Source organism: Nonomuraea ceibae, from assembly GCF_019396325.1.
Classification (GTDB): Bacteria; Actinomycetota; Actinomycetes; order Streptosporangiales; family Streptosporangiaceae; genus Nonomuraea; species Nonomuraea ceibae.
On sequence record NZ_JAHKRO010000005.1, the window covers coordinates 111,467 to 169,137 of the forward strand.

The following is a 57,671-nucleotide window of genomic DNA, read 5'->3' on the forward strand; positions in this document are numbered from 1 at the left end:
GTGCCGATGCGCAGGCCGGTGGTCTGGAGCCGTTGCAGCGCCTGGGCGGCGGTCAGGTTCGGGTACGCCTGCTTCAGCAGCGCGAAGCTGCCGGCGACGTGGGGTGCGGCCATGGACGTGCCGCTCATCAGCCCGTACGCGTCGTCGGGCACGGAGGCGGTGACGTCGGCGCCGGGGGCGAGCAGGTCGAGCAGCACGCCCCGGTTGGAGAAGGGCGCCATGCGGTCGGCGTCGTCGGTGGCGCCGACGGTGACGGCGGTGGAGACGCAGGCGGGGGAGGCGACGGCGTCGGTCCAGCCGTCGTTGCCGGCGGCGACCACGGGGGCCGCGCCGAGGGTGATGAGCTGGTCGAACTGCGGTTTGAGCGCGCCCGCGCCGGGGTCGGCGTCGCAGTGCCGCCGGTGCGGCCCGCCGCCGCCGAGGCTCATGTTGACGGCGGCCACGTTGCGTTCCTTGGCGACCCTGGCGACGTATTCGAGGGCGAGTTTCTGGTCGGAGGTGTAGCTCAGGAAGCACGGCACCCGGGTGGTGCCGCAGGCGACGGCGCTGTTGATGCGGGAGAAGACCTGGATGGGCAGGATGCCCGCTTCGGGGGCGACGCCGTTGGCGGGGGCGCCGGTCACGAGCTTGCCCGCGGCGATGCCGGCGACGTGGGTGCCGTGGTCGCACCGGTTGGCGCCGCCGTTCAGGCACTGGCGGGTCTCGGCGTCGGCGGCGCCGGGCCCGGTCTGGTTGGCCTGGCCGTTGGGGCAGAGGGAGACGGCCTGGCTCGCCGCGTCGGAGGTGGAGAAGCACGCCTCGTCCACGATCCGGCCGGCCAGGAACGGGTGGTCGCGGTCGATCCCGGTGTCGAGGACGGCGACGGTGGCGCCCTTGCCGGTCCAGCCGGCGGCGTGGGCCCTGTCGGCGCCGATCACCTTGGTGGTCTCGGCCAGCAACGGCTTGCTGAGCGCGTCCTCGTACACGGCCTTGACCCGGGCGTCCTTCCTGAGGAGGGCGAGCGCGTCGGCGTCGAGTTCGGCGACGAAGAACGTGGGCGACTCGGTGGACTCCAGCACCCGGGCGGAGGAGGAGCCCTTCTCGACGTCGCCGGCGACGGCGGTGACGCTCTGCCCGGGTTTGACCTCGACGATCGAGCGCACCTTCTGGTGCGTGTCGAGCTGGGCGATCAGCGCCGGGCTGATCACCGGGTCACCGGTGTCGGCCTGCCCGGCGGCCGTCGCGGCGAGCAAGGCCGAGGTCGTGGCCGCAGCCACCAGGAGCATTCGTCTCACGGCGGGACAGATGCCCGCACCTGGGGCGGGTGATGTCGGGGTTTCCCGAGTGATTAACGAGTCTTGAGGACGTTCGCGGCCGCCTTCTTGAGCGCGGTGCTCGTGGACTTCGCGGAGAGCCGCACCTTCTCGGAGGAGTTGAGGACCTTGGTGTTGTTCATCCCGTGCGCCCAGTTGAGCCAGCCGGTGAGCAGGGCGCTGTCGAGCCGCTGCTTGGCCGTCCTGTTCGCCTTGAGCACCCGGTACGCCTTGCCCAGCGACGAGGCCTTGGTCAGCTCGGGGAAGACCTTGCTGGCCTTGTGCGCGAGCTTGAGGTAGCAGGTCAGGGTGGCGTCGTCGATCGAGCCGGTGCCCCGGTAGACCTCCACGGCCCACTGCTTGGCGGTCATCGGCTTGGCCGAGGTGCCGCGCGTGCAGACGGTCGCGGGCGCCTTCGGGGTGGCGGTGATCGTCACCGTGACCGTGACGGTCGGCAGCGGGACCGGCGTCGGGTCCGGGTCCACCGGGTCGGGCTGGGGCGTCGGGCCGCTGCCGGTCGGCTCCGGCTCGGGATCGGCGCCGGGGTCGGGGCCGGGGTCCGGCGAGTCGGGGTCGCCCGGGCTGCCGGGGAGCGTCGGCGGGTTCTGGCTGATCTCCGGCTGCGGGGCCGCCCCGGCGAGCGCCGCCGCCAGGTCCAGGCGCGGCGTGCGCACCTGGACGCCGTTGGCCTGGTAGACGTACGGCCTGCCGGTCGTCTTGAGCTTGTCGATCAGCTCCGGCATGGGCGTCTGCGGCGAGGCGGCCTTCATCAGGGCCAGCGCCCCGGCGACGTGCGGGGTGGCCATCGAGGTGCCGCTGTAGACGGTCGTCTGGTTGCCCGGCACCGCCGACTCGATGTCCACGCCGGGCGCGAACAGGTCGAGCAGCGCGCCCCGGTTGGAGAAGTCGGCGATGGCGTCGCCGTCGTCGTTGGCGCCCACGGCCACGGCGGAGGTGATGCAGGCCGGGTAGGAGGCGCCCTCGAAGTACTCGTTGCCGGCGGCGACCACGGTCGCGATGCCCTTGGCCAGCAGCGCGTCGATCTTCGGCTTGAGGACCTGGCCTTCCTCGCTGGTGTCGCAGGAGGTCTCGGACGGCATGCCGCCCAGGCTGAGGTTGACGGCGGCGATCGGGGCGGTCAGCGACGCCACGTGGTCCATGGCCAGCCGCAGCGACGACTCGAAGGCCAGCAGGCAGACGGGCTCGCCGCACACGTCCATGTCCTCGACGCGGCTGAAGACCTGGACGGCGATGATCCCGGCCTGGGGCGCGACGCCGCCGGTGCCGGCGGCGATGCCGGCCACGTGGGTGCCGTGGTCGCACAGGTTCACGCCGCCCGCCAGGCAGTTGGCGGTCGTGGCGTCGGCGGCGCCGGGGCCGGTCTGGCTGGTCTGGCCGTTCGGGCAGAGCGACTTGACGCCCTGGTCGACGGCGGAGAAGCAGGCCTCGGCGGTGATGCGGCCGGCGAAGGCCTGGTGGCCGGGGTCGATGCCGGTGTCCAGGACGACGACGTTCTGCCCGCTGCCGGTGAAGCCGGCGGCGTGCGCCTTGTCGGCGCCGATCTGGGGGAGGCTGGAGACGAGCGACGGCGGGTAGGCGCGGTCGCGGCGGATCGAGGTGACCTTGGGGTCCTCGGCGAGCGCGGCCAGCTCCTCGGCGGTGCCCTCGACCACGACGAACGGCTGGCGTTCGGGCTGCAGCAGCACCTCGGCGTTGCCGATCTCGGAGATCGGGGCGGGGATCGGCTGGGTGAGCTCGACGATGGCCCGCACGGTGCCGCCGTCGACGCCTAACCCTTCCTCGACCTTCTCCTCAGGGGTGCTCGGAGCGGGGCTCGGAGCAGTGCTGGGAGCAGTGCTGGGAGCAGTGCTCGGAGCGGGGCTGGGGGCGGCGGTCGGGACCGGTGCGGCCGTCGGATCGGCGGCGAGAGCGGGCGCCGCGGGCAGCAACGCGAGCACGAGCGAGCACACGATCAGGGGGCGAAATCGCACCGGCGTCCTCCGAGAAGGGGATGATCTCGGAGTTTAGGGCGATTTATCCCCCAGATATAGGGCCGGAGCCCCTTTCTCACCAGACTTTCAGGCGGGCTTCGTCAACCAGACAGCTCCCAGCGGCGGCACCCGCAACGTCGTCGAGTAGGGCAGCCCATGACAGGGATCCTCGACAGCCTCGATCGCGCCCATGTTGCCGACGCCGCTGCCCCAGTACTCGTAGGCGTCGGTGTTGACCGCCTCCGTCCACTCCCCGCCGTACGGCAGGCCCAGCCGGTAGCTCTCGTGCGGCCCGCCGCTGAAGTTGACCACGCACGCCACCGCGGACCCGTCGGCCGCGTAGCGCAGGAACGAGAACGTGTTGCCCGGGGCGTCGTCGGCGTCGATCCACCGGAACCCGTCGGGCGTCGAGTCCTGCTCCCACAGCGCGGGCGTGTCGCGGTAGAGCCGGTTGAGGTCGCGCACCAGCCGCTGCACGCCCTGGTGCCCGTCGAACTCCAGCACCCACCAGTCGAGCCCGCGCTCCTCCGACCACTCCGAGCCCTGGCCGAACTCCCCGCCCATGAACAGCAGCTGCTTGCCCGGATGCGCCCACATGAACGCCAGCAGCGCCCGCAACTGCGCGAACCGCTGCCACTCGTCGCCGGGCATCTTGCCCATGAGCGAGCCCTTGCCGTGCACCACCTCGTCGTGCGAGAGCGGCAGCACGTAGTTCTCCGAATAGGCGTAGATCAGGGAGAACGTCATCTGGTGGTGGTGATACTGCCGGAAGACCGGCTCGTGCCGGAGATACTCCAGCGTGTCGTGCATCCAGCCCATGTTCCACTTGAAGCCGAACCCGAGCCCGCCCAGGTGCGCCGGCCGTGACACGCCCGGCCACGCGGTCGACTCCTCGGCCACGGTCGTGATGCCGGGCGCCTCCCGGTAGCAGACCGCGTTCATCTCCTTGATGAACTCGACGGCGTCCAGGTTCTCGCGCCCGCCGTAGACGTTCGGCGTCCACTCGCCCTCGCGCCGCGAGTAGTCCAGGTAGAGCATCGAGGCCACGGCGTCCACCCGCAGCCCGTCGATGTGGAACTCCTTCAGCCAGTAGAGGGCGTTGGCCACGAGGAAGTTGCGCACCTCCCTGCGGCCGAAGTCGAACACGTACGTGCCCCAGTCGGGGTGCTCGCCCCTGGCCGGGTCGGCGTGCTCGTACAGCGGCGTGCCGTCGAAGCGGGCCAGCGCCCAGTCGTCCATCGGGAAGTGCGCGGGCACCCAGTCGAGCAGCACGCCGATGCCGCGCTGGTGCATCCGGTCGACGAACCTGCGGAACTCGTCGGGCGTGCCGAAGCGGGCCGTCGGCGCGTAGTAGGAGGTCACCTGGTAGCCCCAGGAGCCGCCGAACGGGTGCTCGGCCACCGGCAGCAGCTCCACGTGGGTGAAGCCCATGTCGGCCACGTACTCGGAGAGCTGGTCGGCCAGCTGCAGGTAGGACAGGCCGGGCCGCCACGAGCCCAGGTGGACCTCGTAGATGCTCATCGGGCCGCTGCGCGCCTGCTTGTCGCCGCGCGCGGCCATCCAGGCGACGTCCTCCCAGGTGTAGAGCGACTCCTCGACGACAGAGGCGGTCTGCGGCGGCACCTCGGTGCGGCGGGCCATCGGGTCGGCCTTGTCGCGCCACACGCCGTCGGCGCCCAGGATCTGGTACTTGTACCGTTCGCCCGCTTCCAGGCCGGGGATGAACAGCTCCCACACGCCCGAACGGCCCAGCGAGCGCATCGGGTAGGCGGTGCCGTCCCAGTGGTTGAAGTCGCCGACGACGCGGATACCGCGCGCGTTGGGGGCCCACACGGCGAACGCGGTGCCGCGTACGTCCTGGTGCTCCATCACGCGCGCGCCGAGCACCTCCCACAGCCGCTCGTGGCGTCCCTCGCCGATCAGGTGCAGGTCCACCTCGCCCAGCGTCGGCCAGTGGCGGTACGGGTCGCGCGTCTCGTGCGGGTCGTGACCCGGGTACTGGACGCTCAGCGTGTAGGCGGGCACCTTGTCCAGCCCCTGGACCGTGGTCTCGAACACGCCGTGGGCCTGGTGTTTCAGGTCGTGGGCCGTGCCGTCGTCCAGCACCACCCTGACCCGTTCGGCCAGCGGGCGCAGCGCCCGGAACGTGACCCCGCCCGGAACCGGGTGCGCGCCCAGCACCGAGTGCGGATCATGGTGCGCCCCGCCCGCGAGGCGGTCGAGCTCTGTCCTCATCGGCATGCTCCCAACCCTGCCCTACGACGACCGTCCAACCCAGCCACTGCCCGCTTTCACCGAGACAATCACCGAAAGTGCGGAATCTTGGGTTTATCCGGGAGAACTTGACCTCAAGCGCAATTGAGTTCTTAACGTTCCATGCATGAACATAGAACGTGCCGGCCGGCGGGAGTGGATCGGACTCGGCGTCCTCATCCTGCCGACCCTGTTGCTGTCCATTGACGTGAGCGTGCTCCACCTGGCCGCCCCGGCCCTGAGCGAGGACCTGCGCCCGACCGGCGCGCAACTGTTGTGGATCAATGACATCTACGGGTTCCTCATAGCCGGGTTCCTGATCACGATGGGCACGATCGGCGACCGCATCGGCCGCCGGAAGCTGCTGCTGATCGGCGCGGGCGCGTTCGCCGTGGCCTCCGCGCTGGCCGCCTACGCGCCGAGCGCCGAGGTGCTCATCGCCGCGCGGGCGCTGCTCGGCGTCGCCGGGGCCACGCTGATGCCGTCCACGCTGTCGCTGATCCGGAACATGTTCCACGACCCGGCCCAGCGGACCACCGCGATCAGCTTCTGGATGATCGGGTTCAGCGGCGGCATGGTGATCGGGCCGCTGGTCGGCGGCGCGCTGCTGGAGAACTTCTGGTGGGGGTCGGCGTTCCTGCTGGGCGTGCCGGTGATGGCCGTGCTGCTCGTGGCCGGGCCGCTGCTGCTGCCCGAGTACCGCGCCCCCGACCCGGGCCGGCTCGACCTGGTGAGCGTCGTGCTGTCGGTCGTGGCCGCCCTCGCCGCCACCTACGGCGTCAAGGAGCTGGCCGCCGGTGAGCCGGGCCCGCTCGCGATCCTCGCCCTCGCCGCCGGCCTGGCGCTGGCCGTGGTCTTCATCCGGCGGCAGCGCACGATCCCCGCGCCGCTGCTGGACCTCAAGCTGTTCGCCGACCGCCGCTTCAGCGGCTCGCTGGCCAGCCTCATGCTCGTCATCCTGGTCGGCCCCGGCCTGGGCCTGCTCGCCGGCCAGTACATGCAGCTCGTCCTCGGGCTCTCGCCGCTGGAGGCCGGGCTGTGGACGCTGCCGTCCACGCTGGCGGTCGTCGCGGGCTTCGTGGCCGCGCCGCCGCTGGCGCGCCGCATCAGGCCCGGGTACGTGGCCGCCGCCGGGCTCGTGCTGGGCGCGGGCGGCCTGCTCCTGCTCACCCAGCCGGGTCTCGCGCCGCTGGTGACCGGGCAGACGCTGTTCTTCCTCGGCGCGTCGCCGCTGCTCGTGCTCGGCACCGACATGGTCGTCGGCTCCGCCCCGCCGGAGCGGTCGGGCTCGGCGGCGGCCCTGTCGGAGACGGCCCAGGAGTTCGGCGGCGCGCTCGGCCTGGCGATCTTCGGCAGCATCGCGGCGGCCGTCTACACGGCGCGGCTCACCGTGCCGGACGGGGTGTCGCCGGAGGCGGCCGAGGCGGCCGGTGACACCCTCGGCGGCGCGATCGCCGTCGCGTCCGGCCAGCCCGGTCCCGTCGCCGCCGCCCTCGCCGACGCGGCCAGGGAGGCGTTCGGCTCGGGACTGGCGGTCGCGGCGGGCGCGGGAGCCGCCGTCGTCCTCGCGGCGGCGATCATGGCGGCCACCGCGCTCCGCCACGTGCCCGCCCTCAGCGCCGACACTCCCGCCCCGGCCCACGACTGACCGGCCGCGCGGCCCGGTCAGTGGCGGAAGGCCGCCAGCGGGATGGAGATCCAGGCGGGGCGGTTGCGGGCCTCGTAGACGACCTCGTAGACGGCCTTCGACAGCTCGAAGGCCCGCAGCAGGGCGGCGTCGCCGGGCGTGATGAGGCCGCCGCCCTGGAGGTAGCCGTCGAGGAACGCCGACCGGTTGCGGGCGGACCACTCCTCGGCCTTGGGCTCCAGCCTCTCGGCCTCGGAGTGCCCGGCGAGCAGGTGGCGGGCGGCGTAGTCGAAGGAGCGCAGCATCCCGGCCACGTCGCGCAGCGGCGAGGACAGGGCGCGGCGCTCGGCCAGCGGCTGGCCGGGCTCGCCCTCGAAGTCGAGCACCACCCAGTCGGTGGTGGTGCGCATCACCTGGCCGAGGTGGTAGTCGCCGTGCACCCGCTGCACGGGCACCTCGGTGGTCAGCTCCTCGACCTGGTGGTAGGCGGCCTCCAGCACGCCGACGTACGGGCGCAGCTCGGGCACCTCGGCGACCGCCCGGCCGAGCCTGCGCCTGAAGCCCTCGGCCATCCGCTTGACCTCGTGCATCTCGACCACGCCGGTGGGGAAGGCGGCGGCCAGCTCGCGGTGGACGGCGGCGGTGGCCGCGCCGAGCCTGGTCGCCTCGGCCGCGAAGTCGCCGCCCGCGTCGGCGGCCGACATCCCCGACAGCGAGTTGTACAGGTCGCGCACGCTGGTCAGCGCCAGGTCCCAGCCGTCGGTGGAGTTCGACAGGAACTCCTGCATGATGGCCAGCGTAGTGGGCGTGCCGTCCAGGTCGGTCTCGATCCACCCGTACGGCTGGGCGACGTGCGGCGCGCCGCGCTCGGCCAGCGCGGTGACGACCTCCAGCTCGGGGTTCACGCCGGGGATGAGCCGCCGGAACAGCTTGCAGATGTACGCGTCGCCGAAGACCAGCGAGGTGTTGGACTGCTCGGCCCCCAGCACGAGGCTGCGCGGCGAGGTGTCGATCTCGACGCCGGGCAGGTGGCGGAACCGCACGCCGTCCTGGCCCGTGCCGCCCGCCATCGACTCCAGCATCCAGTGGGTCAGCTCGTTGTCGTGGACCGCGTCGTAGGCCGACCATTCGGCGCCGCCCGTCGCGTACGGGCCGATGAGGGCGTGGTTGAGCGTGTCGGGCAGCTCGGTGCGCAGCCCGAGCAGGAGCTGGTAGCGCTCGCGGGAGCCGTCCTGCCACACGGAGACGATCAGGTGGCGCAGGCTGGGGTCGCCGGACTGGATGACGACGTCCGACTCGATCGACAGGGAGTCGATCGGGCGCCCCTTGCCACCGAACCAGCGCTGTCTGCTGATCCATGCGGCAAGGAGCTCATCCAGCACGTCTTACTCCTCCTGGGTGATGGCCGGCGGGAGGGTGAACCAGTAGAACCCATGCCCAGGAAGCGTCAAAAGATACGGAAGTTCGCCAATTGCCGGGAATGGCACCCCGCCCATCGTCTCCACCGGGGAGACGCCGACGAATCTGCGCAGGTCCAGCTCCACCGGCTGCGGGAAGCGGGACAGGTTGTTCACGCAGAGCATGCGGTCGTCGCCCAGCTCGCGGACGAACGCCAGCACGCTCGGGTTGGAGGAGTTGAGCTCGGCGAACTCGCCCAGGCCGAAGACCGGGTGGCGCTTGCGGATCTCGATCATGCGCCGGGTCCAGTGCAGCAGCGAGCCCGCGTTCTTCTGCTGCGCCTCGACGTTGAGCCCCTGGTAGCCGTAGATCGGGTCCATGATGACCGGCAGGTAGAGGCGGCCGGGGTCGCAGTCGGAGAAGCCCGCGTTGCGGTCGGGGTCCCACTGCATGGGCGTGCGGACGCCGTCGCGGTCGCCCAGCCAGATGTTGTCGCCCATGCCGATCTCGTCGCCGTAGTAGAGGACGGGTGAGCCGGGCAGCGACAGGAGCAGGGCGGTGAACAGCTCGATCTGGTTGCGGTCGTTCTCCAGCAGCGGCGCCAGGCGGCGGCGGATGCCGACGTTGGCGCGCATGCGCGGGTCCTTGGCGTACTCGGCGTACATGTAGTCGCGTTCCTCGTCGGTCACCATCTCGAGGGTCAGCTCGTCATGGTTCCGCAGGAAGATCCCCCACTGGCAGTTCTCCGGGATCTTCGGCGTCTGGGCCAGGATCTCGGAGATGGGATAGCGGGACTCGCGGCGCACGGCCATGAAGATGCGCGGCATCAGCGGGAAGTGGAAGGCCATGTGGCACTCGTCGCCGCCGCCGACCGGGTCGCCGAAGTACTCGACCACGTCCGACGGCCACTGGTTGGCCTCGGCCAGCAGCACCCGGTCCGGGTAGAGCCGGTCCACCTCGGCGCGCACCCGCTTGAGGTATTCGTGCGTGCGCGGCAGGTTCTCGCAGTTGGTGCCCTCCTCCTCGAACAGGTAGGGCACCGCGTCCAGGCGGAAGCCGTCGATGCCCAGGTCGAGCCAGAAGCGCAGCACCTCCAGCATCGCGTCCTGCACGTCCGGGTTCTCGTAGTTGAGGTCCGGCTGGTGGTGGAAGAAGCGGTGCCAGTAGTACTGGCCGCGCACCGGGTCGTAGGTCCAGTTGGAGGTCTCGGTGTCGATGAAGATGATGCGGGCGTCGGAGTAGGCGCTGTCGGAGTCCGACCAGACGTAGAAGTCGCCGAACGGGCCCTCCGGGTCGTGGCGGGAAGCCTGGAACCAGGGATGGGCGTCGCTGGTGTGGTTCATCACGAGGTCCGCGATGACCCGCATGCCGCGTTTGTGCGCCTCGTCGACCAGTTTCACGAAGTCTCCCAGATCCCCGAACTCGGGCAGGATCTTCATGAAGTCGGCGATGTCATAACCGCCGTCGCGCAGCGGCGACTCGTACAGCGGCAACAGCCACAGGCAGTCGACGCCGAGCCACTGGAGATAGTCGAGCTTGCCGATCAGGCCCTTGATGTCGCCGGTGCCGTCGCCGTTGGAATCGGCGAAACCCCTGATCAGCACCTCATAGAACACCGCGCGCTTGTACCATTGCGGATCGCGCGGCTTCTCCTCGTCGAAGGAGTTGGGAATGGGTGTGGAGCTCATGAGCGACCCCCAGGGTTGCTCATGAGGGAGGCGCTTTCACACACGTTGAAGACTCCCCGCTGAATTCAGTTCTACCGTGGCGAGGCCCGTACGGTCAGAATGTGGGCTGGCTGGATGTGAGGGTCGAGGCGCACGTAGTTGCGCTGCCGCCAGCGGTACGACTCGCCCGACAGGTCGTCGTCGACGACGAACTCGGCGTTCCAGTCGAGACCGATCGCGGGCAGGTCGAGTTCGACCGTGGCCTCATGGGTGTGGTGCGGATCCAGATTGATCACCGCCAGAACGACGTCGCCCAGCCCGTGCCTTCGTGTGGCCGTGTCATAGGCGCCCGGGAGTCGTTTGGAAAAGCAGATGATGTCCGGTTGGTCGACCATGTGGAACCGTAGATTACGCAATTCCTGGAGCGCCGGATGGGCTCTTCGGAACAAATTCAGCTGTGTGATAAAAGGCGCAAGACTGCGGCCCTCGCGTTCGGCCGTGGCCCAGTCGCGCGGCCTGTACTGATATTTCTCACTATCCAGGTATTCCTCGCTACCGGGGCGTACTGGGACATTTTCCGTGAGTTCGTACCCCGAATAGACGCCCCACGTCGGCGAGGCCAGCGCGGCGAGCACGGCCCGGATCTTGAACGCCGGCAGCCCGCCGTGCTGCAGGTACTCGTGCAGGATGTCCGGCGTGTTGACGAACAGGTTGGGCCGCAGGAAGCGCGAGGTCTGGTGGGCCAGCTCCGACAGGTAGGACTCGACGTCGGACTTGGAGTTCTTCCACGTGTAGTACGTGTAGGACTGGTGGAAGCCGACCTTGGCCAGCGTCTGCAGCATCGCCGGCCGGGTGAACGCCTCGGCCAGGAAGAGCACGTCGGGGTCCGTGGCGTGCACGTCGGCCATCAGCCGCTCCCAGAACGCCACCGGCTTGGTGTGCGGGTTGTCCACCCGGAAGATCCGCACGCCGTGGTCCATCCAGTGCCGCAGCACCCGCTTGACCTCGGCGTAGATGCCCTCGGGGTCCTTGTCGAAGTTCAGCGGGTAGATGTCCTGGTACTTCTTCGGCGGGTTCTCGGCGTAGGCGATCGTCCCGTCCGCCCGGATCGTGAACCACTCGGGGTGCTCCTTGACCCACGGGTGGTCCGGGGAGCACTGCAGGGCGAAGTCGAGCGCGATCTCCATGCCCAGCTCGCGGGCCTTGGCGACGAACGCGTCGAAATCGCCGATGGTGCCCAGATCAGGGTGGATCGCGTCGTGGCCGCCGTCCTCCGAGCCGATCGCCCACGGCGAGCCGGGCTCGTCGGGCTCCGGGCTGAGCGTGTTGTTGCGGCCCTTGCGGAACGTGTGGCCGATCGGGTGGATCGGCGGCAGGTAGACGACGTCGAAGCCCATCTTGGCGATGGCGGGCAGGCGCTTGGCGGCAGTCTGGAAATTTCCGGACTTGGTGATGCCGGAGTCGCTCACCACGGCGCCCTCGGAGCGCGGGAAGAACTCGTACCAGGACCCGTACAGCGCCCGGCGCCGGTCCACCCTGATCCGGTGCTGCTTCGCCCTGGTCACCAGGTCGCGCAGCGGGTGGGCGGCCAGCAGCGCGGCCGTCTCCGGCAACTGCGCGATCGACAGCCGGGCCCGCGGGTCCAGCTCCTCGTTGCGCAGCGTCGAGGCGATCGCGAGCAGCGCGGCCCGGTGCCCACAGGCCCCGTCGCCGTTGCCCCCGTTGCTCCCGTTGCCGCCGTTGGCCCCGTTGCGGCCGTTGGCGCCCCCGTTCCCGGCGGTGGCCCCCGCGGTGGTTCCTGCAATGGTCCCCGCAGTGGTTCCCGGGGCGGCCGTGCCGGTCGTGCGGGCCTGGACCGCCGGGTGGCCCGTCCCGTTCGGCCCCGGGCAGTCGGCCTGGCGCACCGCCCTGGCGGCGCGCTCGAAGAGCCGGGCGCCCTCCTCGCACATCAGGTCGGTGTCCATGCCACGCGGGATCTTGATCTCCGCGTCGTGCAGCCAGGTGGCGATGGGATCGCTCCACGCCTCCACGCGGAACAGCCACTCGCCCTCGGCGGGCAGGCAGACATCGGCCGCCCACCGGTCGGTGCCCGGGGCGAGCTCGCGCATCCGTCTCAGCCGCTCGCGGCGGCCGTCGGGCGAGGTGAGCACCACCCCGGCGGCCACGGCGTCATGGCCTTCCCTGAAGACGGTCGCCGAGACCTCGAAGGTCTCGCCGGCGACCGCCTTGGCGGGCCACTGCCCGCAGTCGACGACGGGGGAGATGTCCGTGATGGGAATTCGTCCGATCATCGCATTCAAAGGTTGCGACGGCACACTCGGTACCGCCGGAGGCTTTCCGTGGCAGGAACGATCCTTGCATGGGAATTGCGGGCAGCAGTGGATAGAACCCCCGAGTGTCCCCGGGAGAACTGACATTGGAAGAAGTTGCCCCAATAGTCCCTCTTCATGCTTCCTCCTGGAAGGGGTTTGAAGTTCCTCCCTCCCGGTGAAGGACTCAGAGGTCCCTCCTAGCCCATAGGGTTCGAAATTGTGAGAGCTATCCGCCGGTTCACCGTCCGGACCGTCCTGCCCGCGGAGCTGGCCGCACTCGGCGAGCTCGTCCACAACCTGCGCTGGTCGTGGCACCCGGAGACGATGGACCTCTTCGCCGAGGTCGACGCCGCACTCTGGGAGCAGGTCGGCCACGACCCCGTCGCGCTGCTGGGCGCCGTCGGCCACGAACGGCTGGCCGAGCTGGCCGCCGACCGCCGCTTCCAGCGCCGGCTCGCCGACGCCGCCGACGACCTGCGCGAATACATGACCGCGCCCCGCTGGTACCAGACCCTGCCCGACGCCGCCCGGGCCATCGCCTACTTCTCGCCTGAATACGGGATCGCCGCCGCCCTGCCGCAGTACTCCGGCGGCCTCGGCATCCTGGCCGGCGACCACCTGAAGGCGGCCAGCGACCTCGGCGTGCCGATCCTGGCCGTCGGGCTGCTCTACCGCCACGGCTACTTCACCCAGTCGCTCTCGCCCGAGGGCTGGCAGCTGGAGCACTACCCGTCGCTCGACGCGGGCGGGCTGCCGCTGAGCCAGCTCAAGGAGGCCGACGGCACGCCGGTCAAGGTCCGCGTCGGCCTGCCCGCCGGCCGGGTGCTGCACGCGCAGGTGTGGGTGGCGCAGGTCGGCCGGGTGCCGCTGCTGCTGCTCGACTCCGACGTGGCCGAGAACGACAGCGCCGCCCGCGACATCACCGACCGCCTCTACGGCGGCGGCACCGACCACCGCCTGATGCAGGAGCTGCTGCTGGGCGTGGGCGGCGTGCGGGCCATCCGCGCCTACTGCCGCATCACCGGGCACCCCGACCCCGAGGTCTTCCACACCAACGAGGGCCACGCCGGCTTCCTCGGCGTGGAGCGCATCCGCGAGCTGACCGAGGCGCGGCTCTCGTTCGACGAGGCGCTGGAGGCCGTACGGGCCGGCACGGTGTTCACCACGCACACGCCGGTCCCGGCGGGCATCGACCGGTTCCCCGTCGACATGATCGCCCGCCACTTCGGCGGCGACAACGCCTGGCCGACCGTGCCCGTCGAGCGCATCCTGGCGCTCGGCGCCGAGGCCGACCCGAGCCGGTTCAACATGGCCGTCATGGGCATGCGGCTGGCCCAGCGCGTCAACGGCGTCTCCGAGCTGCACGGCGAGGTCAGCCGGGAGATGTTCAAGAACCTGTGGCCCGGCTTCGACGTCGACGAGGTGCCGATCGGCTCGATCACCAACGGCGTGCACGCGCCGACCTGGGTGGGCCGCGAGTTCATGGAGCTGGCCGGGCGCGAGCTGCCGTCGCTGCTGGAGCGGGCGCGCGGCTGGGAGGGCGTGCAGAAGATCTCCGACGCGGAGATCTGGCACATCCGGGGCACGCTGCGCCGCCGCCTGGTCGAAGGGGCCAGGGAGCGGCTGCGCGCCTCGTGGCGCGACCGCGGCGCCTCGCCTGCCGAGCTCGGCTGGATCGACGACGTGCTCGACCCCGACGTGCTGACGATCGGGTTCGCCCGCCGGGTGCCGTCCTACAAGCGGCTCACGCTCATGCTGCGCGACGCCGAACGGCTCACCGAGCTGCTGCTCCACCCCGACAAGCCGGTGCAGATCGTGATCGCCGGCAAGGCGCACCCGGCCGACGAGGGCGGCAAGAAGCTGATCCAGCAGATCGTCAAGTTCGCCGACCGGCCCGAGGTGCGCCACCGCATCGTGTTCCTGCCGGACTACGACATGGCGCTGGGCCAGCTGCTGACCCAGGGCTGCGACGTGTGGCTCAACAACCCGCTGCGCCCGCTGGAGGCGTCCGGCACGTCCGGCATGAAGTCTGCGCTCAACGGCGGCCTCAACCTGTCCATCCGCGACGGCTGGTGGGACGAGTGGTACGACGGCACCAACGGCTGGGCGATCCCCACGGCCGACGGCGTCAGCGACCCCGATCGGCGCGACGAGCTGGAGGCGGCGGCCCTCTACGACCTGATCGAGCACGAGGTGTCCGACCGGTTCTACGACCGGGCGGGCGACGGGCTGCCACGCCGGTGGATGGAGATGGTCAAGCACACGCTGACCTCGCTCGGCCCCAAGGTGCTCGCCGGGCGGATGCTGCGCGACTACGTGGTCGACCTCTACACCCCGGCCGCGCGGGCCGCCCGCGAGCTGTCCGCCGATCACTACGCGCCGGCCAAGGCGTTCGCGGCCTGGCGGCTCAAGGTGACCAAGGGCTGGCCCGGCGTGCGGGTGGAGCACGTGGAGGCGTCCGGCGTGGGTGACACGCCGGAGGTCGGCGCGTCGCTGGAGCTGCGCGCCACGGTCGCGCTGGGCGACCTGGAGCCGGGCGACGTCCGCGTGGAGGCCGCCTACGGCCGGGTCGGCCCGCACGACGAGCTGCTGCACCCCGCCTACCTGGCGCTTTCCGCCGACGGCGTCGACGACGACGGCCGCGCCCACTACACCGGCGTGGTCCCGCTCGACCGCACCGGCGCGTTCGGCTACACGGTGCGCGTCGTGCCCCACCACCCGCTGGTGGCCGCCAGCGCGGAGCTGGGGCTGGTCGCCGTTCCGGAGGAGCCCGCCGGGATGACCAACGGGACGTTGCGGTAGGGCGGCTCCCGGTAGAAATGTGCTGAACCAGCGGCATAATCTGCACTGTGGACGACAGCGGGAACGGCCTGCGGGCAGACACACTGGTGGCGACGGTCCGCGGCGTGCTGCCGTCCCTGACCCCGGCCGCGCGCACCGTCGCCAGGCTGATCCTGGAGGATCCGGCGACGGTTGCGCGCAGCACGATCACCGAGCTGTCGGCCGCCTCCGGCACCAGCGAGGCGACGATCGTGCGCACCGCCCGGCTGCTCGGCTTCGCCGGCTACCCGCAGCTCCGCCTGGCCCTGGCGGCGGCCGCCGCCCAGCCCGACCGGCTCGTCCCCGGTGACCTCGCGCCCGACGACCCGCTGTCGGAGGTCATCCTGAAGGTCGCGCGGGCCGAGACCGAGGCGATCAACGACACTGTCGCCCAGCTCACCTCCGAGCGGCTCGGCCTGGTGGTCGACGCCATCGCCGGGGCCCGCCGGATCGACGCCTACGGGGTGAGCGCCTCCGGCCTGGTCGCCGAGGACATGGCGCAGAAGCTGATGCGGATCGGCCTGTCCAGCCACGCCTTCCAGGACGCCCACCTGGCGCTGACCAGCGCGGTGCTGCTCCGGGAAGGCGACGTGGCGATCGGCATCAGCACCTCGGGCGAGACGCCCGACGTGATCGAGCCGCTGACGAGGGCGGGGGAGGCGGGCGCGACCACGGTCGCGATCACCAACAACCCCCGCTCGTCCATCGCGGAGCTGGCCGAGCACGTGCTGATCTCGGCCGGGCGCGAGACCGAGTTCAGGCCCGGCGCGCTGGCCAGCCGCATCAGCCAGCTCCTCGTCGTCGACTGCGTCTTCGTCGGCGTCGCCCAGCGCACGTTCGACTCCTCACAGGAGGCTCTCGCGAGCACCAGGCGCGCCGTCGAGGAGTTCACTAAGCGAGCGTCACCCGCACGTCGTCAGCCTTGACGAACATCACCCGGTGCCCGAACTGGATCTGCAGATACTTCGTCTTGCCGCGGACCACGGTGTGGCCGGCCGGGTCGAAGGTGACGGCCCGGTAGTACTCGGCCGCCGCCGTGCCTGACAGCGTGTACTTCTCGCCCGCCGAGAACGTGTACTGCAGCGGCGTCACCGCCTGGTACGGGATGCCCTCGGGGTAGGCCTCTTTCTCCGGGTACGCCCTGCCGTACACCGGGACCGTGGCCAGGCCCGGCTTGGGCGTCACGACGAGGCCCATCGACGGGATGGCGGTCGGCGCGGCGGCCGGGTTGTGGAACCACGCCTTCTGGCCGAGATACCAGATGGCCGTCCAGTCGCCCTGCCGGTCGGCCACGGCGAAGCGCTGGCCGGTGCTGGCCCGCGCGCTGTGGTCGTACACGCTGTAGAGCGACTCGCCCGTGGGGTGCTTGCCGATGTCCTTGATCAGCGGCGCGTCGGCGCGCGGCTCGGTGCGCAGCCAGACGGTGCCGGCGGGCAGCGGCGGGCAGGCGGCCTCGGGGTTCTTGCGGTCGCAGCCGTAGAAGTACGGCTTGTTCGTGGCGAAGTCGGGCCTGATCATGACGCTGCCCGAGTTGGGGCCGCCGAACGGGTGCAGCGGCTTGCCGAGCAGCTTGAAGTAGTGCGCCCAGTCCCAGAACGGCCCCGGGTCCTCGTGCATGCCGCGGACGGTGGTCGGCAGCGTGCCGGGCACGTTGTCGTGGCCGATGATGTGCGCGCGGTCGAGCGGCACGCCGTGCTTGAACGCCAGGTAGCGGACGAGCTTGGCGGACGTGCGGTACATCGCCTCGGTGTACCAGGTGCTGCCCTCGGCGAGGAAGCCCTCGTGCTCCAGGCCGATCGACTTGGCGTTGATGTACCAGTTGCCCGCCTGCCAGCCGACGTCCTTGGTCTTGATGTGCTGGGCGATGTGGCCGTCGGAGGAGCGCAGCGAGTAGTGCCAGCTCGCGCCGTAGGTGGCCCGCTGGACCAGGCCGATCGACGGGCCGAAGTAGCCCTCCATGTCATGGATGACGATGTAGTCGACCTTCTGGTTGTGCGGCCGGTTCGACAGGTCGTGGTTGCCGTAGTCGTCGGGCGGCAGCTCGGCGTAGGCGGCCGGGATCCACTCGCACGAGATCGTCGGCGGGCACTCGACGCCGTCGCGGCGCGGCGGGCGCAGGCCGAGCTTCTCCAGCCACTTCTCGACCTTGTCCAGGCCGGGGACCGGGTCGAGCTTCACCCGGTGGCCGTCGTCGGTGACGCGCTGCTCGCCCTGCTCGATGGTGGCGAAGACCTCGTCGGCGAAGAACTTGGCGGCCTCGGCCTCCTCGGCCCCCGAGTACCGGGCGACCGCGCCGTACCATTCGCCGGGATTGTCGCTGAGCGGCGCGCCGAGCGCCTTCTGGTACTCGGCCAGCAGCGCCGCGCCGCCGCGGATGTTGGCCGCCGGGTCGGTGCGGAGCCGCTCGTGGCTCTCGCCGGTGAGCTCGGCGGCCTTCTCCATCGTGCGCAGCGACGCGGGGATCTCCACCGGCGCCGTCTGGTGCTCGGGGACGACCAGCGGCCTGCTCTCGTCGCCGCGCGCGTCCTCCGCGCCCTCCTCGTGGTGGTGGTTCGTCCCGGTGTACGCGGCCGCGTCGGTCAGGTGCATGGGCCCGAAGCCGGCGTCGTTGCTGGGCTGGCCGGCGTGGGCGTCCCAGCGTGACTCCAGATAGGAGACGCCCAGCAGCACGCTCTGCGGAACCTTGAACTCCTCGGCCGCGGCCGCGAAGGCGGCCTGCCGGTCGTCCGGTTCGGCGGCGGCGCGGGCGCCGGTGAGGTTGACTAAGGGCAGAATGGCGACCGCGGCGATCGCCAGCGCTCTGCGCATGTACCGCTCCTTGACTGGGGGGTGCTGTAACCCCGTCAGCGTCTCAACATTTTCCTTCTTCGGCGAGAGTTTTGCGAAGGAATTTTTCAGACGTTAACTAGTAGGGTCGGCTCATGGCTGATTTCGTGAGTGTCGAGGTGGCCGACCAGATCGCCACGATCACGCTTGACCGTCCCAAGATGAACGCGCTCAACGGCCAGGTCCAGCGCGAGATCGCCGAGGCCGCGCGCATCGCCGACGCCGACCCCGACGCGCACGCCGTCATCCTCTACGGAGGCGAGCGCGTCTTCGCCGCCGGGGCCGACATCAAGGAGATGGCCGGCATGTCCTACGCCGACATGGCCGCCCACTCCCGCACCCTCCAGGACTGCTTCACCGCCGTGGCCCGCATCGGCAAGCCCGTCATCGCCGCCATCACCGGCTACGCGCTCGGCGGCGGCTGCGAGCTGGCGCTGTGCGCCGACTTCCGGGTCGCCGGCGAGTCGGCCAAGCTCGGCCAGCCGGAGATCCAGCTCGGCATCATCCCCGGCGCCGGCGGCACCCAGCGGCTGCCCCGCCTGGTCGGCCCCGCCCGCGCCAAGGACCTCATCTTCAGCGGCCGGCACGTCCCGGCGGCCGAGGCGCTGGCCATCGGCCTCGTCGACCGGGTCGTCCCCGACGCCGACGTCTACCGCGCCGCCCGCGAGTGGGCCGCGACCTTCACCGGCGGCCCCACCGTCGCGCTGCGGGCCGCCAAGCAGGCCGTCGACCAGGGGCTGGAGGTGGACCTCGACACCGGCCTGGAGATCGAGCGGCTGCAGTTCTCCGGCCTGTTCGCGACCGACGACGCCAAGATCGGCATGTCCGCGTTCGCCGAGAAGTCCACCCCCAAGTTCACCGGCCGCTGACCTTCCCCAGCGCCAGCAGGGCGTCGTAGGCGGGCTTCCCGGCCAGGCTCTCGTCCATCAGGCACGCGGCGCCCTCCCCGTCGAACCACTCGGGGACCCACGAGTGCCGGTCGGTGAAGCCCCACACCGTGACCTCCGCGCACGCCCGCACGCTCAGGCAGTCGGTGAGCGCGCGGGTGTAATACTCGGCCTGCGTGGCCAGCTTCTCCGCCGTCACCGGCAGCTCCATCCGCACGTCCAGCTCGGTGATCGCGATCTCCAGGCCGAGCTCGGCGAAGCGGCCCATCACGTTCGCCCAGTCGCCCGGGTAGCCGTACTGGATGCCCAGATGGCCCTGGAAGCCCATCCCGTGGATCGGCACCCGCTGCGCCTTCAGCTCCTTGACCAGCGCCAGCGTCGCCTCGATCTTGGGGACGCTCCACTCCAGGTTGTAGTCGTTCAGGTAGAGCCTGGCGTGCGGGTCGGCCCGGTGCGCCCACCGGAAGGCGTCGGCGATGTAGCCCGGGCCCAGATGCTTGAGCCAGATGCTCTGCCGCATCGTGCCGTCGTCCTCGAACGCCTCGTTGACCACGTCCCAGGCCCGGATCTGGCCCCGGTAGCGGCGGACCTGCGCGGTGACGTGCTCGCGCAGGATCTCCCGCAGCTCGGCCGCGCCGATCGAGCCGTCCTCGACGCCCGCCGTCAGCCAGGCCGGGAGCTGGTTGTGCCAGACCAGCGTGTGGCCGCGTACCTTCTGGCCGTGGCGGCGGGCGTTGCGCACCACCGCGTCGGCGTCGTCCCAGGTGTGGACGCCGCGCTCCGGCTCGACCGACTCCCACTTCATCGCGTTCTCGGCGGTGACGTGGTTGAACTCGCGGTTGAGCGCGGCCCGGTAGTCCGGCTCGGCCCGCAGCGCGGCCACGTCCACCGCGGAGCCGATTCTGATGCCGTTCTTACGCGCCAGGTCACGCAGGTCGCGCGGGTCGTGCCCGCCCTGGGCGTACGCCGTGCCCGGCAGGGCCAGCAGCAGGACCAGGGCGAGGGCGAGTGCTCTCATCGGTGATCTCCGATCACGATCGTGGTGAGGGCGCGCGGCAGGAGCGTCACGCTCCGGCCGGCGACGGGCAGGGGGTCGAGCGCGTGCGTGCCGTCGGTGACGTAGGCGGCCGCCCTGCCGCGTACGCCGTGCCACGTGACGGCCTCCGAGCCGGTGTTGAGCACCTCGACGACCGTCGGGCCGCCGGGGTTGCGGAACGCCGAAACTTTCAGCGCCGGGTCGGCCGACTCCGCCCCGACGCGGACCGCGCCCGGCCGGACGAACCTGCTGTAGGCCGCCAGCGCCCACAGCCGCTTGGACACCCGGTAGGTGCCCGCCGCCTCGTCGATCTGCGTCAGCGCCCTGGTCGCGCCCCGCGATGCGCCGAACCAGTACACGTAACCGCTGACCCCGCCCAGCGTCAGCGCGTCGTGCACCGCGCGGGCCACCGTGAGGCCGTCGTAGCCGCTGCCGTCGTCCCAGCTCTCGTTCCAGGCGCCGCCGCCGGGGTTCCACTCCGACATCCACGTCTTCCTGCCGGTCGGCAGCGGCCCGTCCACCGGGCTGGCGTACGTGTGCCCGGTGTGCGTCCGCACCCACCGGCGCGCCTCGGGGTCGGCCTCGATCGCCGCCGTGTACGCCTTCGCCTCGCTCCAGCCGAAGGAGTCGCAGCACGCGACCCGCACGCCCCGGGCGATCGGGCCCAGCACCTTGACGAACTCCGCCGCCTGCTCCGGGGTGAACCGCATCGACGCGTACGGGGCCGTGTAGTCGGGCTCGTTCGTGAAGCCGAGGTCGGTGATCCGGATGCCCTCGCGGGCGTAGAACTTCGTGTACTGCACCAGGTAGCGGGCGTACGCCTCGCGCCACTCCGGCTTCAGCGTGCCGCCGTTCCTGTCGTCGCCGTTGTCCTTCATGTAGCCGGGGGCGCTCCAGGCGTCGGCGTAGAAGCGCCGCACCCCGTAACGCTGGGCCTCCTTGGCCACCCACACCTGGCCGTTGTCCTCGCCGTCCCACGTGTAGCGCGGCGGCGCGTCCGGGCCGCCCGGATCCTCGGGCTGGATGGAGACCATGTGGTCGTACGGGCTGCCGGCGGGGGAGGAGCCGACGCCCAGGCGCAGGATGCTCAGGCCCGCGCCCTTCTCCCGGTCGAACCAGAGATCCAGCAGCTCCCGCTGCCGCTCCTCGGGCAGGGCGCGGACCAGCTCGTTGCGCCGGAACGCCTGCGACAGCCCGAACCCGTCGATCTCCTGATGGCGGACGTGCTCCTGGATCGTGATGACGGGCCGGCCCTCCGGGTTCACCGCTGGAGTCACTGTGGCGGACCCGAGCAGGCCGATCGCGACAACGCTTCGTAACATGACGCCGGGCCTCCGAAAATTTCGGAACAAGGGCGATAGTTTTCGCCGTCAGCGGGAAACGTAAGCGCCCGGCGGCGCGACGTCAACACCCCTCCGCCCGCCGCCGCCACGCCCGGCCGCCGTGATGCCGGTGTTGCCAGGGCGGGCGGGTCTGGGGGGCTTTTTGCCACTATGGTGGCGTGTCATGATGCGCGTCCTGGTCCCCTCCCGGCTGCGTGCCAAGGTGCGTGCCTGGCTCGACTCCCACTACGTCCCGATCGCCGACCACCGCCGGGACCTCCAGGACGCCCACCGCGAGACCCGCGCCCTGCGCGACGAACTGGCCGCCCTCCGGGCCGAGGTGAAACGCCTCAAGGAGACGCCCCCGCCGCCCGCCCCCGACACCTGCCGCCTGGCCCACGAGACCGCCCAGGCGCTCGACGGACTCCTGCAGAACGAGGTCCTCCTCTGGCAGGCAGTCGACGAACTCCGCTCGGCGGGCCCCGGCGCCGTGCCTGACCGCGGAACGGAGGCACGCCCGTGCGCGTGAACTGGACCGGCGGACGGCTCACCTTCCGCCTCGACCCCGAGGACGAGATCACCGGCCGGGCCGCCGACGAGCACCCGGTCAAGCTCGCCACCAACACCTGCACGATCGCCGGCGTGCCGGACGACGCCCACCCCGACCTGTTCGCCGTCGCCGCCTGGACCGTCGTCGCCCCCTGGACCCGCCGCCGGATCACCTTCGACCGCGCCGTCTCCGCCGACGTCGCCGCCGCGCTGCACGACGGCTGGGGCGTCGACGCCGGCCCCGTCGCCGCCGAGCCACGCCGTACCGGACGCGCCCTCGCCATCTCCTACAGCGGCGGCGCCGACTCCGTGGCCGCCGCCGCCATCTACCCCGACGCGCCGTTCGTCCACTTCCGCCGCGTCCCGCACCCCCGCGTGCCGAACCGCTGGCCGCACTACCGCTCCGACGTGCTCGCCAAACTCGCCGCGCGGACCGGGCGCGACCTCACCACCGTCTCCTCCGACCTGGAGTTCACGCTCGCCGAACCCCGGCCCGGCTACCCCGAGCACCACGCCGTCGCCGCCGGCGCCCTGCTCCTCGCCGACCGCCTCGACCTCGGCGGGCTCGCCTTCGGCTACGAACTCGGCTCACGCTGGCTCGGCGGCGACCGCTACCTGCTGCGCTACACGCCCGACAACCCCATGTGGGCCCCGCACGGCGCGTGGGGCCGCCTCTTCGCCGCCGCCGGCGTGCACATCGTCCTCCCCGTGGGCGGCGTGAGCGAGGCCGTCACCATGCGCCTGGCCCTGAACTCCGACCTCAAGGACTACGTCCGCTGGTGCCTCATCGGCACCGACGGGCCCTGCCGCAACTGCGCCAAGTGCCTGTACAAGGAGATCATCCAGGCCGCCGTCGAACGCCGCCCCCTCGACACCCCCATCCCGCCGACCAGCGGCAAAGCCAAGAAGTGGCTCCAGCCGCCGCCCTACGGCGGCCAGGAGATGATCGCGTACGGCCTCGCCCGCATCCCCGGCATCGAGCACACCATGTTCGCCAAGGCCCTGGACCACTTCGAGGCCACCGAGGAGTCCACCCGCTGGCTCGACCACTGCTACCCCCCGTCCCTGGACGAGATCCCACCCCCCTGGCGCGACCAGGCGGCCGCCTTCCTGACCACCCACGTCGGCCTCATGACCGACCCGGAACGCCACCGAGTGGAATCATGGGGCTCCTGACCCCAGCCACCCCACACCACCGGCCGCCCCACCACCCCGAACGCCCCGGCGAACGGGCCGGCCGGTGCCCAACCCCACGGGGGACTTGGCGACGACCCGCCGCCGGCTTCCGCGTGTGCCGTGGCCACCGGCTGCCGCCGCGCCCCGCTCCCTCGCGGGACGTGGCCACGGGCTGCCGGCGCGCTCGCGGCGGGGACGGCCCGCGACCGGCAGGCCGGCCCCGCGACGCCGCGCCCTTCAGGGCCGCCGTCGTACGGGACGAGAGGTGCGCCCCCACGCGGCGCTGCCCTCTCGCACGTACGCAGCGAACGGGCCGGCCGGTGCCCAACCTTACGGGGGACTCGGCGACGGGCCGCCGCCCCTTCCGCGTGGTCTGCGGCCTCCTACTGCCGGCGCGCTCGCGGCGGGGACGGCCCGCGTCCGGGGCAGGCTGGCCCGGGGGGCCGCGTGCCTCTCTGGTGCCGTTGTCGCCTCGGATGCGCCCGCGCTCGTGGGGGCCGGTTTGCGGTGGTGCGGTCTGGTGTGGGGTGGGTGTGTTGGGGGCCGGGGTGCGATGCTAGGCCGGCTGGGGCTGTGGGCGGGTTCGGGAGTGGAGAGGAAAGCAAGGCGTGAAGGTATATCTGTCCGTTGACATGGAGGGCGTGACCGGGTTGACGGACCCGGAGGAGATGCACGCCGGGCAGCGCGGCTACGAGCGCGGGTGCGAGCTGATGACCGCCGACGCCAATGCGGCGATCGACGGGGCGTTCGCGGCCGGGGCGGAGAGCGTGCTGGTCAACGACGCGCACGGGTCGACGAAGAACCTGCGGATCGATCTGCTGGACCCGAGGGCGAGCCTGATCCGGGGCCCGGGGAAGTCGCAGCGGATGGCGCAGGGCTTGGACGGCTCGTTCGCGGCGGCCTGTTTCGTGGGCTACCACGCGCGGGCGGGCGTGGCGGACGGGGTGCTCAACCATACGTGGATGGGCAAGGAGATCCAGAACGTGTACCTCAACGGCGAGGTGTGCGGCGAGACGCGGGTGGTGGCGGCGTGCGCCGGTTACCACGGGGTGCCGGTGGTGGTGGTGACCGGTGACGAGGCCGTGGGTGAGGAGGCGCGGGAGCTGCTGGGCGATGTGGAGACGGTGGCGGTCAAGAAGGGGATCGGGAAGTTCTCGGCCGAGTTGCTGCCGCCGAGCGTCGCGCAGCAGCGGATTCGTGAGGCGACGGTCAGGGCGCTCAACCGGTTGAGCGACTTCACGCCTTACACCTTGGAGGCTCCGTACACGCTGGGGGTGGAGTGGAACTCCACGGCCATCGCGGCGGCTGTGGCGCTGGTTCCCGGGGTGAAGACGGTGGGGCCTCGCCACACGGAGTTCACGACGGACGACTACACCCAGATCATGGCGCTGTTCGGCATCTTCGCCACCATCGGCGGTCAGGTGGCGTGCGGCAGTGGCCCGTACGGCTGATCGAGGGACCGGGGACGGCGGCGAGGTGTGATGGACGGCGCGGCGCTGACCAGGCGCGGGCTGCTGGTCGGAATCGGTGCGGCGGGCGGCGCCGGGGCCATGTACGCGGCGATGGGCGCGCTGGGGCTGGCGCCGGCGGAGCAGGACAAGGCGTTCACGCCGCCCAGGAAGAGTGATTTCTCCCTTCAGGGCCGGGCGGCGGCGAAGGTGGTGATCCTGGGCGCGGGTGTGGCGGGGCTGGTGGCGGCGTACGAGCTGGGGAAGGCCGGCTACGACTGCACGCTGCTGGAGGCCAGGCCCAAGGCGGGCGGGCGGAGCCTGACGCTGAGGGGCGGCGACCGGCTGACCGAGCTGAACGGGCCGGCGCAGGCGGTGCGGTTCGGCGAGGGGAGCTACTTCAACGCCGGTCCGGCGCGGATCGCGCCGTGGATGGTCACGATGGACTACTGCCGCGAGCTGGGCGTCCCGATCGAGACGTTCGTCAACCGCAGCGCGCAGACGTACGTGCACACGAACGGCCAGACGGTGCGGTCCGGGACTGCCCGTGCCGACATGTACGGATACATCGCCGAGCTGCTCGCCAAGGCCACCCATGTCGGCGCGCTCGACAGGAAGGTGTCGAAGGGTGACCAGGAGGTGCTGCTGGACTTCCTGCGCCGGTTCGGGGACCTGGGGCCGCGGCTGGAGTATGAGGGGTCCGGCAGGCGCGGTTTCGTGAAATATCCGGCGCTGGACGGCGGCACCCCGCTCGCCCCGCCCGGCACCCTGCACCAGGTCCTCGCCGCCGGCACCGGCCGCGCGATCACCAACGACTTCGGGTACGACCAGGCCACCCCCATGTTCCAGCCCGTCGGCGGCATGGACGCGATCGTGGACCGGCTCGTCGCGGCCGTAGGCGCCGACCGGATCACCACCGGCGCCCGCGTCACCCGCATCACCGACCTGCCCGACGGCGTCGAGGTCGCCTGGGCCGGCGGCAGCGTCAAGGCCGACTACTGCGTCGCCACCCTCCCGCCGCACCTGCTGGCCAAGATCCCCCACAACCTGGGCGAACCCGTCACCGCCGCGCTCCGGCGACCCGTCCCCGTGGCCGCCGGCAAGATCGGCCTGGAGTACGCGAGCCGCTGGTGGGAGCTGGAGGACCGGATCTACGGCGGCGTCACCGAGACCGACCTGGACATCACCCACATCTGGTACCCGTCGCACGACTACCACGCCGAGCGCGGCATCGTGGTCGGCTACTACAACACCGACGCCCACGCCGAGCTCTACGGCGCGCTCACGCCGGAGGACCGCAGGCGCCGCGCGCTCACCCAGGGCAAGAAGATCCACGGCGAGAAGTACCGCACCGGCGTGCTGTCCAGCGTCTCCATCGCCTGGGAACGCCAGGAGCACATCCAGGGCGGCTGGGTGCGCTGGCCCAACTTTGATTCGTCCTTCACTCTTCTGCAACGCCCCAGCGGAAGGGTGTACTTCGCGGGTGACTGGCTCACCCGGCTGACCGCCTGGCAGGCGGGGGCCATGGAGTCCGCCCGCGGCGCCGTCACGCAACTGCACCAACGGGTGCTGCGGTCGCCGTGACGTCGCATGCCGCTCCCGGGACCGGCGTAAGGTCCTGGGAGAGCGACCGAGGAGTTGGGGATGACGTTGCACTGGGTGCCCGCCGCCGACCGGCCCGACCTGCTGGCCGAGCCGGTGGCGCGGGCCGTGGGAGAGCTCGACGGCGTACGGGTGGCCGAGATCGACCCGGAGCTGGCCGACACGGCGGCGTTCTGCGAACGCTACGGCGTGACGCTGGAGGAGTCGGCCAACTGCGTGGTGGTCGCCGCCAAGCGCGGCGGTGAGATCCGCTACGCGGCGTGCATGGTGCTCGCGACGATGCGGGTGGACGTGAACGGCGTGGTGCGCAAGCACCTCGACGCGCGCAAGGCGAGCTTCGCCCCGATGGCGGAGGCGGTCGAGCTCACCGGCATGGAGTACGGCGGCATCACCCCGCTCGGCCTGCCCGACGGCTGGCCGGTGCTGGTGGACGTCAACGTGGCCGAGCACCCTCAGGTGGTCATCGGCGCCGGGGTGCGGCGGGCCAAGCTCGCCGTCGCCGGGGCCACCCTGGCGGGGCTCAAGCAGGCGGAAGTGCTTCCTCTGGCCGGCTGATCGGTCACCGTAGCCAATTCGAGACCGTTGATTGGGAAACCGATGAGGCCCTTCTGGACGTTGTACGAGTGGGAATGTGGCCTCGTGGTTCATCTCGTGGGCGGGGATTAAGCCGGTATGGTGCTTCATGCCATGAACGATGACCGACTCGGCCCTTACCGGCTGCTCAGGCGGCTCGGCGAGGGCGGAATGGGCGTGGTCCACCTCGCCACCGACCCTCAGGGGCGGCAGGTGGCGGTCAAGGTCCTGCGCTCCGAGGTCGCCGGTGACGAGGTCGCCAGGCGACGGCTCGCGCGCGAGGTCGAGACGATGCGCCGGGTGCGCAGCTCCTACATCGCCGAGGTGCTCGACGCCGACGTGACCGGTCACCGGCCGTACATCGTGACGCGTTACGTGCCCGGCCGCGCGCTCGACGAGATCGTCAAGAACGACGGGCCGCTCGACCTGCCCGCGCTGCTCAAGGTCGGCTACGGGGTGGCCGCGGCGCTGGCCGCCGTGCACTCGGTGGGCGTCATCCACCGCGACCTCAAGCCGGGCAACGTGCTCATCCTCGACGGTGAGCCGGTGCTGATCGACTTCGGCATCGCGCAGGCGGTCGACGCGACCCGGCTGACCCAGACGGGCATGTTCATCGGCACGCCGGGCTACCTGGCGCCGGAGATCATCGAGGGCCAGGAGGCCGGGCCCGAGGTCGACATCCACGCCTGGGCCGGCACCCTGCTCTACGCCGGCACCGGCCAGCCGCCCTTCGGCAAGGGCACGCTGGAGATGGTCTTCTACAACATCACCGCCGGCAAGGCCGACGTCAGCGCCGCCCCGAAGGCGATCCAGCCGCTGCTCAAGGCCGCCTTCCAGCGCAATCCGGCCAAGCGGCCCAAGGCGGCCGAGCTGGCCGAGCAGACCGCGCGCATGCTGCCCAGGCCGCCGGGCGGCGCGCCCGACCAGATCTCCACCGTGCCGCGCCCCGACGGGCCGCCGCGCACGGGCGAGCACCTGCCGCCGCCCTACACCGACCGCCCCGGCCCGCCCTACGGCACCGGCCCGCAGGGCGTTCCGGTCACGGGCGCGCAGGAACCGCCCGCGCGTCCCCCGTACGGGACGGGCCCCCAGGACGCACCGGCAGGACACCCCCACGGCAGCGGCCCCCAGGGCGCGCCGGTGGCGCGGCCGTACGGGAGCGACGTGGCAGCGCACGGGCAGGACCGGCAGCCGTGGGAGGCCGCCACGCCGCCCGTGACGCCGCGCCAGGTCGTCGACGGACGCCCGCCGCACGCCCCGCCGCAGACCGCCGACCAGCAGTACGTGTCGCTGCTCCCCGGCCAGGGCGACCCGTGGCCGACCCGCCGGGTGAGCCCGGAGGAGCTGCGCCAGATGCAGCGCGAGGCGGGCCGGCAGAGCCTGCCGTGGAACCAGGCGCCCGCCGTCCACCCGCCGGAGGGCGAGGTGCCGACGCGGCGGGTGCGCCCGGAGGCGCCCGACTACGGCCGCGGCGCCCCGGTGCCACCGCCGCCCTACATCCCGGCGCAGGCGCAGTTCCCGCCCGAGCCGCAGACGCGGCGCGAGCCGTTCATCCCGGGTGCGCTCCCGGGCCAGCCGCTCAAGCAGTCGGCCGCCTACGCGGTGGCCGGCGCGATGCTGCTCATCATCATGATCGTGCTGGCCGCGCTGGCCCCGGTGCTGGTGGCGGTGGTGGCGGTGCCGGTCGCGGTGCTGCTGCGGGCCGCCGACCTGGCCCAGCCGTCGCTGACCGTGCGCCGCCCGAGCAGCGCGGCGGCCCTCGACGTGGTCAGGGTGTTCGGGCTGCCGCAGGCGCTGGCCAAGTCGGCGGGCATCACGCTGGCGCTCGTTCTTTACGCTCTCATTCTGGGGTTGCCCGTTACGCTCCTGCTCACCGTGGTAGTCAAGATGGACCCGTCGAACGCGCTGGCCTGGGGGGCGGCGGTGGCGCTGTGGACCGTCTGCGCCGGCCCGGGGGTGGAGGGCCCCGGAAGGCAGATGCGCAGGACGCTCTCATCGCTCGTACCCTCGAGGACAGCGGCGATGGTGATGGCGGGAGTCCTGGCGGCAGGGGCCGCCCTCTCCCTCATCCTCGCCTACGGCACGTACGGGGACGACGCGAGGGAGGCCGTATGGAGTCCGGTCGACGTCGGCTCGGCGACGGATCTGCTGGAGAAGCTGAACGGGGGCGACGACGGATGACGCGGGGACGGTTGCGATGAGCACGGGCGGCGACACCCAGACGCCGGAGCGGCTCGGCCCCTACCGTCTGGTCAGGCGAATCGGCGAGGGCGGCATGGGGGTTGTCCACCTCGGTGTCGACGGCGACGGCCGCGAGGTCGCGGTCAAGGTCCTGCATCCGCACGTGGCCGCCGACCTCAAGGCGCGTGACCGGCTGACCCGCGAGGTCGAGACGATGCGCCGGGTGCGCAGCCCGTACGTGGCGGAGGTGCTCGACGCCGAGCTCGTGGGCGGCCAGCCGTACGTGGTGACCCGGTTCGCCCCCGGCCGCACGCTGGAGGAGACCGTGCTGGCCGACGGCGCGCTGGAGGCGCGTCAGATCATCAAGCTCGCGCAGGGCCTGTGCCAGGCGCTGGTGGCCATCCACGCGGCCGACGTGATCCACCGTGACTTCAAGCCGTCCAACGTCATGCTGGTGGGCGAGGAGCCGCTGGTCATCGACTTCGGCATCGCCCACCTGGTCAACGCCACGCGGCTGACCCAGACGGGCATGTTCGTCGGCACGCCGGGCTATCTGGCGCCGGAGATCATCCGCGACTCCGACATCACGCAGAAGGCGGACGTGCACTCGCTGGCCTCGACGGTGTTCTTCGCCGCGGTGGGCGGCCCGCCGTTCGGCACGGGCACGTTCGAGGCGGTCTGCTTCAACATCATGGAGGGCCGGGCCCAGCTCGACAAGGCGCCCGTGTGGCTGCGCGGCTGGCTGAGCCGGGCGCTCCAGGTGGAGCCGGAGGACCGGCCCGACGCCCGCGAGCTGCTCAAGATGGCCAAGGCGCTGGACCCGTCGGTGACGACGTTCCACGAGACGCCGCCGGAGGCGCCGAGCCGCACCAGGCGGCTGCTCAACCGCACGCGGGTGATGGAGTCGTTCGCCGACGTGCTGCCGCCGGTCGACTACGACCGCCGCCCGCCGGCGCGCGAGGAGAGGCCGCCGCCCTACGTCCCCGCGCCGATCTCGGCGCGGCCCCCGGCGGCGCCGAGGCCGGACCAGCGGGTCGCGGGCTATCCGGCGCCGCCGCCGACCAGGCCCTCGGCGCAGCCGCAGGCCAGGCCCTACACGCCGCCGCCGCAGCCGAGGCCGGCCGAGCGCAAGCGCTATCTGGTGGGCAGCCAGTTCGTCGGGCTGCTGCTGATGGTGTCGCTCGTCGCGCTGGCCGTGATGATGCCGGTCGTGGTGAGCATGGTCGCGATCGTGCTGGCGCTGGTGTTCCGGATGGGCGAATACCTGTTCGGCGACATGGTCAAGCGCCGCCAGGTGCGCGGCAGCAGCGCGGCCGATCCGCTGCTGGTGCTCGTCGGCACGCCGTGGGCGCTGGTCAAGGCCGCGCTGGTGAGCGTGGCGCAGGTGCCGCTGTCGATCCTGTTCGGCGTGTGCGTGTGGGGGGTGCTGCGCTGGGGCGGCGGGATGGGCGTGAACGAGGCCGCCGCCTACGCCGCCGGGGCGTTCACCGCCGGGCTGTTCCTGCTGCCGGGCGGCGGGGCGCCGCGCAAGGCGGTCACCCGCACGCTGACGGCGACCTTGCGCTCGCCGGGCGCGGCGCTGGTCGCGACCGTGGCCGTGGGCACGCTGGCGCTGTTCGCGGTGATGTTCGCGCTGGGCCAGGATCCGTCGTGGGAGCCGTGGCGCGCACCCGAGACGGTGATCAACGAGCTGACCGAACGCGCCCAGGACAGCGCGGTGGGCCTCATCACCGGGTTGATCGGCGACCTGCTGAAGAATCTGGGGCTCGGCTTCCTGTCACCCTGGTCGTGAGTGTCTCCGGAGCCGCCCGGGGGGAAAGTAGGGGGTATGAGCGAGTACCTCGGCCCCTACCAGTTGCTTTCGCGGCTGGGCTCGGGCGGGTTCGGCGAAGTGCATCTGGCGCTCGATCCCGACGGCCGGACCGTCGCGGTCAAGGTGCTGCACCCGCACGTGGTGACCGACGGGGGCGCGCTGGCGCGGCTGGCCCGTGAGGTCGAGACCATGCGCCGGGTGGGCGGGCCGCACGTGGCGGAGGTGCTCGACGCCTCGCTGGACGTCTCGCGCCCCTACCTGGTCACCCGCTACGTGCAGGGCAGGCCGCTGAGCGCGGTGCCGGTGCCGGTGGCGGAGCTGCGGTCGCTGGCCACCGGGCTGGCCGACGCGCTGCTGGCCATGCACGAGGCCGGCGTGGTGCACCGCGATCTCAAGCCGGCCAACGTGATGATGGCCGACGGGGTGCCCGTGGTGATCGACTTCGGCATCGCGAGCGCGCTCGACTCCCTGTCGGTCACGGCGTCGGGCGCGGTGGTCGGCACGCCCGGCTACTTAGCCCCCGAGGTCCTGGAGGGCGGCCAGGCGGGGCCGGAGGCGGACGTGTTCTCCTTCGGCGCGACGCTGGCCTACGCCGCCACGGGGCGGCAGCCGTACGGTCAGGGGCCCGCCTCGGCGGTCGCCTACCGGGTGGTCCATCACGAGCCCGATCTGGAGGGCGCGCCGGGGTGGCTGGAGCCGCTGCTGCGTGACTGCCTCGCCGTCGATCCGGCGGCGCGGCCGACGGCGGCGCGCATCTGCGAGCGGCTGGGGGTGGAGGCGCCGGCGAAGCCGCGCTTCTCGCGGCGGCGCGCGGCGGGTGATGTGCATCACCTGTCCACCCGTGAGATGCGGCTGCCCCGCAAGGAGCCGGCGGAGGTCGCCAGGGCCCGGCACCGCGAGCGGGTGCGCAGGCGCTGGCTGATCGGCTCGGGGGTGTTCGTGTCGCTGCTGGCCGCCGCGGCGCGCGAGCCGCTGCCGGAGGTGGCGCTGTTCCTGCTGTCGGCGTTCACGCTGGTGGTGGTCATCGACGCGGGGTTCGGGCTCTATTCGCGCGGGCCGTTCAGGAAGGGCCGGATCGTGGCGGACTTCGCGGGGATCGCGGGGGCGCTGGGGCTCTCGGTGGCGTTGAGCGCGATCTTCACCACGCCGGTGCTGGCGCTGTTCGCGGGCACGGCCCTGGTGGTGGGGGTCGTGTTCCTGCTCTCCGCGTGACCGAATAAAGTTCGGTATGGTGAGAGTCGCTGGCGTTTGCACGCAAGCTACTGATGGGTAACATGACCGCTGGAGCCCCGATGTCACAACGCCACGGGGCACCTGGCAGTCTGGACAGCATGCATCCGGCGCCGCCGCAACGACGCGGTGGCGCACGCGAACACGGGAGGTCGGCCACCGGCCATGAACATCGTCGTCTGCGTGAAGCAGGTCCCCGACACGGCGACCGAGCGCAAGCTGCGGTCCGATGACAAGACGCTCGACCGTGACGCGGTCGACGGCGTGGTGAACGAGCTTGACGAGTATGCCGTCGAGGAGGCTCTGAAGCTCAAGGAAGCACACGGCGGCGAGGTGACGGTCCTGACCATGGGGCCGGGCAAGGCCACCGAGACCATCCGCAAGGCCCTCGCGATGGGTGCCGACAAGGCGGTCCACCTGACCGACGACGCGCTGCACGGCTCCGACGCGCTGTCGACCTCCTACGCGATGGCGCAGGCGCTGAAGAAGATCGGGTTCGACCTGGTCATCCTCGGCTCCGAGTCCACCGACGCGCGCACCGGCGTGCTGCCCGCGATGCTGGCCGAGCGCCTCGGCACGCCGCAGCTCACGCTGGCCAACAAGGTCGACGTCGACGGCTCCTCGATCAGCGTCCAGCGGCTGACCGACTACGGCTACGACAAGGTCGAGGCCACGCTGCCCGCCGTCGTGTCCGTGGTCGAGAAGATCAACGAGCCGCGCTACCCGTCCTTCAAGGGCATCATGGCGGCCAAGAAGAAGCCGGTCGAGACGCTGACCGTGGCCGACGCCGAGATCGACGCCGCCCAGGTGGGCCTCGGCGCCGCCTGGTCGCAGGTCGTCGACTTCGCCGCCGCCCCGCCGCGCGCGGCCGGCACCATCGTCAAGGACGAGGGCGACGGCGGCGCGAAGGTCGCCGACTTCCTGGCGTCCAAGAAGTTCATCTGAGAACGGGGGGTTTACTGATATGTCGGAGATTCTCGTTCTCGTCGAGCAGGTCGACGGCGAGGTCAAGAAGGTCACGCTGGAGCTGCTGACCCTCGCCCGCTCGCTCGGCTCGCCGTCCGCCGTCTGGGCCGGCCCCGGCGCCACCGCCGAGGCCAAGGCCAAGCTCGCCGAATACGGCGCGGACAAGATCTACGTGGCCGGCTCCGAGGAGATCGTCGGCTACGTGGTCGCGCCCAAGGCCGAGCTGCTCGCCCAGCTCGTCTCCGCCCAGTCGCCAGCCGCCGTCCTGGTCGCCGCCACGGCCGAGGGCAAGGAGATCGCGGGCCGGCTGGCCGTCAAGACCGACTCGGGCGTCATCACCGACGCCGTCGGCCTCGGCGAGGGCTTCGTGGCCGAGCAGTCGATCTTCGGCGGCGGCGTGAACGTCCAGGCGAAGGTGGCCAAGGGCACCCCGATCGTCGCCGTGCGCCCCAACTCGACGGCCCCCGTGGCCGCCGCCGGGGCCGGTGCCGAGGAGGAGGTGTCGGTCGCGCTGACCGACTCCGCCAAGGCCGCCCGCATCGTCGAGCGCGTCAAGCAGGAGAAGGGCGCCCGCCCCGAGCTCACCGAGGCCGCGATCGTGGTCTCCGGCGGCCGCGGCGTCGGCTCGGCGGAGAACTTCTCCGTCATCGAGGGCCTGGCCGACTCGCTCGGCGCGGCCGTCGGCGCCTCCCGCGCCGCGACCGACGCCGGCTGGTACCCCCACCAGTTCCAGGTGGGCCAGACCGGCAAGACCGTGTCCCCGCAGCTCTACATCGCCGCGGGCATCTCGGGCGCCATCCAGCACCGGGCCGGCATGCAGACCGCGAAGACCATCGTCGCGATCAACAAGGACCCGGAAGCGCCGATCTTCGAGCTGGCCGACTACGGCATCGTGGGCGACCTGCACCAGATCGTCCCGCAGCTCACCGAAGAGGTGAACAAGCGCAAGTGACCGGACCCGGCGGGCTCCCCACCTGGGGGCCCGCCGGTTCGCTCACAGGTGCTCTCTCAACCGCCGCGCCAGGTCGGCCGCCTGCTCCCGGGCCCACGGGATGAGGCCGTTCTCCGACATGAGCGCGTAAAACTGCTGCTGCTCGTACGGGGTGCCCGGAGGCAGCGGCGCGATGTGCCAGTGCAGGTGGGAGTTGCCCTGCTGGCTGCCGAGCGTCAGCAGGTAGGTGCGCTCCGACGGCACGACGGCCTCCACGGCCAGCGCCACCTTCCTGACCACGCGCATCAGGGCCAGGTAGGCGTCCTCGTCCAGGTCGCGCACCGCGTGTTCGAGATGGGCCTTGGGGCTCACCAGCACGTAGCCGGGCACCGTCGGGTAGCGGCTCAGGAACGCCAGGTGGTGCTCGTCCTCGTAGACGATCTCCTCCGCGTCGTAGGCCGGGTCGCCGGCGACGATGGCGCAGATGAAGCACGGCGAGGACCGGACGCGCGCCACGTAGGCGTCGACGTCGAAGCGGACGTTTCTCTCCATGATCACATTAAAGCCAACGACCGTACGAAGCCGGCGGTCGTGTCAGAGCCAGCCGAGGTCCCGGGCCCGGCGGACGGCGGCGTGCCGGTTCTCCACGGCCAGCTTGGTCACCGCCGAGGACAGGTAGTTGCGCACCGTGCCCTCCGACAGGCTCAGCTGGCGGGCGATCCGCGACACCGGCGCGCCCCCGGAGGCGGCGCGGAGCGTGTCGAGCTCGCGGGGCGTCAGCGGGCACTCCTGGCTCGACAGCGCGTCGGCGGCCAGCTCGGGGTCGATGTAGCGGCCACCGTCGTGCACCTGCCTGATCACCTTGGCCAGCGTGGTGGCCGGGTTGTCCTTGCCGACGAAGCCGCGCACGCCCGCCGCCATCGCCCGGCGCAGGTAACCAGGGCGGCCGTGGCCGGTGACGATGACGATGCGGCAGCCGGGCACCTGCGCGCCGATCAGCTCGGCCGCGGCCAGGCCGTCGAGGCCGGGCATGTCGATGTCGAGCATGGCCACGTCGGGACGCAGCTCGACGGCCAGGCGCACGGCCTCGTCGCCGCGGCCGGTCTCGGCGACCACCTCGATGCCGGGCTCGGTGCCCAGCAGTGCCACGAACGCGCCCCGTACCAGGTGGTGGTCCTCGGCGAGGAGCAGCTTGATCACAGCGGCACCGACGCGGTGATGCGGAAGCGGCCGCCGCCGCACTCGGCCTCCAGCGCGCCGCCGGCGGCCTTCATGCGCTCGGCCAGGCCGGTCAGCCCGTTGCCCCGGCTGAAGCGGCCGGTGCTCGGGCCGCCGTCGTTGACGATCTCCAGGTGCACGCTGCCCTCCTCGGTGTGGACGGTCACCTCGCACCAGGTGGCGGTGCTGTGGCGCAGGACGTTGGTGACGGCCTCGCGCGCCACCCAGCCGAGGGGCGCGTGCACGTGGCCGGGCAGTTCGGCGGGCAGCTCGGGCTTGTCGCAGCGGATGCCGGCCGCGCCGAGCACGGCGGCGACGCCGTCGAGCTCGGTCGCCAGCGACGTGGCCCGGTAGCCGCGCACCAGCTCGCGCACGTCGTGCACGGAGGTGCGGGCGATCCGCTGGATCTCGGCCAGCTCCGCGCCGGCCCGCTCCGGGCTGGTCGTGACCAGCCGCTCGCCGAGCTCGGCGCGGAGCGCGATCGCGTGCAGGGTGTGGCCGAGGGTGTCGTGCAGGTCGCGGGAGAAGCGCAGCCGCTCCTCGTCCACGGCCCGCCGCGCCAGCTCGGCCCGCGCCTCGCGCAGGTCGTCGATCAGGCGGCAGAGCCAGGCCACCCCGTACGTCATCGGCGCGATCGTCGGCATGGCCAGCAGCCCGTACAGCAGGGCGACCGGCAGCGGCATCCCGATGAGGAGGATGAGCACCGGCGTGACGGCGATCGCGGCGAGCGTGACGGTCCAGGTCACGGCGGGCCGGACGAACACCACGGACGCCACCGAGATGAACGCCATCGGCAGCCCGATCCAGCCGGCCCCGGCGAACAGCGGCACCCCGTAGGCGATCACCGCGATCGCGGCCACGTCGAGGCGGTGCCGCCACGTCAGCCGGCCCAGGAAGGCCGCCCACAGCACCCGCGCGTAGCTGACCGTGAGGAGCGTCACCAGCAGGATCGCCAGCGTGAGCGGCCACCACCGGCCCGCGGTGCCGGTGGAGAAGGCGACGACCGCCGACGCCAGGGAGAACACCATGGGAGCGGCGAACAGGGCCACCGCCACGCCGGCGATGACCCTGGTGCTGACGACGGGCGCGCTCACACGTCGCATTATGACGGTCATGCGCGGCGCGGATCCCACCGGAAGTAGCGGCGGGTGGACCAGAGGCCGACGCCGATCCACAGCAGGCCGATCCCGATCGCGACGGCCGACACCTGGAACGACTCCAGGAAGCCCACGGCGGGGGCGGCGTCGGCGGCGAAGTCGCGGCCCAGGATCGCGGTGCGCATCATCGCCACGATGGGCGACAGCGGCAGCATCTCGGCGACCCGCTGACCCCACTCGGGCAGCACGCTCACCGGGAACATGAGCCCGGCGCCGAACATGCTCACGAACAGCACGGGCAGCGCCACGAGCTGGGCCACCTCGTAGTTGGGGATCAGCCCGGCCGTGCCGATCGCCAGCGCGGCGAACACGGCGGCGCCCAGCAGGAACGCGAGCAGCAGCAGCGGGATGTTGCTCGGCATCGGCGCGCCGGCCACGCCCATGGCGAACACCAGGATGATCACCGCCTGGACCGCCCCGAGGATGGTCGCGTGCACGATGTCACCGGCGAAGATCGCGCTGGTGGGCAGCGCGCTGCCGCGCAGCCGCTTGTAGACGCGCTCCTCGCGCCGCACCACCACGGCGGTGGCGATCGTCATGTACGAGAACGGCAGCACCACCGCGATCGCGCTCACCGCCGCGAACACCCCGGCCGGCACGCCGTTCACCATCTCGGCCCCCTGCGGGCCGCCCGTGTAGACGAACGCCAGGAACAGCGGCAGCAGCAGGACCGTGAACGCCATGCCGCGCTGCCTCAGCAGGACCGTCTGGTTGAGCCGCGCCTGCGCCCACACCATCGACAACCAGTTCACGCCGCCACCCTCTCCGCCGCTGCCACCTCAAGGAAGATCTCTTCGAGCGTCGGCCTGCGGACCTCCAGGCCGTCCAGCTCCCTGCCGTGCTGGTGCGCCCAGCTCAGCAGCACCCGCAGGTCCTCCTGCGGCTGGTGGGTCTCCACCGTGTACGCATCGCCGCTCAGCGTCACCGAGCGCCCGGCCGTGCCCGGCACGTACGGCAGGTCGCCGGGCAGGACGCCGGGCAGCCGGAACGTGACACGGGTGCCGCGCCCGCCGACCACGTCGGCCAGCGACCCCTCGGTGACGATCCGGCCGCCGTGCATGATGGCCAGGCGCTGCGCGAGCTGCTCGGCCTCGTCCAGGTAGTGGGTCGTGAGCAGGACGGTGGTGCCCTCGGCGACCATGTCGCGGATCAGCTCCCACACGTTGCGCCGCGCCTCGGGGTCCAGCCCGGTCGTGGGCTCGTCGAGGAAGAGCAGCTCGGGCCGGCCGAGCACGGCCAGCGCCAGGTCCAGGCGCCGCTTCTCGCCGCCGGAGAGCTGGGAGACGCGCACGCCCGCCCGGTGGGGGAGCCCGACCCGCTCCAGCACCTCGCCCCTGGGCAGGGCGTTCGGGGTCCAGCGGCGCCAGGCGTCGACGGTCTCGGCGACCGTGAGGTCCTTGTAGAAGCCCGCCTCCTGGAGCACGATGCCCATCCGGTGGCGCACCTCGGCGCGCTCGCCGATCGGGTCGTGGCCGAGCACGCGCACCTGGCCGCTCGTCGGCGGCGCGTAGCCGGCCAGCACGTCGAGCGTGGTCGTCTTGCCCGCGCCGTTGGTGCCGAGCAGCGCGTACAGCTCGCCGCGGCCGACCTCGAAGCCGATTCCCCTGACCGCTTCGAAGTCGCCGTACTTCTGGTGCAGGTCCCGCACCTCGATCGCTGTCGTGTTCACGGACCTCACTCTGCCGGGCGGAGGGGCCCGCCCGGCAGTGTGCGTTCTCAGCGATCTCCCGGGAGGATCGCGGGGTCAGACGGTGACATTTGTCATGCGGCCGCCGCGTGCTCGGTCCTGGTGGGCAGCGGGGTGATCTCGGCGCTCTCCCGGCGGGGCAGGAACCGGGCGGCGCCCGCGATCAGCAGGCCCAGCACGACGGCCAGGCCGAGCGCCGTGCGCAGCGAGGTGGCGTCCGACAGGAAGCCGATCACCACCGGGCCCAGCAGCAGGCCCGCGTAGCCCATCGCCCCGGCCTGGGCGATCGCCGGGCCCGGGTTGGGGGTGGCGGTGCCGGCCAGCGAGAGCGTCAGCGGCGAGATCGTCGCCACGCCGAGGCCGACGAAGAACACCGCGCCGAGCGCCACCACGGCGGCGGGCGCGGCCAGCACGACGGCGAAGAACCCGGCCGTGGCCAGCCCGGAGACGGTCAGCATGCCGCGCACGCCGAAGCGGGAGCGCAGCCGGTCACCGGTGAGCCGGGCGATCAGCATGCCCAGCTCGAAGATCGGGTAGCCGAGCGCGGCCACGGCCTCCGGGGCGCCCATCGTGTCGCGCATGTACAGGCCGTTCCAGTCGGCGACCGTGCCCTCGACCATGAACGCGAAGAACATCAGCGCGCCGAGCAGGTAGACGACCGGCGGCATGCGGCGGCGGGCCGCCGTGGCGCCCTCGGCGACGGGGGCCTCGGGCAGGTAGGTCCGGCCGACGGCGATCATCACGGGCAGCGCGAGCAGGCCGACCAGCGCCACGTTGGCGGTGAACGACAGGCCCAGCGCGATCGACAGGCTGCCGACGCCGCCCGCCGCGATCGCGCCGACGCACCAGCCGGCGTGCATGCCGTTCATCAGCGGCCGGCCGTAGGCGCGCTCGACCGTGGAGCCCTGGGCGTTCATGGCGATGTCGACCATGCCGAACGCCATGCCGAACACCGTCACCGCGCCGAGCAGCACCGGCAGGTCGGGCGCGAACGCCACCCCCACCAGGCTGAGCGCGGTCAGCGGCCCGCCCACGCGCAACACCGTCCGGCTGCCGGCGCGGGCCATGACGCGGCGCATCGACTGCATGGTCACCAGCGCGCCCAGCCCCCACACGAGCAGGATGGTGCCGACCATGGATTCCGACAGATGGAGCTTGTCGGTCAGCGCGGGGATGCGCACGGTCATCGTGCCCACCATCAGACCGGCCAGGACGAAGGTGAGGACCGCCCCGTACCGGGCCATCCTCAGGTCGCGCGTCATAAGGCACCTCACAAAAGCCCGGCTCGCGCGAGCCGGGCGGGAACGAACGGAAAAGGAGAAAAAGGGGGGAGGGAGAGGGGGGAAAGGTCAGAGCATGGACCGCAGGCGGGCCTCCAGGGCCCTCAGGTCGCTCTCGCTGTTGAGCTCCGGCTCGTGGCTGGCCACGTCCCAGAGCCCTTCACAGGCCAGGCGCACGATCTGCGAGGCGAGCGGGTCGGGCTCGTCGGCGAGCTCTTCGCGGTGCCATCGGGCCATCGCCTCACGCAGCGGGGCGAGCAGGAAGATGTTGCCCGACGCGCCGGTGACGACGGCCCATCGTCGCAGCCTGCCCTGACGGACGGCGGCCAGCGTGGCGCCGAGGTAGCGCTCGGTGTAGGTGGCGTCGTCCTGGGCGGCCAGGAGATCGTCGAACTCCTGGATCAGCCGCTCGACCATGCCCTTGATCAGGGCTTCCTTGGTCGCGAAATGGTAGAGGAGGCCGCCCTTGCTCACACCGGCGCGGTCGGCGACGGCGGACAGGGTCAGCGCGGCCGAGCCCTGGTCGCAGAGCAGATCCTCTGCGGCGTCCAGCAGCTCGTCCCTTCTCATGCCGTCTACTGTACCGTCCGGACGGTACAGTAGCAAACGAGATACCCTAGCCGGGTGAGCAGACCGTCGGCCTATCTTGATCACGCGGCGACCACGCCCATGCTTCCCGAGGCGATCGAGGCCATGACGGAGCAATTGGGCAGGGTCGGCAACGCCTCCTCCCTGCACGCCGCCGGCCGCGAGGTCCGCCGGGTCGTCGAGGAGTCACGTGAGACCATCGCCGACGCGCTCGGCGCCCGCCCCAGCGAGGTCGTGTTCACCTCCGGCGGCACCGAGGCCGACAACCTCGCCATCAAGGGCCTCTACTGGGCCCGCCGCCCCCGGCAGCGCCTGCTGATCAGCTCGGTCGAGCACCACGCCGCCCTCGACCCGGCCCAGTGGCTGGCCGACAGCCAGGCCGCCCAGGTCGAGCTGCTGCCGGTCGACGAGCACGGCCGCGTCCACCCCGACACGCTCCGCGCCGCCGTCGAGCGCGACCCCGACGACGTCGCCATGATCAGCGTCATGTGGGCCAACAACGAGGTCGGCACCGTCCAGCCGGTCCACGTCCTGGCCGCCATCGCCCGCGACCACGGCATCCCGTTCCACACCGACGCCGTCCAGGCCGTCGGCCAGCTCCCGGTGTCGTTCGCCGAGTCCGGCGCCGACGCGCTCACCCTCACCGGCCACAAGATCGGCGGCCCGATGGGCGTCGGCGCCCTGCTGCTGGCCAGGGGCCTCACCCCGGTCTCCGTCCAGCACGGCGGCGGCCAGGAGCGCGACGTGCGCTCCGGCACCCTCGACGCCCCCGCCATCGCCGGCCTCGCCGCCGCCGTGCGCACCGCCGTCAAGGAGCAGGCCGAGCAGCAGCGCCGCCTCACCGCCCTGCGCGACGACCTCATCGAGCGCGTACGGCGAGCCGTCCCCGACGTCGTGCTCAACGGCGACCCCGACGACCGGCTGCCCGGCAACGCGCACTTCTCCTTCCCCGGCTGCGAGGGCGACGCGCTGCTCATGCTGCTCGACGCCAGGGGCGTGGAGTGCTCGACCGGGTCGGCCTGCTCGGCCGGGGTGGCCCAGCCGTCACACGTGCTGCTGGCGATGGGCGCCGACGCGGCGGCGGCCCGCGGCTCGCTGCGCTTCACGCTCGGCCACACCTCGACCAAGACAGACGTCGACCGGCTGATCGAGGTGCTCCCGGCGGCCGTCGAACGCGCCCGCCGGGCCGGCCTCAGCTGATGAACGCCGCCACCGCGCTCCACGCGGGGTCGGTGGCGACGTCGACGCGGGCCTTGCCCTCGCCCCACGTCGCGGCCAGCTCCTCGACCTGACCGCGCACCTCGCCCGCCGGGTCGGCGTAGAGGTGGAAGATCCGGTGCCCCTCGGCGCTCAGGTGGGCGGCCAGCACCCACGCGCCCGGGACGCGCGACAGCCGCTCCTCGAAGTCGCGCAGCGCCTCGACGGAGTCACCGGCGGGCAGCTTGCCCGCGTCGCGGCCGGCGTAGGGCAGGGTGACGGCCAGGTGCTCGTCGTAGAGCGGGTAGTCGACCGGCCGCAGCGGGAAGCGGGCCGCCGCCGTCAGCGGCTTGCCCCCGGCCGTCCTGCCCTCCAGCGCCACCCACTGCTCCCCGTCGAACTCCGCGGCCAGGTCGGCCACCACGGCGGGCAGGTGGACGGCGGGCACCGCGTCGATCGGCTGGGACGTCACCGCGGTGATCTCGCCCACCCAGCGGGCCACGTCGTCCTCGCCGAGAACCGCGTCGAGCGCCAGCAGCGCCGCGTCGAGCCGGGCGTCGTCGTCCAGCTCGGAGAAGATCGGGTGGTAGGCCGACACGTCGACCCGGGGCGCGCCGCGCGGCACCCGCAGCCCGAGCACCAGCTTGCCCACCCCGAGCTCGTAACCGCCCGCCTCCAGCGTGAGCTCACCCGCCTGCGGGTTGGCCTGCCGCGACGGGTGGAACTCCCACACCAGGTCGGCAGGCGGCGCCGCCAGCGCCCAGCGGTGGGCCAGCGGCCGCAGCTCGGCGTCACCGGCGGCGGTCACGACCAGCGCGTGGACGGCGTTGCGGCCCGGCGCCACCTCGCAGACCAGGCCGGAGTGCAGCGCGCTGACGGCCGGGGCCAGCGTCTCGGCGAGTGAGGCGCGGTCGCCGGCGGCCACCTTCGCGTCGAGCCCGGGACGGGCGTCCTCCCACCACCGCCAGAATTCCGCGATGCGCTCGGCGGAGTCGTCCTCGCCGTTCTTGCGCCCGAACAGTCGCATGCCGTAGATACTCCCAGACGGCAGCCGCGGGTCGCACAGCAAGTACGCTGGGATGGTCATGGGAATGCGTGTGCTTGCCGCCATGTCGGGCGGCGTCGACTCAGCCGTGGCCGCCGCGCGGATCGCCGAGGCCGGTCACGATGTCACCGGTGTGCATCTGGCCCTGTCGGCCAACCCGCAATCGCACCGCACGGGCGCGCGCGGCTGCTGCACGGTCGAGGACTCGCGCGACGCCCGCCGCGCCGCCGACGTGATCGGCATCCCTTTCTACATCTGGGACATGGCGGAGCGCTTCCAGCGTGACGTGGTGGAGGACTTCGTCGCCGAGTACGCGGCCGGTCGCACCCCCAACCCGTGCCTGCGCTGCAACGAGAAGATCAAGTTCGCGGCGGTGCTCGACCGGGCGCTGGCGCTCGGCTTCGACGCCGTCGCCACCGGCCACCACGCCCAGCTCGTCGACGGCGTGCTCTCGCGCAGCGTCGACGCCGGCAAGGACCAGTCGTACGTGCTCGGCGTGCTCACCCGCGAGCAGCTCAGCCACGCGATCTTCCCGCTGGGCGGCTCCACCAAGGCCGAGGTGCGCGCCGAGGCCGCCCGGCGCGGCCTGACCGTCGCCGACAAGCCCGACAGCCACGACATCTGCTTCATCGCCGACGGCGACACGCGCGGCTTCCTGGCCAAGCGGCTCGGCTCGGCCGAGGGCCCGATCGTCGACGAGGGCGGCGAGGTCGTCGGCAGCCACCACGGCGCCCACGGGTTCACCGTCGGCCAGCGCAAGGGCCTGCGCATCGACCGGCCCGCGCCCGACGGCCGGCCGCGCTACGTGCTGTCGATCGAGCCGGTGTCCAACACGGTTACCGTCGGCCCCCGCTCGGCGCTGGAGGTCACCTCGATCTCCTGCGAGCGCCCGGTGTGGAACGGCCCCGAGGCCGACGGCGAGCTGACCGTCCAGCTCAGGGCGCACGGCGAGGTCTACGGGTGCCGCTTCGAGGAGCGTGACGGCGGTCTGGTCATCGACCTCGACCGGCCCGCGACCGGGGTGGCGGCGGGCCAGGCCGCGGTGCTCTACTCGGGCGCCACGGTGATCGGCTCCGCCACCATCGCCTCGGCCGCCTAGAGCGTGACCGACTCGCCGGTCTTCAGCCGCCGCATGTCGGCCTTCTGCACGTCGGACTCCAGCCGCAGGTAGTTGTCGACCAGGCCCAGCCCGAAGTCGTTGAGCAGCCCGTCATGGGTGGAGAACGCCCGGGCGGGCCGCACCTCCCGCAGATAGCCGACCATCTCCGACAGCTTCATCCACGGCGCGTTGGTGGGCACCAGCAGCGTGGGCACCTCGACGCCCGGCACCGTCAGCGCGTCGCCGGGGTAGAACACCTCGTCGTCCACGAGAAACCCGACATTGCTGACGATCGGCACGTCCGGATGGTTCTTGGCGTGCCACTCGCCGAACACCCGGACCGAGAAACCGGCGGCCTGGAAGTCGTCGCCGTGCTCCACCACGTGGACCCGGACCGGCACGCCGGACAGCTCGGCGGCGACGGCGGCGCAGGTCCAGACCTCCAGGCCGGGCGAGGCGGCGGCCAGCCGGTCGATGTCGAGGTGGTCGGCGTGCTCGTGCGTGACCAGCACCGCGTCGGCGCCGTCGAGCACCGGATCGGCGGTGAACGTGCCCGGGTCGACCACCAGGACCTTGCCGTCCTTCTCCAGGCGTACGCAGGCGTGACCGTACTTCGTGAGCTTCATCTTCGAGAGCCTACGCTTGTCCCATGTTGACGTGGGGAGCCACCGGAGTCGGGTCGCATCCGGGCGAGGATCATCTTGAGGCGTTGCGCGTCGTGTTCGGGGAGGTGCCGGGCCTGCCCTACCTGCCGGAGCTGCCGGCGCGGGGGGTGGGGGCCGACCTGGTGGGCCGTACGGCGGCGCTGCTCGTGGACCTGCCCGTCGAGGTCCAGCCCTCCGGGTGGCGGATCGCCGGCCGGCCGGGCCGCGACCACCAGCGGGCGCTCGACCACCTCCGGCGTGACCTCGACGGCCTGGAGGAGGTCGGCCACGACTACGCCGGGCCGCTCAAGCTGCAGGTGTGCGGGCCGTGGACGCTGGCCGGGGCGATCGAGCTGCGCCACGGCGACAAGGTGCTGTCCGACCGGGGGGCCGTGCGCGACATGATCGCCTCGCTGGCCCAGGGCGTCGCCGACCACTGCGCGGACGTGCGGCGGCGGCTGCCCGGCGTGACCGGGATCGTGCTGCAGCTCGACGAGCCGGGGCTGCCCGGCGTGCTGGCGGGCACGGTGCCGACGGCGTCCGGGTTCGGGCGGCTGGCGGCGGTCGAGGAGTGGCGGGTGGAGGAGTCGCTGCGCTCCTTCACCGACCCGGTGGTGCACTGCTGCGCGCCGTCGGCGCCGTTCGCGCTGCTGCGCCGGGCCGGCGTGCGGGCGGTCTCGGTGGACGCGTCGCTGATCAGGCGGCGCGAAGAGGACGCCGTCGGCGAGCTGGTCGAGGCCGGGATCGGGCTGCTGCTCGGGGTGGTGCCCGGCAGGGACGCGCGGCTGCCCGACGTGGGCGTGGTGGCCAAGCCGGCGCTGGAGCTGTGGCGGCGGCTCGGGTTCGCGCCGGAGCGGCTGGCCGGGCAGGTCGTGCTGACCCCGTCGTGCGGGCTCGCCGGGGCCTCGCCCGCCTACGCCAAGGCGGCGCTGGCGGCGTGCCGGAGGGCCGCCGACGTGCTGCGGGACGATCCTGGCAGCGAATAGGCTGGAGCGGCTACGGAGGGGAGTGCACGGGGTGAGCGAGCAGGCAGGGGGCGTGCCCGTGACCGCGCTGGAGCGGCACGCCGAGCTGAGCGAGCTGGTCGAGGACGCACGCTACCGCTACTACGTCGAGGACCAGCCGACGGTCAGCGACGCCCAGTTCGACGCGTGGTTCAACGAGCTGCTGGAGCTGGAGCGGGAGCATCCGTCGCTGCAGACGCCCGACTCGCCCACGCAGAAGGTCGGCGCCCCGGCGGCCGGCGACTTCGCCAAGGTCGACCACCTGGCCCGGATGGAGAGCCTGGACAACGTCTTCAACGCCGAGGGCATGGCGGAGTGGACTGCCAGGGCCGAGCGGCTGGCCGAGCACGACCCGGGCCCCTACCTGTGCGAGCTGAAGATCGACGGGCTGGCCGTGGCGCTGGTCTACCGTGACGGCAGGCTGGAGCGGGCCGCCACCCGCGGCGACGGGCGCACCGGCGACGACGTCACGGCCAACGTGCGCACGATCAAGGGCATCCCGCATCGGCTCATCGGCGACGACGTGCCGAGCCTGGTCGAGGTGCGCGGCGAGGTCTACATCCCGGTCGAGGACTTCAAGATCCTGAACGAGCAGCTCGTCGAGCAGGGCGTCGCGCCGTTCGCCAACCCGCGCAACTCGGCCGCCGGGACCCTGCGCCAGAAGGACCCGCGCGTCACCGCGCAGCGGCCGCTGCGCATGCTCGTGCACGGCGTCGGCGTCTGGGAGGGCGCGGCAGAGCCGCAGGCCCAGTCGCAGGTCTACGACCGGCTGCGCGAGTTCGGGCTGCCGGTCAGCGACCTGTACAAGGTGGTCGACGACCTCGACGGCGTCAACGCCTACATCGAGCACTACCGCGAGCACCGCCACGACCCGGCGTACGAGATCGACGGCGTGGTGGTCAAGGTCGACAGGTTCCGCATCCAGCGCGAGCTGGGCTCCACCTCGCGGGCGCCGCGCTGGGCGATCGCGTACAAGTACCCGCCGCAGGAGGTCAACACCAAGCTGCTGGACATCCAGGTCGGCGTGGGGCGCACCGGGCGGATCACCCCGTTCGCGGTGATGGAGCCGGTCGTGGTGTCCGGCTCGACGGTCGAGCGGGCCACGCTGCACAACGCGGCCGTGGTGGTCAAGAAGGGCGTGCTCATCGGCGACACGGTCGTGCTGCGCAAGGCGGGCGACGTGATCCCGGAGATCATCGGCCCCGTCGCCGCGCTGCGCGACGGCACCGAGCGGCCCTTCGAGATGCCGACCCACTGTCCCGAGTGCGGCACCGAGCTGGCCTACGAGCGCGAGGGCGACGCCGACCTGCGCTGCCCCAACGCGCGCGGCTGCCCGGCGCAGATCCGCGAGCGGCTGTTCTTCGCCTCGCGGCGCTCGGCCCTCGACATCCGCGGCCTCGGCTACGTCGCGGCCACCGCGCTCACCCAGCCGATCCCCTCGCAGGAGCCGGTGGTGCGCACCGAGGCCGACCTGTTCGACCTCACGCTGGAGCAGCTCGTCCCCATCAGGTCCGTGGTGCGCGACAAGGACTCCGGCCTGCCCAAGCTCGACGAGAAGACCGGCGAGGAGAAGGTCGTCTCGTTCTTCTCCAACGTCGACGGCCGGCCCAGCCAGAACGCCCACCTGCTGATGGACGAGCTCGCCCGCGCCAAGGAGGCGCCGCTGTGGCGGGTCCTGGTCGCGCTGTCGATCCGGCACGTCGGCCCGCCCACCGCGCAGGCGCTGGCCAGCGCGATGGGGTCGATCGAGGCCGTCATGAACGCCTCGGAGGAGGAGCTGGCCGAGGTTCCCGACATCGGCCCGCGCGTGGCGGCGACGATCCGGGAGTGGTTCCAGGTCGACTGGCACCGCGAGATCGTCACCCGCTGGAAGGCGGCGGGGGTGCGCATGCGCGACGAGCCGCCCGCGGACGTCGAGGAGCTGCCGCAGACGCTCGACGGGCTCACGTTCGTGGTGACCGGCACGCTGCCCGACCACACCCGCGAGCAGGCGGGCGCGGCCATCGCCGCGCGGGGCGGCAAGGTGGCCGGCTCGGTGTCGAAGAAGACGTCGTTCCTGGTCGCGGGGGAGAACGCCGGGTCGAAGTATGACAAGGCGCTCTCGCTGAAGGTGCCGATCCTGGACGCCGAGGGCTTCCACGCCCTGCTCGAACAGGGCCCCGAAGCCGCCGCCGAGCTGGCCTTCAAGGAAGAAACCCCGCCTACGTAGCGTTGGGCTAATAACACGCTGGGTGGGTATATGCCGGGAAGGCGACGTGACGGAACGTACGCGCTTGGTTTCGCGAAGTGGGGTTAAGGTCGTACCCTCCCATAGTGACCTAATGGGGGTTCTGTTACCGATGACTGACCCAACCGACACCCGCGACACAGGACCGCGCGTCGGCACGCCCCTCTGGGCGTTCCTCGCGGGCGTCACCGTGATCGGCTTCACCGCGCTCGTCGTCGCCCTGCTCAGGCTCGACACCGCCGAGTTCGCCGAGCTCGTCCGCACGCCGCTGTTCTGGGTGCTCGCGGTCCTGGTCGTCCTCGGTGAGCTGCGGCCCGTCATGGTGTCGTCCGCCACCGCCGTGGGCGGCACCTACCCGTCGACGATGTTCACCTTCGCCGTGCTGCTCCACTTCGGGCTGCCGGTCGCCGCGCTCATGCAGGCCGTCGCCGTCGTCGTCAACGGCGTGGCCACGCGCAAGGCCTGGCACCGGGTGATGTTCAACATCGCCCAGTCGACGCTCGCGCTGACCACCGCCGCCGTGGTGCTCGGCGTGTTCCGCATCGTGCCCAGCGCCGCCCTGCCGTGGGTGCCCTCGGGTCCCGACCTGCTCGCCATCGCGCTGTCCGGCGTCGCCTACTTCGCCGCCCGCGCCATGCTCGTCAGCGGCGCGGTCGCCCTGCACGAGCGCCGCTCGATCGTGCGCGTCCTGCGGGTCACCGCCGGTCCGCAGAGCCTCGTGTACGCCGCGCTCCTCGGCCTGGCCCCGCTGGTCGTCGTCGTCATGAGCCATTCGCCGGGGCTGGTGCCGCTGTTCGTGGCGCCGCTCGCGGCCGTTTACTTCACCGCCACGCTCTCCATGCGCCGTGACCACCAGGCGCTGCACGACGAGCTGACCGGGCTGCCCAACCGCAAGATGCTCATCGTCTCCACCGAGGAGGCGCTCGCCGAGGCCCGCCAGGACGAGCGGGTCGGCCTCTTCCTCCTCGACCTCGACCGGTTCAAGGAGGTCAACGACACGATGGGGCACCCGGTCGGCGACCGGCTGCTGCAACTGGTCGCCCACCGCCTCACCCACTCTGTCCGGCCCGGCGACGTCGTGGCCCGGCTGGGCGGTGACGAGTTCGCGGTGCTGCTGCCGTCCATCCGCGACGCCCACGCGGCCCGCGAGGTGGCCGCCCGGCTGCGGGCCGCGCTGACCGAGCCCGTACGGCTCGAAGGCATGTCCTTCGACCTCGACGGCTCCGTCGGCATCGCCCTCTACCCCGACCACGCCCCCGACTTCGAGCTGCTGCTCCAGCGCGCCGACGTCGCCATGTACCTGGCCAAGGAAGGCCGCACCGGGGTGGAGCTCTACCAGCCGGACAAGGACCGCAACTCGCCCGAACGCCTGAACCTGCTCGGCGACCTGCGCCGCGCCATCGACAACGCCGACCTCAAGCTGCACTACCAGCCCAAGGTCGGCCTCACCGGCGGCGCCATCTACGGCGTCGAGGCGCTGCTGCGCTGGCACCACCCCGTGCACGGGCCGATCGCCCCGTCCGACTACATCCCGCTCGCCGAGCAGTCCTACCTCATGCGCCAGCTCACCGAGTACGTCGTCCACGAGGCGCTGGAGCAGGCCGCCCGCTGGTGGCACACCGGGCTGCAGATCCCGATCTCGGTCAACATCTCCGCCCGCGACCTGCTCGGCTCCGCGCTGCCCGAACAGCTCGAAGCCGGCCTGGCCAAGCTCCGGCTGCCGCCCGCCGCCATCCAGCTGGAGGTCACCGAGCGCATCCTGACCGGCGAGCAGGCCTACACCCACGAGACCATCAAGGCCCTGGCCACGCTCGGCGTCCCCCTGGCGCTCGACGACTTCGGCACCGGCTACTCCTCGCTCATCCGGCTCCAGCGGCTGGCGGTCTCCGAGGTGAAGATCGACGCCTCGTTCGTGCGCCGCATCGCCGAGTCCGAGGACGACGACCGCATCGTCCGCTCCATCGTCGACCTGGTCCGCTCCCTCGGCCTGCGCTCGGTCGCCGAGGGCGTCGAGTCCGACGAGGTCGCCCTGCGGCTGGCCGAGATGGGCTGCGACGTCGGCCAGGGATGGCTGTTCGGCCAGCCCATGCCCGCCGCCGACGCCACCGCCTGGCTGCTGCGCCGCGCCGACGCCTCCTACGACCTTCGCTCCGAGGTCACCCAGACCGCCTGACCAGCGGACCGGCGCACGGGTAATGGTTCGGAGGCGATCGGCCGACGCCCCTAGGATGTGAGTGTCCAAACTCCATCCACGAAACGGGTTCAACGACTCATGTCCGCCATAACCCGCGACGAGGTCGCGCATCTGGCCCGGTTGTCCAGGCTGGCGCTCACCGACGACGAGCTCGACCACTACGCCACGCAACTCGATGCCATCATCGAGTCGGTCGCGAAGGTGGCAGAGGTCGCCGCCGAGGACGTGCCGCCTTCGTCGCACGCTCTCCCGCTGACCAACGTTTTCCGTCCCGACGAGGTGCGACAGTCCCTGACGCCCGAGCAGGCCCTTTCGGGCGCTCCCGCCGTCGAGGACGACCGCTTCCGGGTGCCGCGCATCCTCGGGGAGGAGGCATGAGCCTGATCCGCAAGACGGCCGCCGAGCTGGGCGCGATGATCGCCGCCGGTGAGGTGTCGGCCGCCGAGGTGGCCGAGGCGCACCTCGACCGGATGGCCGAGGTCGAGCCCAAGGTCAAGGCGTTCCTGCACGTCGACCGCGAGACCACGCTGGAGCAGGCCAGGGCCGTCGACGCCCGGCTGAAGGCGGGGGAGAAGCTCGGGCCGCTGGCCGGGGTGCCGATCGCGCACAAGGACATCTTCACCACCCGCGACATGCCGACCACGGCCGCGTCCAAGATCCTGCAGGGCTGGCGCCCGCCTTACGATGCGACCGTGACGCGCCGGCTGCGCGAGGCCGGGCTGGTCATCCTGGGCAAGACCAACCTGGACGAGTTCGCCATGGGCTCCTCCACGGAGAACTCTGCCTACCAGCTCACGCACAACCCGTGGGACCTGACCAGGGTGCCCGGCGGCTCGTCGGGCGGCTCCAGCGCGGCCGTGGCCGCCTATGAGGCGCCGCTGTCGACGGGCACCGACACGGGCGGCTCGATCCGCCAGCCGGCCGCGGTGACCGGCATCGTGGGCATGAAGCCGACCTACGGCGGCTCGTCCCGCTACGGCCTGATCGCCTTCGCCAGCTCGCTCGACACGCCGGGCCCGTTCGCCCGCAACGTGCTCGACGCCGCGCTGCTGCAGGAGGCGTTCTCCGGGCACGACCCGATGGACTCGACCTCCATCGACGCCCCGGTCCCGTCCGTCGTCGAGGCCGCCCGCAACGGTGACGTGGCCGGGATGCGCATCGGCGTGGTGCGCGAGTTCGCCGGCGGCGACGGCGTCCAGCCGGGCGTGCTGGCCCGCTTCAACGAGGCCGTCCAGCTCCTGGAGTCGCTCGGCGCCAAGGTCGTCGAGGTCTCCTGCCCGTCGTTCGCGAGCGCGCTGCCGGCCTACTACCTGATCGCGCCGTCGGAGTGCAGCTCCAACCTGGCCCGCTTCGACGCCATGCGCTACGGCCTGCGCGTCGGCGACGACGGCACGCGCAGCGCCGAGGAGGTCATGGCGCTGACCCGGGCGGCCGGGTTCGGCCCCGAGGTCAAGCGGCGCATCATGCTCGGCACCTACGCGCTGTCGAGCGGCTACTACGACGCCTACTACGGCCAGGCGCAGAAGGTCCGCACCGTCATCGCCCGCGAGTTCGAGGCCGCCTACCAGCAGGTGGACGTGCTGATCTCGCCGACGACGCCGACGACGGCGTTCCCGATCGGCGAGCGCGCCGACGACCCCATGGCCATGTACCTGGCCGACCTCTACACCATCCCGTCCAACCTGACGGGCAACGCGGCCATCTCGGTGCCGTGCGGCCTGGCGGACGAGGACGGTCTGCCGGTCGGCCTGCAGATCATGGCCCCGGTCCTGGGCGACGACCGCTGCTACCGGGTCGGCGCCGCCGTCGAGAAGGCCCTGGAGAGCCGCTGGGGCGGCCCGTTGCTGAAGGAGGCCCCGTCGCTATGACCATGGTCTATGACGAAGCGCTCGAACGGTTCGAGCCGGTGCTCGGGCTGGAGACGCACGTCGAGCTGGGCACCAACTCCAAGATGTTCTGCGGCTGCCGCACCGCGTTCGGTGCGCCGGCCAACACGCAGGTGTGCCCGACGTGCCTGGCGCTGCCCGGCGCGCTGCCGGTGGCCAACGCCGCCGCGATCGAGTCGACGATCCGGATCGGGCTGGCGCTCAACTGCTCGATCGCCGAGTGGTGCCGCATGGCCAGGAAGAACTACTTCTACCCGGACATGCCGAAGAACTACCAGATCTCCCAGTACGACGAGCCGCTCTGCTTCGACGGCTATATCGACGTCGAGGTCTACGGCGAGACGGTGCGGATCGAGATCGAGCGCGTGCACCTGGAGGAGGACACCGGCAAGTCGACCCACGTGGGCGGCGCGACGGGCCGCATCCACGGGGCCGATTACTCGATCGTCGACTACAACCGGGCGGGCATCCCGCTGGTCGAGATCGTCACCAAGCCGATCCCGGGCACCGACCGGCTCGCGCCGGAGGTGGCCAGGGCGTACGTGACGGAGCTGCGCGAGATCATGCGCTCGCTGGGCGTCTCCGACGTGCGCATGGAGGAGGGCTCGCTGCGCTGCGACGTGAACGTCTCGCTCATGGAGCGCGGCGCCTCCGAGTGGGGCACCCGTACGGAGACCAAGAACGTCAACTCGCTGCGCAGCGTCGAGCGGGCGGTGCGCAGCGAGATCGAGCGGCAGGCGGGCGTGCTGGCCGGCGGCGGCCGGATCGTGCAGGAGACGCGCCACTTCCACGAGGACACCGGCACCACCACGCCCGGCAGGTCCAAGGAGGAGGCGCAGGACTACCGCTACTTCCCCGAGCCGGACCTGGTGCCGATCGCGCCGGACCCGGCGTGGGTGGCGGAGCTGAAGGCGGCGCTGCCGGAGCTGCCGTCGGTCAGGCGCAAGCGGCTGCAGGCCGAGTGGGGCCTGTCCGACCTCGACATGCAGGCGATGCACAACGCCGACGCGATCGAGCTGGTCGAGGCGACGGTCAAGGCGGGCGCGCCGGCCGCCGACGCGCGCAAGTGGTGGATGGGCGAGCTGGCCCGCCGCGCGAACGAGACGGCGACGCCGCTGGCCGACCTGCCGATCACGCCGGAGCAGATCGCCCGGGTGACCGAGCTGGTGGCGTCCGGTGCGCTCAACGACAAGCTGGCCCGCGAGGTGCTGGAGGGCGTGCTCGCCGGTGAGGGCACGCCGGACGACGTCGTGGAGAAGCGCGGGCTCAAGATCGTCAACGACGAGGGCGAGCTGTCGGCGATCATCGACGAGGTGCTGGCGGCCAACGCCGACGCGGCCGACAAGGTGCGGTCCGGCAAGATCGCGGCGGTCGGCGCGCTGGTGGGCGGCGTGATGAAGGCCAGCCGGGGCAAGGCCGACGCGGCTCGGGCGCGCGAGCTGATCCTGGAGAAGCTGGGCGTCTCCGCCTAGCGGTTCCGCACGTCCGTACGCGGCCTAGGTCCATCTGACCGGGTGGACCTAGGACCGCGGCGGGAGGTGCCCGCGCGCGCGACGGCCTAACGTCGGGTCCCATGAGACGAACTGCGTTGACAGCCGGCCTGGTGGCGATGGTGTCACTGGTGGCCTTCGAGTACGTCGCCGTCGCGGTGGCCATGCCCGTCGTGGCGGCGGATCTGGACGGTGTGGGACTTTACGGCCTGGCGTTCAGCGGGGCGATGGCCGCCGCCGTGGTGGGCACGGTGCTCGGCGGGCGGTGGGCCGACCTGCGCGGGCCGCTGGCGCCGTTGTGGACCGGGGTGGCCGGTTTCATCGGCGGCCTGTTGCTGGCGGGGCTGGCGCCCTCGATGGAGGCGCTGATCGCCGGGCGGCTGGTGCAGGGCTTCGGCGGCGCGCTGGTGAGCGTGGCCCTCTACGTGGTGGTGGCGCGGGCCTACCCCGAGGAGCTGCATCCGAAGATCTTCTCCCTGTTCGCCACAGCCTGGGTGGTGCCGTCGATGGTGGGGCCGGCGATCGTCGGCCTGGTGGTCGACACGCTGGGCTGGCGGTGGGTGTTCCTGCTGGTGCCGATCCTGACCGTGGTGAGCGGGCTGGTGCTGGCGCGCGGGGTCGCCGGGCAGCCGGTGCGCGGCGGCCAGGGCACGCCCGCGCCGGGGCTGGCGGCCAAGGTCGCCTGGGCGGCCGTGACGGCGGTGGCGGCCGGGCTCATGCAGTACGGGAGCGGCGGGTCGCCGGTCCTGCTGGTCGCCGGGCTGGTCATCCTGGCCGTGGCGCTGCCCAGGCTGCTGCCCGCCGGGACGCTGCGGGCCGCCCGCGGGCTTCCGGCGGTGGTCGGGCTGCGCGGGCTGGCGACCGGGGCGCTGTTCGCCGCCGAGGTGATCGTGCCGCTCATGCTGGTGCAGGAGCGCGGGCTGTCGCCGTTCCTGGCCGGGATCGCGATCACCGGCGGCGCGGTGACCTGGTCGTTCGCGTCGTGGCTGCAGGGGCGCGAGGTGTTCGGCCGGATGACGAACCTGGTGCTCGGCTCGGCCGCGCTGGCGGGCGGCATCCTGCTCATGGGCGCGGTGACGTTCGACGGGGTGCCGGTCGCGGTGGCCTACCCGTCGTGGATCCTGGCCGGGTTCGGCATGGGGCTGATCTATCCGACGCTGTCGGTGCTCACGCTGGAGCTGTCGGCTCCGGGCGAGGAGGGCGTCAACAGCTCGGCGCTGCAGGTGGGGGAGTCGGTGTTCTCGGTGGTGGCGGTCGCGATCACCAGCGCGCTGTTCACCGCCGTCGGCTCCGCCTACTGGGCGGTGTTCGCGGCCACGCTGGTGATGGCGCTGGCGGGCCTGGCGATCGCGCCCCGCGCGGTCCGCTCGGCCGCGCCCGCCGCCACCGCGTCGGCGTGACCCGCGGGCCCGGGTACGGTCCCGGGCCCGCGGGCGTCACGCGGCGCGCCGCGCCCAGAGCCTCCTGAACAGCGGCGTCAGCAGCGCCACGCCCGACAGGAGCAGCAGCACCACCGACACCCAGCTCTCCACCAGCACGCTCACGTCGCCCGCGCCGATGGCCAGGGCGCGGCGGAGCTGGATCTCCGCCATCGGCCCGAGGATCATCCCGATCACCGCGGGGGCGACCGGGAGCCCGAAGCGCCGCATCGCGAACCCGAGCAGCCCGAGCACGAACAGCACGACCAGGTCCACGACGCTGGCCTTCAGCGCGTAGACGCCGAGCGCCGCGAACACCACGATCCCGGCATACAGGTACGGGCGCGGGATCAGCAGCAGTCGCGCCCACAGCGGCGCCAGCGGCAGGTTGAGCACGAGCAGCATGGCGTTGCCGATGAACAGCGACGCGATCATGCCCCACACCAGGGCCGGGTTGTGGTCGAACAGCTGCGGCCCGGGCTGCAGCCCGTACTGCTGGAAGGCGGCGAGCATGATGGCGGCGGTCGCGGACGTGGGCAGGCCCAGCGTCAGCAGCGGGACGAGGGTGCCGGCGGCGGAGGCGTTGTTGGCCGCCTCCGGCCCGGCGACGCCCTCGATGGCGCCCTTGCCGTACTCCTCGCGGGCGACGCCGCGCGCCAGCCGCTTCTCGGCCGCGTACGACAGGAAGGTGGGGATCTCGGCGCCGCCGCCGGGCAGCGCGCCGAACGGGAAGCCGAGCGCGGTCCCGCGCAGCCACGGCCGCCACGAGCGGCCCCAGTCGGAGCGGCCCATCCAGGCCCGCCCGACGGGCACCACCTCGGGCGCGGCGTGCCGCAGCCGCGACGCCACGTACAGGGCCTCGCCGAGCGCGAACAGCCCGACGGCGACGATCACCACGTCCACGCCGTCGAGAAGCTGCCGCAGGCCCAGCGTGAGCCGCGCCTGCCCGGTCTGCTGGTCGATGCCGATCAGCCCGATCACCAGGCCGAACCCGAGCGAGGCCAGGCCGCGCACCACCGAGCGCGACAGCACCGACGACACGGCGGTGAACGCCAGGATCGCCAGCGCGAAGTAGTCGGCGGGGCCGAACGAGATCGCGAAGCTCACCACGGCCGGCGCGGCCACCACGAGCAGCGCGGTCGCGATGGTCCCGGCCACGAACGAGCCGATGGCGGCCGTGGCCAGCGCCTGCGCCGCCCGCCCGCGCCGGGCCATCTTGTTGCCCTCCAGCGCCGTGATCATCGACGACGACTCGCCCGGCGTGTTGAGCAGGATGGAGGTGGTCGAGCCGCCGTACATGCCGCCGTAGTAGATGCCGGCGAACATGATGAACGCGCTGGCCGGCGGCACCGTGAAGGTGATCGGCAGCAGCAGCGCCACGGTCATCGCCGGCCCGATCCCCGGCAGCACGCCGACCAGCGTGCCCAGGGTGACGCCGATGAGCGCGTACATGAGGTTGACCGGGGTGAGCGCGGCGGCGAACCCGTCGAGCAGGAGCTGCACCGACTCCACTCAGATCACCCCCCGCAGCACCCCGGCGGGCAGCGTGACGCCCAGCCCCTTGACGAACAGCAGGTACGTGGTGACGGCCAGGATCACGGCGATGCCCGCGGCGCGCAGCCGGTGGGCGGCGCCGAGCACCACCGACAGGCCGAAGAACAGCAGGCTCGCCGAGATGATCCAGCCGAGCAGGTCGAGCACCGCGGCGAAGCCCAGGAAGACGCCGCTGACCAGGCCGACGCTGCGCCAGTCGGCGGGCGCGTCGGGGTCGACGTCCTCGCTCTCCTCCGGGTCGCCGCGCCCGCCGCGCAGCACGTCGGCCACGTAGAACAGGCCGATGAGGACCATGGCGCCGCCCACGAGCATGGGGAAGAAGCGGGGGCCGAGGCCGAGCTGGGAGGCCGCCGCGGACACGTCCAGCGTGCCCACGACGACGAACACGCCCAGCCCCAGCACCACCAGCGCCAGCCCGAGCTCGGGCCGCCACCAGCGCGGGCGCTTGCCGGAATCAGCGGAGGGCATCAGGAGACGACGCCCAGCTCGGCGATGATCGCCTTGACCCGGGTCTGCTCGGCCGCCAGGTAGTCGGCGAACTCCTGGCCGGTCTGGAAGGAGTCGATCCAGCCGTTCTTGGCCACCGCGTCCTTCCACGCCTGGGAGTCGTGCATCTTGGTGACCAGGTCGGTCAGCGCCTTCTTGTCGGCGTCGCTGAGCCCGCCGGGCGCCACCATGCCGCGCCAGTTGGCCAGCTCCACGTCCAGGCCGCCCTCCTTCAGGGTGGGGGCGTCGAGGTCGGGCAGCCGCTCGCCGGAGGTCACGCCGAGCGCGCGCAGCTTGCCGGACTTCACGTGCTCGGCGAACTCGCCGACGCCCGAGATGCCGATCGTCACCTTGTTGCCGAGCAGCGCGTTGAGCGCCTCGCCGCCGCCGGAGTGCGCGATGTAGTTGACCTGCTTGGGGTCCACGCCTGCGGCCTTGGCCATGAGGCCGGCCACGATGTGGTCGGTGCCGCCGGCCGAGCCGCCCGCGACCGAGACCTTGGCCGGGTCCGCCTTCCAGGCCGCGACCAGGTCGGCCAGCGTCTTCAGCGGCGACTCGGCCGGGACCACGACGATCTCGTACTCCTCGGTCAGCTTGGCGATCGGCGTGGTCTCGTCCAGCGTGACCTGGGACTTGTTCTGCTCGATGGCGCCGACCATGACCAGGCCCATCGTCATCAGCAGGTTGCCGTTGCCCTTCTCGCCGGCGAGCTGGGCCAGGCCGATGGTGCCGCCCGCGCCGGGCACGTTGAACACCTCGACCTTGCGGTCGGGCGCGGCGGCCTTGATCGCCTGCTCGGCCGTGCGGGAGGTCTGGTCCCAGCCGCCGCCGGGCGAGGCCGGCGCCATGATCCGCAGCGCGCTGGTGCCGCCGCCCGTGCCGGTGTCGCCGCAGCCGGTGAGCGCGGCGACCGAGAGCGCCGCGAGGGCGGCGAGTATGCGCAGACGCATTGATCACTCCAAGGGGGGATTTCACCTTCTTGGGAACCGCATGGTGAGCCCGTACTCCGCCGGAGTCGAGCCTTTGCCGGTAGGCGTCGTAATGGTCGTATTGGTCGCAACACCGCCGTGACCTCGGGGTGTTTGCATGTGGACCGTGAAGTGGGTCCGTGACGCCTCCCTCGGCACCCAGCTGTTCGTGCTCCAGATGGCGATCGTGCTGCTCGCCGTGGGGAGCACCGCCGGCGTGTGGGCGCAGCACACGCGCAGCCAGCTCGACGGCCGCTACCAGCAGCGGGCGCTGGCCATCGCGCAGTCCGTGGCCGGGCTGCCGCAGGTGCGCGAGGCGTTCGAGCTGCGCCGTCCGGAGTCCGTGCTCCAGCCGCTGGCGCTCAGCGTGCAGCAGACCACCGGCGCCGACTACGTGGTGATCGCCAACGACGACCAGATCCGCTACGCCCACCCCAACGCCTCGCTCATCCGCAAGCAGCTGTCGACCGACGGCACCTACGTGCTCACCACCGGCCGCGACTGGGTCGGCACCGAGAAGGGCACGATCGGCGTCACCGTGCGCGGCAAGACGCCGGTCCTGGACGAGTACGGCGACGTCATCGGCCTGGTCTCGGTCGGGGTGCTGGAGACGACCGTCACGGGTGAGG

General features: G+C 72.1%; 45 protein-coding genes (2 of these 45 running past the window's edge). 24 read left to right on the plus strand and 21 right to left on the minus strand.

Annotation, left to right across the window (positions count from 1 at the left end; all coding sequences use genetic code 11):
* The 3 genes from KME80_RS05695 to glgB all read right to left on the minus strand — a co-directional run.
* Positions 1 to 1,265: the 5' portion of a S8 family peptidase gene (locus KME80_RS05695; protein WP_246644168.1), read on the minus strand. Its footprint begins 52 nt before the window's first position; 1,265 of the gene's 1,317 nt are visible here — the first part of the coding sequence; its start codon is at positions 1,263 to 1,265; its stop codon lies beyond the left edge, outside the window.
* Positions 1,266 to 1,327: 62 nt separating this feature from the next.
* The gene (locus KME80_RS05700; protein ID WP_219500991.1) at positions 1,328 to 3,283 is read right to left on the minus strand and encodes a S8 family peptidase; all 1,956 of its coding nucleotides are present in this window, start codon (positions 3,281 to 3,283) and stop codon (positions 1,328 to 1,330) included.
* Between the two features lie 87 nt (positions 3,284 to 3,370).
* Positions 3,371 to 5,518, minus strand: a complete 2,148-nt coding sequence (gene glgB, locus KME80_RS05705; protein ID WP_219500992.1) for a 1,4-alpha-glucan branching protein GlgB — start codon at positions 5,516 to 5,518, stop codon at positions 3,371 to 3,373.
* Positions 5,519 to 5,663: 145 nt separating this feature from the next.
* Between glgB and KME80_RS05710 the strand changes: the two genes are divergently transcribed.
* Positions 5,664 to 7,184, plus strand: coding sequence for an MFS transporter (locus KME80_RS05710; RefSeq protein ID WP_219500993.1), 1,521 nt, complete (start codon positions 5,664 to 5,666; stop codon positions 7,182 to 7,184).
* Between the two features lie 17 nt (positions 7,185 to 7,201).
* On the opposite strand, the gene KME80_RS05715 is transcribed toward KME80_RS05710, so the two are convergent.
* The 3 genes from KME80_RS05715 to KME80_RS05725 form a co-directional block, all read right to left on the minus strand.
* Complete coding sequence (locus KME80_RS05715; RefSeq protein WP_219501000.1) at positions 7,202 to 8,545, minus strand: maltokinase N-terminal cap-like domain-containing protein; 1,344 nt, start codon at positions 8,543 to 8,545, stop codon at positions 7,202 to 7,204.
* Positions 8,546 to 8,548: 3 nt separating this feature from the next.
* Entirely contained in the window at positions 8,549 to 10,249 is a 1,701-nt protein-coding gene (gene treS, locus KME80_RS05720; RefSeq protein WP_219501002.1) for a maltose alpha-D-glucosyltransferase, read from the minus strand.
* Positions 10,250 to 10,320: 71 nt separating this feature from the next.
* Positions 10,321 to 12,519, minus strand: a complete 2,199-nt coding sequence (locus KME80_RS05725) for an alpha-1,4-glucan--maltose-1-phosphate maltosyltransferase (protein ID WP_219501004.1) — start codon at positions 12,517 to 12,519, stop codon at positions 10,321 to 10,323.
* Positions 12,520 to 12,759: 240 nt separating this feature from the next.
* Between KME80_RS05725 and glgP the strand changes: the two genes are divergently transcribed.
* Complete coding sequence (gene glgP, locus KME80_RS05730; RefSeq protein WP_219501007.1) at positions 12,760 to 15,342, plus strand: alpha-glucan family phosphorylase; 2,583 nt, start codon at positions 12,760 to 12,762, stop codon at positions 15,340 to 15,342.
* A 47-nt stretch (positions 15,343 to 15,389) separates the two neighbouring features.
* Positions 15,390 to 16,286: a MurR/RpiR family transcriptional regulator gene (locus KME80_RS05735; RefSeq protein ID WP_219501009.1), complete on the plus strand. Its 897-nt coding sequence runs from the start codon at positions 15,390 to 15,392 to the stop codon at positions 16,284 to 16,286.
* Here the strand turns inward: KME80_RS05735 and KME80_RS05740 are convergent.
* Entirely contained in the window at positions 16,252 to 18,168 is a 1,917-nt protein-coding gene (locus KME80_RS05740; RefSeq protein ID WP_219501011.1) for an N-acetylmuramoyl-L-alanine amidase, read from the minus strand. The two genes, KME80_RS05735 and KME80_RS05740, sit on opposite strands and share 35 nt — an antisense overlap.
* A gap of 113 nt (positions 18,169 to 18,281) precedes the next feature.
* Between KME80_RS05740 and KME80_RS05745 the strand changes: the two genes are divergently transcribed.
* Positions 18,282 to 19,055, plus strand: coding sequence for an enoyl-CoA hydratase/isomerase family protein (locus KME80_RS05745; protein WP_219501013.1), 774 nt, complete (start codon positions 18,282 to 18,284; stop codon positions 19,053 to 19,055).
* On the opposite strand, the gene KME80_RS05750 is transcribed toward KME80_RS05745, so the two are convergent.
* Both KME80_RS05750 and KME80_RS05755 read right to left on the minus strand, forming a co-directional pair.
* Positions 19,042 to 20,091 (minus strand): endo-1,4-beta-xylanase, encoded by a 1,050-nt coding sequence (locus tag KME80_RS05750; protein WP_219501015.1) that lies wholly within the window; start codon positions 20,089 to 20,091, stop codon positions 19,042 to 19,044. The genes KME80_RS05745 and KME80_RS05750 overlap by 14 nt on opposite strands.
* Positions 20,088 to 21,431 (minus strand): glycoside hydrolase family 30 protein, encoded by a 1,344-nt coding sequence (locus KME80_RS05755; RefSeq protein WP_219501016.1) that lies wholly within the window; start codon positions 21,429 to 21,431, stop codon positions 20,088 to 20,090. Before KME80_RS05755 ends, KME80_RS05750 begins: the two co-directional genes overlap by 4 nt.
* Before the next feature lie 184 nt (positions 21,432 to 21,615).
* Here KME80_RS05755 and KME80_RS05760 point away from each other — a divergent pair, with 184 nt between their 5' ends.
* From KME80_RS05760 to KME80_RS05805, 10 genes are all read left to right on the plus strand, one after another.
* Positions 21,616 to 21,960, plus strand: coding sequence for a hypothetical protein (locus tag KME80_RS05760; protein WP_219501018.1), 345 nt, complete (start codon positions 21,616 to 21,618; stop codon positions 21,958 to 21,960).
* Positions 21,951 to 23,156: a DUF6395 domain-containing protein gene (locus KME80_RS52600; protein ID WP_219501019.1), complete on the plus strand. Its 1,206-nt coding sequence runs from the start codon at positions 21,951 to 21,953 to the stop codon at positions 23,154 to 23,156. The genes KME80_RS05760 and KME80_RS52600 overlap by 10 nt, the downstream gene beginning before the upstream one ends.
* A gap of 608 nt (positions 23,157 to 23,764) precedes the next feature.
* Entirely contained in the window at positions 23,765 to 24,607 is an 843-nt protein-coding gene (locus KME80_RS05770) for a M55 family metallopeptidase (RefSeq protein ID WP_219501020.1), read from the plus strand.
* A 30-nt stretch (positions 24,608 to 24,637) separates the two neighbouring features.
* Complete coding sequence (locus KME80_RS05775) at positions 24,638 to 26,188, plus strand: flavin monoamine oxidase family protein (protein WP_219501021.1); 1,551 nt, start codon at positions 24,638 to 24,640, stop codon at positions 26,186 to 26,188.
* Between the two features lie 60 nt (positions 26,189 to 26,248).
* Positions 26,249 to 26,761: a YbaK/EbsC family protein gene (locus tag KME80_RS05780; RefSeq protein WP_372455342.1), complete on the plus strand. Its 513-nt coding sequence runs from the start codon at positions 26,249 to 26,251 to the stop codon at positions 26,759 to 26,761.
* A 132-nt stretch (positions 26,762 to 26,893) separates the two neighbouring features.
* Positions 26,894 to 28,960 carry a serine/threonine-protein kinase gene (locus KME80_RS05785; protein ID WP_219501023.1) on the plus strand — a complete coding sequence of 689 codons (2,067 nt, stop codon included), beginning with the start codon at positions 26,894 to 26,896 and terminating at the stop codon, positions 28,958 to 28,960.
* 16 nt (positions 28,961 to 28,976) lie between these two features.
* Positions 28,977 to 30,752 (plus strand): serine/threonine-protein kinase, encoded by a 1,776-nt coding sequence (locus KME80_RS05790; protein ID WP_219501024.1) that lies wholly within the window; start codon positions 28,977 to 28,979, stop codon positions 30,750 to 30,752.
* Positions 30,753 to 30,788: 36 nt separating this feature from the next.
* Positions 30,789 to 31,985, plus strand: coding sequence for a serine/threonine-protein kinase (locus KME80_RS05795; RefSeq protein ID WP_219501025.1), 1,197 nt, complete (start codon positions 30,789 to 30,791; stop codon positions 31,983 to 31,985).
* Positions 31,986 to 32,168: 183 nt separating this feature from the next.
* The gene (locus tag KME80_RS05800; RefSeq protein ID WP_219501026.1) at positions 32,169 to 32,948 is read left to right on the plus strand and encodes an electron transfer flavoprotein subunit beta/FixA family protein; all 780 of its coding nucleotides are present in this window, start codon (positions 32,169 to 32,171) and stop codon (positions 32,946 to 32,948) included.
* 19 nt (positions 32,949 to 32,967) lie between these two features.
* Entirely contained in the window at positions 32,968 to 33,921 is a 954-nt protein-coding gene (locus KME80_RS05805; protein WP_219501030.1) for an electron transfer flavoprotein subunit alpha/FixB family protein, read from the plus strand.
* Between the two features lie 42 nt (positions 33,922 to 33,963).
* Here the strand turns inward: KME80_RS05805 and KME80_RS05810 are convergent, their stop codons facing one another.
* From KME80_RS05810 to KME80_RS05840, 7 genes are all read right to left on the minus strand, one after another.
* Positions 33,964 to 34,452 carry an HIT family protein gene (locus KME80_RS05810; protein ID WP_219501033.1) on the minus strand — a complete coding sequence of 163 codons (489 nt, stop codon included), beginning with the start codon at positions 34,450 to 34,452 and terminating at the stop codon, positions 33,964 to 33,966.
* A 42-nt stretch (positions 34,453 to 34,494) separates the two neighbouring features.
* Positions 34,495 to 35,100, minus strand: coding sequence for a response regulator transcription factor (locus KME80_RS05815; RefSeq protein ID WP_219501035.1), 606 nt, complete (start codon positions 35,098 to 35,100; stop codon positions 34,495 to 34,497).
* Positions 35,097 to 36,212, minus strand: coding sequence for a sensor histidine kinase (locus KME80_RS52605; protein ID WP_219501037.1), 1,116 nt, complete (start codon positions 36,210 to 36,212; stop codon positions 35,097 to 35,099). The genes KME80_RS05815 and KME80_RS52605 overlap by 4 nt, the downstream gene beginning before the upstream one ends.
* 17 nt (positions 36,213 to 36,229) lie before the next feature.
* On the minus strand, positions 36,230 to 37,027 hold the full coding sequence (locus KME80_RS05825) for an ABC transporter permease (protein ID WP_219501040.1): 798 nt from the start codon (positions 37,025 to 37,027) through the stop codon (positions 36,230 to 36,232).
* On the minus strand, positions 37,024 to 37,944 hold the full coding sequence (locus tag KME80_RS05830; RefSeq protein ID WP_308125623.1) for an ABC transporter ATP-binding protein: 921 nt from the start codon (positions 37,942 to 37,944) through the stop codon (positions 37,024 to 37,026). The genes KME80_RS05825 and KME80_RS05830 overlap by 4 nt, the downstream gene beginning before the upstream one ends.
* Positions 37,945 to 38,036: 92 nt before the next feature.
* Entirely contained in the window at positions 38,037 to 39,224 is a 1,188-nt protein-coding gene (locus KME80_RS05835) for an MFS transporter (RefSeq protein WP_219501042.1), read from the minus strand.
* Between the two features lie 87 nt (positions 39,225 to 39,311).
* Entirely contained in the window at positions 39,312 to 39,812 is a 501-nt protein-coding gene (locus tag KME80_RS05840) for a TetR/AcrR family transcriptional regulator (RefSeq protein WP_219501043.1), read from the minus strand.
* A gap of 54 nt (positions 39,813 to 39,866) precedes the next feature.
* Between KME80_RS05840 and KME80_RS05845 the strand changes: the two genes are divergently transcribed.
* Positions 39,867 to 41,030 carry a cysteine desulfurase family protein gene (locus KME80_RS05845; protein ID WP_308125624.1) on the plus strand — a complete coding sequence of 388 codons (1,164 nt, stop codon included), beginning with the start codon at positions 39,867 to 39,869 and terminating at the stop codon, positions 41,028 to 41,030.
* Here KME80_RS05845 and KME80_RS05850 read toward each other — a convergent pair.
* On the minus strand, positions 41,023 to 42,054 hold the full coding sequence (locus KME80_RS05850; RefSeq protein WP_219501044.1) for a DUF695 domain-containing protein: 1,032 nt from the start codon (positions 42,052 to 42,054) through the stop codon (positions 41,023 to 41,025). The two genes, KME80_RS05845 and KME80_RS05850, sit on opposite strands and share 8 nt — an antisense overlap.
* Positions 42,055 to 42,112: 58 nt before the next feature.
* Between KME80_RS05850 and mnmA the strand changes: the two genes are divergently transcribed.
* Positions 42,113 to 43,171, plus strand: coding sequence for a tRNA 2-thiouridine(34) synthase MnmA (gene mnmA, locus KME80_RS05855; protein WP_219501045.1), 1,059 nt, complete (start codon positions 42,113 to 42,115; stop codon positions 43,169 to 43,171).
* Here the strand turns inward: mnmA and KME80_RS05860 are convergent.
* Positions 43,168 to 43,797 carry an MBL fold metallo-hydrolase gene (locus KME80_RS05860; protein WP_219501046.1) on the minus strand — a complete coding sequence of 210 codons (630 nt, stop codon included), beginning with the start codon at positions 43,795 to 43,797 and terminating at the stop codon, positions 43,168 to 43,170. The genes mnmA and KME80_RS05860 overlap by 4 nt on opposite strands.
* A gap of 23 nt (positions 43,798 to 43,820) precedes the next feature.
* Between KME80_RS05860 and KME80_RS05865 the strand changes: the two genes are divergently transcribed.
* The 7 genes from KME80_RS05865 (at position 43,821) to KME80_RS05895 (ending at position 54,016) form a co-directional block, all read left to right on the plus strand.
* Complete coding sequence (locus KME80_RS05865; protein WP_219501047.1) at positions 43,821 to 44,801, plus strand: methionine synthase; 981 nt, start codon at positions 43,821 to 43,823, stop codon at positions 44,799 to 44,801.
* Between the two features lie 31 nt (positions 44,802 to 44,832).
* Positions 44,833 to 47,028: an NAD-dependent DNA ligase LigA gene (gene ligA / locus KME80_RS05870; RefSeq protein ID WP_372455343.1), complete on the plus strand. Its 2,196-nt coding sequence runs from the start codon at positions 44,833 to 44,835 to the stop codon at positions 47,026 to 47,028.
* A gap of 130 nt (positions 47,029 to 47,158) precedes the next feature.
* Positions 47,159 to 49,219 carry a putative bifunctional diguanylate cyclase/phosphodiesterase gene (locus tag KME80_RS05875; RefSeq protein WP_219501050.1) on the plus strand — a complete coding sequence of 687 codons (2,061 nt, stop codon included), beginning with the start codon at positions 47,159 to 47,161 and terminating at the stop codon, positions 49,217 to 49,219.
* 99 nt (positions 49,220 to 49,318) lie between these two features.
* Positions 49,319 to 49,618, plus strand: coding sequence for an Asp-tRNA(Asn)/Glu-tRNA(Gln) amidotransferase subunit GatC (gene gatC, locus KME80_RS05880; protein WP_049556801.1), 300 nt, complete (start codon positions 49,319 to 49,321; stop codon positions 49,616 to 49,618).
* Complete coding sequence (gene gatA / locus KME80_RS05885; RefSeq protein WP_219501052.1) at positions 49,615 to 51,108, plus strand: Asp-tRNA(Asn)/Glu-tRNA(Gln) amidotransferase subunit GatA; 1,494 nt, start codon at positions 49,615 to 49,617, stop codon at positions 51,106 to 51,108. The genes gatC and gatA overlap by 4 nt, the downstream gene beginning before the upstream one ends.
* A gap of 2 nt (positions 51,109 to 51,110) precedes the next feature.
* Positions 51,111 to 52,598: an Asp-tRNA(Asn)/Glu-tRNA(Gln) amidotransferase subunit GatB gene (gene gatB / locus KME80_RS05890; RefSeq protein WP_219501228.1), complete on the plus strand. Its 1,488-nt coding sequence runs from the start codon at positions 51,111 to 51,113 to the stop codon at positions 52,596 to 52,598.
* Positions 52,599 to 52,699: 101 nt separating this feature from the next.
* Complete coding sequence (locus KME80_RS05895; RefSeq protein WP_246644121.1) at positions 52,700 to 54,016, plus strand: MFS transporter; 1,317 nt, start codon at positions 52,700 to 52,702, stop codon at positions 54,014 to 54,016.
* Between the two features lie 36 nt (positions 54,017 to 54,052).
* On the opposite strand, the gene KME80_RS05900 is transcribed toward KME80_RS05895, so the two are convergent.
* The 3 genes from KME80_RS05900 to KME80_RS05910 are packed head-to-tail and all read right to left on the minus strand — an operon-like array spanning position 54,053 to position 57,024.
* The gene (locus KME80_RS05900; protein WP_219501055.1) at positions 54,053 to 55,546 is read right to left on the minus strand and encodes a tripartite tricarboxylate transporter permease; all 1,494 of its coding nucleotides are present in this window, start codon (positions 55,544 to 55,546) and stop codon (positions 54,053 to 54,055) included.
* Complete coding sequence (locus KME80_RS05905; RefSeq protein ID WP_219501057.1) at positions 55,547 to 56,056, minus strand: tripartite tricarboxylate transporter TctB family protein; 510 nt, start codon at positions 56,054 to 56,056, stop codon at positions 55,547 to 55,549.
* Entirely contained in the window at positions 56,056 to 57,024 is a 969-nt protein-coding gene (locus KME80_RS05910; protein WP_219501060.1) for a Bug family tripartite tricarboxylate transporter substrate binding protein, read from the minus strand. The genes KME80_RS05905 and KME80_RS05910 overlap by 1 nt, the downstream gene beginning before the upstream one ends.
* 136 nt (positions 57,025 to 57,160) lie before the next feature.
* Here KME80_RS05910 and KME80_RS05915 point away from each other — a divergent pair, with 136 nt between their 5' ends.
* Positions 57,161 to 57,671 carry the 5' portion of an ATP-binding protein gene (locus KME80_RS05915; protein WP_219501063.1) on the plus strand. The gene runs 1,067 nt beyond the window's last position, so 511 of the gene's 1,578 nt are visible here — the first part of the coding sequence; the start codon lies at positions 57,161 to 57,163; the stop codon falls past the right edge of the window.

Excerpts from the sequence above, each read along its gene's own strand:
- glgB (WP_219500992.1), bottom strand. The coding sequence starts at position 5,518 with ATGAGGACAGAGCTCGACCGCCTCGCGGGCGGGGCGCACCATGATCCG.
- KME80_RS05710 (WP_219500993.1), top strand. The coding sequence starts at position 5,664 with ATGAACATAGAACGTGCCGGCCGGCGGGAGTGGATCGGACTCGGCGTC.
- treS (WP_219501002.1), bottom strand. The coding sequence starts at position 10,249 with ATGAGCTCCACACCCATTCCCAACTCCTTCGACGAGGAGAAGCCGCGC.
- KME80_RS05725 (WP_219501004.1), bottom strand. The coding sequence starts at position 12,519 with ATGATCGGACGAATTCCCATCACGGACATCTCCCCCGTCGTCGACTGC.
- KME80_RS05740 (WP_219501011.1), bottom strand. The coding sequence starts at position 18,168 with ATGCGCAGAGCGCTGGCGATCGCCGCGGTCGCCATTCTGCCCTTAGTC.
- KME80_RS05745 (WP_219501013.1), top strand. The coding sequence starts at position 18,282 with ATGGCTGATTTCGTGAGTGTCGAGGTGGCCGACCAGATCGCCACGATC.
- KME80_RS05750 (WP_219501015.1), bottom strand. The coding sequence starts at position 20,091 with ATGAGAGCACTCGCCCTCGCCCTGGTCCTGCTGCTGGCCCTGCCGGGC.
- KME80_RS05755 (WP_219501016.1), bottom strand. The coding sequence starts at position 21,431 with ATGTTACGAAGCGTTGTCGCGATCGGCCTGCTCGGGTCCGCCACAGTG.
- KME80_RS05760 (WP_219501018.1), top strand. The coding sequence starts at position 21,616 with ATGATGCGCGTCCTGGTCCCCTCCCGGCTGCGTGCCAAGGTGCGTGCC.
- KME80_RS05775 (WP_219501021.1), top strand. The coding sequence starts at position 24,638 with ATGGACGGCGCGGCGCTGACCAGGCGCGGGCTGCTGGTCGGAATCGGT.
- KME80_RS05780 (WP_372455342.1), top strand. The coding sequence starts at position 26,249 with ATGACGTTGCACTGGGTGCCCGCCGCCGACCGGCCCGACCTGCTGGCC.
- KME80_RS05785 (WP_219501023.1), top strand. The coding sequence starts at position 26,894 with ATGAACGATGACCGACTCGGCCCTTACCGGCTGCTCAGGCGGCTCGGC.
- KME80_RS05790 (WP_219501024.1), top strand. The coding sequence starts at position 28,977 with ATGAGCACGGGCGGCGACACCCAGACGCCGGAGCGGCTCGGCCCCTAC.
- KME80_RS05795 (WP_219501025.1), top strand. The coding sequence starts at position 30,789 with ATGAGCGAGTACCTCGGCCCCTACCAGTTGCTTTCGCGGCTGGGCTCG.
- KME80_RS05800 (WP_219501026.1), top strand. The coding sequence starts at position 32,169 with ATGAACATCGTCGTCTGCGTGAAGCAGGTCCCCGACACGGCGACCGAG.
- KME80_RS05805 (WP_219501030.1), top strand. The coding sequence starts at position 32,968 with ATGTCGGAGATTCTCGTTCTCGTCGAGCAGGTCGACGGCGAGGTCAAG.
- KME80_RS05810 (WP_219501033.1), bottom strand. The coding sequence starts at position 34,452 with ATGGAGAGAAACGTCCGCTTCGACGTCGACGCCTACGTGGCGCGCGTC.
- KME80_RS05835 (WP_219501042.1), bottom strand. The coding sequence starts at position 39,224 with ATGACGCGCGACCTGAGGATGGCCCGGTACGGGGCGGTCCTCACCTTC.
- KME80_RS05840 (WP_219501043.1), bottom strand. The coding sequence starts at position 39,812 with ATGAGAAGGGACGAGCTGCTGGACGCCGCAGAGGATCTGCTCTGCGAC.
- KME80_RS05850 (WP_219501044.1), bottom strand. The coding sequence starts at position 42,054 with ATGCGACTGTTCGGGCGCAAGAACGGCGAGGACGACTCCGCCGAGCGC.
- mnmA (WP_219501045.1), top strand. The coding sequence starts at position 42,113 with ATGGGAATGCGTGTGCTTGCCGCCATGTCGGGCGGCGTCGACTCAGCC.
- KME80_RS05860 (WP_219501046.1), bottom strand. The coding sequence starts at position 43,797 with ATGAAGCTCACGAAGTACGGTCACGCCTGCGTACGCCTGGAGAAGGAC.
- KME80_RS05865 (WP_219501047.1), top strand. The coding sequence starts at position 43,821 with ATGTTGACGTGGGGAGCCACCGGAGTCGGGTCGCATCCGGGCGAGGAT.
- KME80_RS05875 (WP_219501050.1), top strand. The coding sequence starts at position 47,159 with ATGACTGACCCAACCGACACCCGCGACACAGGACCGCGCGTCGGCACG.
- gatC (WP_049556801.1), top strand. The coding sequence starts at position 49,319 with ATGTCCGCCATAACCCGCGACGAGGTCGCGCATCTGGCCCGGTTGTCC.
- gatA (WP_219501052.1), top strand. The coding sequence starts at position 49,615 with ATGAGCCTGATCCGCAAGACGGCCGCCGAGCTGGGCGCGATGATCGCC.
- gatB (WP_219501228.1), top strand. The coding sequence starts at position 51,111 with ATGGTCTATGACGAAGCGCTCGAACGGTTCGAGCCGGTGCTCGGGCTG.
- KME80_RS05895 (WP_246644121.1), top strand. The coding sequence starts at position 52,700 with ATGAGACGAACTGCGTTGACAGCCGGCCTGGTGGCGATGGTGTCACTG.
- KME80_RS05905 (WP_219501057.1), bottom strand. The coding sequence starts at position 56,056 with ATGCCCTCCGCTGATTCCGGCAAGCGCCCGCGCTGGTGGCGGCCCGAG.
- KME80_RS05910 (WP_219501060.1), bottom strand. The coding sequence starts at position 57,024 with ATGCGTCTGCGCATACTCGCCGCCCTCGCGGCGCTCTCGGTCGCCGCG.